At 74.3% G+C, this 57,603-nt stretch carries 46 protein-coding genes; 20 read left to right on the forward strand and 26 right to left on the reverse strand.

Going from position 1 to position 57,603, the window contains the following annotated elements; translation table 11 throughout:
• Positions 1 to 51: 51 nt before the first annotated feature.
• Entirely contained in the window at positions 52 to 477 is a 426-nt protein-coding gene (locus tag HLI28_RS11170; protein ID WP_171247642.1) for an Hsp20/alpha crystallin family protein, read from the reverse strand.
• A 154-nt stretch (positions 478 to 631) separates the two neighbouring features.
• The gene (locus HLI28_RS11175) at positions 632 to 2,521 is read right to left on the reverse strand and encodes a hypothetical protein (RefSeq protein WP_171247643.1); all 1,890 of its coding nucleotides are present in this window, start codon (positions 2,519 to 2,521) and stop codon (positions 632 to 634) included.
• Between the two features lie 159 nt (positions 2,522 to 2,680).
• On the opposite strand from HLI28_RS11175, the gene HLI28_RS11180 reads away from it, so the two are divergent.
• The 3 genes from HLI28_RS11180 (at position 2,681) to HLI28_RS11190 (ending at position 5,524) form a co-directional block, all read left to right on the forward strand.
• Positions 2,681 to 3,829, forward strand: coding sequence for a ferrochelatase (locus tag HLI28_RS11180; protein WP_171247644.1), 1,149 nt, complete (start codon positions 2,681 to 2,683; stop codon positions 3,827 to 3,829).
• A 28-nt stretch (positions 3,830 to 3,857) separates the two neighbouring features.
• On the forward strand, positions 3,858 to 4,628 hold the full coding sequence (hemQ, locus tag HLI28_RS11185) for a hydrogen peroxide-dependent heme synthase (RefSeq protein WP_171247645.1): 771 nt from the start codon (positions 3,858 to 3,860) through the stop codon (positions 4,626 to 4,628).
• 62 nt (positions 4,629 to 4,690) lie between these two features.
• Positions 4,691 to 5,524, forward strand: coding sequence for a tryptophan-rich sensory protein (locus tag HLI28_RS11190; protein WP_171247646.1), 834 nt, complete (start codon positions 4,691 to 4,693; stop codon positions 5,522 to 5,524).
• Here the strand turns inward: HLI28_RS11190 and HLI28_RS11195 are convergent.
• Together HLI28_RS11195 and HLI28_RS11200 are read right to left on the reverse strand one after the other, a co-directional pair.
• Positions 5,490 to 6,314 (reverse strand): putative protein N(5)-glutamine methyltransferase, encoded by an 825-nt coding sequence (locus HLI28_RS11195; protein WP_171247678.1) that lies wholly within the window; start codon positions 6,312 to 6,314, stop codon positions 5,490 to 5,492. The two genes, HLI28_RS11190 and HLI28_RS11195, sit on opposite strands and share 35 nt — an antisense overlap.
• Positions 6,311 to 7,588: a Glu/Leu/Phe/Val family dehydrogenase gene (locus HLI28_RS11200; protein WP_343035799.1), complete on the reverse strand. Its 1,278-nt coding sequence runs from the start codon at positions 7,586 to 7,588 to the stop codon at positions 6,311 to 6,313. Before HLI28_RS11200 ends, HLI28_RS11195 begins: the two co-directional genes overlap by 4 nt.
• Before the next feature lie 209 nt (positions 7,589 to 7,797).
• Between HLI28_RS11200 and HLI28_RS11205 the strand changes: the two genes are divergently transcribed.
• The 3 genes from HLI28_RS11205 to HLI28_RS11215 all read left to right on the forward strand — a co-directional run bounded on the left by HLI28_RS11205 (position 7,798) and on the right by HLI28_RS11215 (position 13,404).
• A complete protein-coding gene (locus HLI28_RS11205; protein ID WP_171247647.1) occupies positions 7,798 to 11,424 on the forward strand; it encodes a proline dehydrogenase family protein in 3,627 nt (1,208 codons plus the stop codon).
• 136 nt (positions 11,425 to 11,560) lie between these two features.
• The gene (locus HLI28_RS11210; protein WP_171247648.1) at positions 11,561 to 12,382 is read left to right on the forward strand and encodes a patatin-like phospholipase family protein; all 822 of its coding nucleotides are present in this window, start codon (positions 11,561 to 11,563) and stop codon (positions 12,380 to 12,382) included.
• A gap of 2 nt (positions 12,383 to 12,384) precedes the next feature.
• Positions 12,385 to 13,404 (forward strand): 1-acyl-sn-glycerol-3-phosphate acyltransferase, encoded by a 1,020-nt coding sequence (locus tag HLI28_RS11215; RefSeq protein ID WP_343035800.1) that lies wholly within the window; start codon positions 12,385 to 12,387, stop codon positions 13,402 to 13,404.
• Between the two features lie 26 nt (positions 13,405 to 13,430).
• Here the strand turns inward: HLI28_RS11215 and HLI28_RS11220 are convergent, their stop codons facing one another.
• The 6 genes from HLI28_RS11220 to HLI28_RS11245 all read right to left on the reverse strand — a co-directional run bounded on the left by HLI28_RS11220 (position 13,431) and on the right by HLI28_RS11245 (position 20,422).
• The gene (locus tag HLI28_RS11220) at positions 13,431 to 14,441 is read right to left on the reverse strand and encodes a substrate-binding domain-containing protein (protein ID WP_171247649.1); all 1,011 of its coding nucleotides are present in this window, start codon (positions 14,439 to 14,441) and stop codon (positions 13,431 to 13,433) included.
• Between the two features lie 20 nt (positions 14,442 to 14,461).
• A complete protein-coding gene (locus HLI28_RS11225; RefSeq protein WP_171247650.1) occupies positions 14,462 to 16,015 on the reverse strand; it encodes a glycoside hydrolase family 1 protein in 1,554 nt (517 codons plus the stop codon).
• Between the two features lie 85 nt (positions 16,016 to 16,100).
• A complete protein-coding gene (locus HLI28_RS11230; RefSeq protein ID WP_171247651.1) occupies positions 16,101 to 17,018 on the reverse strand; it encodes a carbohydrate ABC transporter permease in 918 nt (305 codons plus the stop codon).
• Positions 17,015 to 18,187, reverse strand: coding sequence for a carbohydrate ABC transporter permease (locus tag HLI28_RS11235; RefSeq protein WP_171247652.1), 1,173 nt, complete (start codon positions 18,185 to 18,187; stop codon positions 17,015 to 17,017). Before HLI28_RS11235 ends, HLI28_RS11230 begins: the two co-directional genes overlap by 4 nt.
• A 129-nt stretch (positions 18,188 to 18,316) precedes the next feature.
• On the reverse strand, positions 18,317 to 19,645 hold the full coding sequence (locus tag HLI28_RS11240; protein ID WP_171247653.1) for an extracellular solute-binding protein: 1,329 nt from the start codon (positions 19,643 to 19,645) through the stop codon (positions 18,317 to 18,319).
• A gap of 276 nt (positions 19,646 to 19,921) precedes the next feature.
• Positions 19,922 to 20,422: a DUF2505 family protein gene (locus HLI28_RS11245; protein ID WP_171247654.1), complete on the reverse strand. Its 501-nt coding sequence runs from the start codon at positions 20,420 to 20,422 to the stop codon at positions 19,922 to 19,924.
• A 63-nt stretch (positions 20,423 to 20,485) separates the two neighbouring features.
• On the opposite strand from HLI28_RS11245, the gene HLI28_RS11250 reads away from it, so the two are divergent.
• The gene (locus HLI28_RS11250) at positions 20,486 to 21,961 is read left to right on the forward strand and encodes a sensor histidine kinase (protein ID WP_171247681.1); all 1,476 of its coding nucleotides are present in this window, start codon (positions 20,486 to 20,488) and stop codon (positions 21,959 to 21,961) included.
• A gap of 100 nt (positions 21,962 to 22,061) precedes the next feature.
• Here HLI28_RS11250 and HLI28_RS11255 read toward each other — a convergent pair whose 3' ends face one another.
• From HLI28_RS11255 to HLI28_RS11290, 8 genes are all read right to left on the reverse strand, one after another.
• Positions 22,062 to 22,310 (reverse strand): WhiB family transcriptional regulator, encoded by a 249-nt coding sequence (locus HLI28_RS11255; protein WP_171247655.1) that lies wholly within the window; start codon positions 22,308 to 22,310, stop codon positions 22,062 to 22,064.
• Positions 22,311 to 22,490: 180 nt separating this feature from the next.
• Complete coding sequence (locus HLI28_RS11260) at positions 22,491 to 26,855, reverse strand: FtsK/SpoIIIE domain-containing protein (protein ID WP_171247656.1); 4,365 nt, start codon at positions 26,853 to 26,855, stop codon at positions 22,491 to 22,493.
• A 79-nt stretch (positions 26,856 to 26,934) separates the two neighbouring features.
• Positions 26,935 to 29,508, reverse strand: a complete 2,574-nt coding sequence (locus HLI28_RS11265) for an ABC transporter permease (protein ID WP_171247657.1) — start codon at positions 29,506 to 29,508, stop codon at positions 26,935 to 26,937.
• A complete protein-coding gene (locus HLI28_RS11270) occupies positions 29,508 to 30,338 on the reverse strand; it encodes an ABC transporter ATP-binding protein (RefSeq protein WP_171247658.1) in 831 nt (276 codons plus the stop codon). Before HLI28_RS11270 ends, HLI28_RS11265 begins: the two co-directional genes overlap by 1 nt.
• A gap of 203 nt (positions 30,339 to 30,541) precedes the next feature.
• Positions 30,542 to 30,940: a TIGR03618 family F420-dependent PPOX class oxidoreductase gene (locus HLI28_RS11275; protein ID WP_171247659.1), complete on the reverse strand. Its 399-nt coding sequence runs from the start codon at positions 30,938 to 30,940 to the stop codon at positions 30,542 to 30,544.
• A gap of 19 nt (positions 30,941 to 30,959) precedes the next feature.
• Positions 30,960 to 31,607 carry a hypothetical protein gene (locus HLI28_RS11280; protein ID WP_216077658.1) on the reverse strand — a complete coding sequence of 216 codons (648 nt, stop codon included), beginning with the start codon at positions 31,605 to 31,607 and terminating at the stop codon, positions 30,960 to 30,962.
• Positions 31,608 to 31,650: 43 nt separating this feature from the next.
• The gene (locus HLI28_RS11285; protein ID WP_171247660.1) at positions 31,651 to 32,322 is read right to left on the reverse strand and encodes a response regulator; all 672 of its coding nucleotides are present in this window, start codon (positions 32,320 to 32,322) and stop codon (positions 31,651 to 31,653) included.
• Positions 32,319 to 33,662 carry a sensor histidine kinase gene (locus tag HLI28_RS11290; RefSeq protein WP_171247661.1) on the reverse strand — a complete coding sequence of 448 codons (1,344 nt, stop codon included), beginning with the start codon at positions 33,660 to 33,662 and terminating at the stop codon, positions 32,319 to 32,321. Before HLI28_RS11290 ends, HLI28_RS11285 begins: the two co-directional genes overlap by 4 nt.
• Before the next feature lie 143 nt (positions 33,663 to 33,805).
• On the opposite strand from HLI28_RS11290, the gene HLI28_RS11295 reads away from it, so the two are divergent.
• Both HLI28_RS11295 and HLI28_RS11300 read left to right on the forward strand, forming a co-directional pair.
• Positions 33,806 to 34,492 (forward strand): response regulator transcription factor, encoded by a 687-nt coding sequence (locus HLI28_RS11295; RefSeq protein WP_171247662.1) that lies wholly within the window; start codon positions 33,806 to 33,808, stop codon positions 34,490 to 34,492.
• 6 nt (positions 34,493 to 34,498) lie between these two features.
• Complete coding sequence (locus tag HLI28_RS11300) at positions 34,499 to 35,845, forward strand: ATP-binding protein (RefSeq protein WP_171247663.1); 1,347 nt, start codon at positions 34,499 to 34,501, stop codon at positions 35,843 to 35,845.
• A 2-nt stretch (positions 35,846 to 35,847) separates the two neighbouring features.
• Here HLI28_RS11300 and HLI28_RS11305 read toward each other — a convergent pair whose 3' ends face one another.
• Positions 35,848 to 36,336 (reverse strand): GtrA family protein, encoded by a 489-nt coding sequence (locus HLI28_RS11305; RefSeq protein ID WP_246246680.1) that lies wholly within the window; start codon positions 36,334 to 36,336, stop codon positions 35,848 to 35,850.
• Between the two features lie 45 nt (positions 36,337 to 36,381).
• Between HLI28_RS11305 and HLI28_RS11310 the strand changes: the two genes are divergently transcribed.
• On the forward strand, positions 36,382 to 37,614 hold the full coding sequence (locus tag HLI28_RS11310; protein ID WP_171247664.1) for a 5-(carboxyamino)imidazole ribonucleotide synthase: 1,233 nt from the start codon (positions 36,382 to 36,384) through the stop codon (positions 37,612 to 37,614).
• On the forward strand, positions 37,614 to 38,126 hold the full coding sequence (gene purE, locus HLI28_RS11315) for a 5-(carboxyamino)imidazole ribonucleotide mutase (protein WP_171247665.1): 513 nt from the start codon (positions 37,614 to 37,616) through the stop codon (positions 38,124 to 38,126). The genes HLI28_RS11310 and purE overlap by 1 nt, the downstream gene beginning before the upstream one ends.
• On the opposite strand, the gene HLI28_RS11320 is transcribed toward purE, so the two are convergent.
• From HLI28_RS11320 to HLI28_RS11330, 3 genes are all read right to left on the reverse strand, one after another.
• Positions 38,123 to 39,475: an LCP family protein gene (locus HLI28_RS11320; protein ID WP_171247666.1), complete on the reverse strand. Its 1,353-nt coding sequence runs from the start codon at positions 39,473 to 39,475 to the stop codon at positions 38,123 to 38,125. The genes purE and HLI28_RS11320 overlap by 4 nt on opposite strands.
• Position 39,476: 1 nt before the next feature.
• Positions 39,477 to 40,853, reverse strand: a complete 1,377-nt coding sequence (locus tag HLI28_RS11325; RefSeq protein WP_343035801.1) for an LCP family protein — start codon at positions 40,851 to 40,853, stop codon at positions 39,477 to 39,479.
• 75 nt (positions 40,854 to 40,928) lie between these two features.
• Positions 40,929 to 43,016: an N-acetylmuramoyl-L-alanine amidase gene (locus HLI28_RS11330; RefSeq protein ID WP_171247667.1), complete on the reverse strand. Its 2,088-nt coding sequence runs from the start codon at positions 43,014 to 43,016 to the stop codon at positions 40,929 to 40,931.
• A gap of 162 nt (positions 43,017 to 43,178) precedes the next feature.
• On the opposite strand from HLI28_RS11330, the gene HLI28_RS11335 reads away from it, so the two are divergent.
• Positions 43,179 to 44,486 (forward strand): UDP-glucose dehydrogenase family protein, encoded by a 1,308-nt coding sequence (locus tag HLI28_RS11335; protein ID WP_171247668.1) that lies wholly within the window; start codon positions 43,179 to 43,181, stop codon positions 44,484 to 44,486.
• A 1-nt stretch (position 44,487) separates the two neighbouring features.
• On the opposite strand, the gene HLI28_RS11340 is transcribed toward HLI28_RS11335, so the two are convergent.
• Positions 44,488 to 45,210, reverse strand: coding sequence for a TIGR03089 family protein (locus tag HLI28_RS11340; protein ID WP_171247669.1), 723 nt, complete (start codon positions 45,208 to 45,210; stop codon positions 44,488 to 44,490).
• A gap of 175 nt (positions 45,211 to 45,385) precedes the next feature.
• Here HLI28_RS11340 and HLI28_RS15800 point away from each other — a divergent pair, with 175 nt between their 5' ends.
• The 3 genes from HLI28_RS15800 to HLI28_RS11355 are packed head-to-tail and all read left to right on the forward strand — an operon-like array spanning position 45,386 to position 50,634.
• Positions 45,386 to 45,724, forward strand: coding sequence for a WhiB family transcriptional regulator (locus HLI28_RS15800; RefSeq protein ID WP_171247685.1), 339 nt, complete (start codon positions 45,386 to 45,388; stop codon positions 45,722 to 45,724).
• Between the two features lie 48 nt (positions 45,725 to 45,772).
• Entirely contained in the window at positions 45,773 to 49,027 is a 3,255-nt protein-coding gene (locus HLI28_RS11350) for a glycosyltransferase (protein ID WP_171247670.1), read from the forward strand.
• Entirely contained in the window at positions 49,024 to 50,634 is a 1,611-nt protein-coding gene (locus tag HLI28_RS11355) for a DUF5719 family protein (protein ID WP_171247671.1), read from the forward strand. Before HLI28_RS11350 ends, HLI28_RS11355 begins: the two co-directional genes overlap by 4 nt.
• A 13-nt stretch (positions 50,635 to 50,647) precedes the next feature.
• On the opposite strand, the gene HLI28_RS11360 is transcribed toward HLI28_RS11355, so the two are convergent.
• Complete coding sequence (locus tag HLI28_RS11360; protein WP_343035802.1) at positions 50,648 to 51,079, reverse strand: metallopeptidase family protein; 432 nt, start codon at positions 51,077 to 51,079, stop codon at positions 50,648 to 50,650.
• Between the two features lie 67 nt (positions 51,080 to 51,146).
• Between HLI28_RS11360 and HLI28_RS11365 the strand changes: the two genes are divergently transcribed.
• Positions 51,147 to 51,539, forward strand: coding sequence for a DUF3499 domain-containing protein (locus tag HLI28_RS11365; RefSeq protein ID WP_171247672.1), 393 nt, complete (start codon positions 51,147 to 51,149; stop codon positions 51,537 to 51,539).
• A gap of 5 nt (positions 51,540 to 51,544) precedes the next feature.
• Here HLI28_RS11365 and manA read toward each other — a convergent pair whose 3' ends face one another.
• The gene (gene manA, locus HLI28_RS11370; RefSeq protein WP_171247673.1) at positions 51,545 to 52,753 is read right to left on the reverse strand and encodes a mannose-6-phosphate isomerase, class I; all 1,209 of its coding nucleotides are present in this window, start codon (positions 52,751 to 52,753) and stop codon (positions 51,545 to 51,547) included.
• Between the two features lie 64 nt (positions 52,754 to 52,817).
• On the opposite strand from manA, the gene HLI28_RS11375 reads away from it, so the two are divergent.
• Together HLI28_RS11375 and HLI28_RS11380 are read left to right on the forward strand one after the other, a co-directional pair.
• On the forward strand, positions 52,818 to 54,245 hold the full coding sequence (locus tag HLI28_RS11375) for a phosphomannomutase/phosphoglucomutase (protein ID WP_171247674.1): 1,428 nt from the start codon (positions 52,818 to 52,820) through the stop codon (positions 54,243 to 54,245).
• 17 nt (positions 54,246 to 54,262) lie between these two features.
• On the forward strand, positions 54,263 to 54,451 hold the full coding sequence (locus HLI28_RS11380; protein ID WP_171247687.1) for a Trm112 family protein: 189 nt from the start codon (positions 54,263 to 54,265) through the stop codon (positions 54,449 to 54,451).
• On the opposite strand, the gene HLI28_RS11385 is transcribed toward HLI28_RS11380, so the two are convergent.
• A complete protein-coding gene (locus HLI28_RS11385; RefSeq protein ID WP_171247675.1) occupies positions 54,445 to 55,782 on the reverse strand; it encodes a SpoIID/LytB domain-containing protein in 1,338 nt (445 codons plus the stop codon). The genes HLI28_RS11380 and HLI28_RS11385 overlap by 7 nt on opposite strands.
• A gap of 178 nt (positions 55,783 to 55,960) precedes the next feature.
• Here HLI28_RS11385 and HLI28_RS11390 point away from each other — a divergent pair, with 178 nt between their 5' ends.
• Together HLI28_RS11390 and HLI28_RS11395 are read left to right on the forward strand one after the other, a co-directional pair.
• On the forward strand, positions 55,961 to 56,749 hold the full coding sequence (locus HLI28_RS11390) for an NAD-dependent epimerase/dehydratase family protein (protein WP_171247676.1): 789 nt from the start codon (positions 55,961 to 55,963) through the stop codon (positions 56,747 to 56,749).
• A gap of 99 nt (positions 56,750 to 56,848) precedes the next feature.
• Positions 56,849 to 57,541, forward strand: a complete 693-nt coding sequence (locus HLI28_RS11395; RefSeq protein ID WP_171247677.1) for an IspD/TarI family cytidylyltransferase — start codon at positions 56,849 to 56,851, stop codon at positions 57,539 to 57,541.
• The last annotated feature ends 62 nt before the right edge of the window (positions 57,542 to 57,603 follow it).

Raw genomic sequence — 57,603 nt, forward strand, 5'->3', positions numbered from 1 at the left:
TCGCCGGGACGCCGCGTCCCGGCGACCGCCGCCCGCGGCCTGGCGCGACGATCAGCCGCCGGCCTCGATGGTGTGGGGTTCGGAGCGGTGTGACACCTCGATGCGCCGCGGCTTGGCCTCCTCGGCGACCGGGATGGTCAGCGTCAGCACGCCGTCGGCGTAGGAGGCCGAGATGTGGTCGAGCGCCAGCCCGCGCCCGAGCGTGATCTGACGTGCCACGGTGCCGGCCGGGCGCTCGCGGAGCAGCCACTGGCCCTCGCCGGAGCGTCCGGTCCGCTCGGCCCGGACGGTCAGCGTGCGGTCCTCGACCGAGACGTCGATGCTGCCGGGGTCGATCCCGGGCAGGTCGGCGGCCAGGACGAAGTGGTCGTCCTCGCGGAACAGGTCCATCGGCATGGCCGAGACGTTCCGCGCCGTGAGGGGGAAGGAGCCGAAGAGCCGGTCCATCTCCTGGAACGGGTCCCAGTACGTAGCCATCGCGCATCACCTCCTCGGCGAGGCCGCACCCGCGACCTCGATCCGCGACGGGTGCGCCGGTCCGTCCGGCGTCACCTGGCTACACCCTCAGAATTAGCACTCTCGACCCGAGAGTGCCAGCGTCGGATGTTCGCCGTGAGCGAACGATCCGGGATCAGGGTGCGACGTCGTCGTGCAGCACGACCCGGGACAGCTCGACCCCGCCGCCGGGCAGCTGCCAGTAGTGCAGCCGGCGTGCCTGGGGTGCGCTGACCTGCAACGACAGGCGCATCGCCTGGGCACCGTCCGCCTCGCGGACCCGGTACGGGTCGCTGCCGCCGTCCCCGCGTCGCAGGCGGTGCAGCTCGTAGCCCGCGACGTCGTGGGCCCGGCCGGTCAGCACCATGACGATCGCCCGGTGCACACGGTCCTCGAAGCCGCGCCCCGGTCCCGCGAGCGAGTCGCAGAACCGGGGACCGACGTCGTAGTCGGGCAACGGGTAGTCGACCTTCTCGTCGGGCCCGATCAGCTCGGCCCAGGCGCGGTAGACGTCGTGGCGGAGCTGGTCCTCCGGGTCCGTGAAGAGCCGGTCGGGTGCCGCCGCGGTGGCCGGTTCCCCGGCACGTTGCTTGCGCGCGGACCGGATCCGCGCCTTGTACCGCTCGGCGTCGCGGTGCATCCGGTCGAGGTGGTCCCGCTGCTCGCGCGCCAGGTCGCGCAGGCCCGCGACCTCGACCTCGAGCGTCCTGACCGCGGCGCGCAGCTCGACGTTCTCCCGCTCGGCGAGGTGCGCCCGGGCACGGTACTCGTGCACGGACCGCTCGAGCTGCCGGACCAGGGCCTTGCGCTCGCCGGGCGAGGAGGCGTCCACCTCGGTGGTGTCGTCCGGGCAGGACGTCGAGGCGGCGGGCACCGGCGCGGGGGAGCGCCCCGGTGGCGGCACGGCGCGGCGCGGGCCGGGGCCGGGCGTCGGGCGGGCAGCAGGGGGCGGCTCGGGGACCGTCGTCGGCTCCGGGCCGAGATCCTCGTCCGGGGGCACGGTCGGGGCCGGGAGCCAGGGCGGTCCGCCGTCGAGCAGGCTGATCGCGGGCAGCACGCCGGCGGCGTCGTCGACGTCGTCGAGACGCAGCGCCGGCTGCCGGTGGCCGCCGGCGGGACCGGGTACGGGGCGGGGTGGCTGCATGCGGGCCGCGACCACCTCGCCCACGGTGAAGAGGTCGCGCAGGTCGTCGTCGCCCCGGCTCGCGTGCTCGCGGTGCACGCGCACGGCCACCGCCGGTGCGAGGGCGAGGGTGACCTCGTCGGCCTCCACGCGGTGCACCTGCGCCGGCACGACGGCGCCGGCCGGGTAGGCGGCCAGCACGCGCGAGGTCTGGGCGACGGGGTCGGGCAGCATGCCGCGCACGTCCAGACGCCGCGTCCCGGCGTCCAGCACGCCGTGCACCGCCATGCCCGGCGCCAGGAGCCGGTCGATCGGCACGACGGGCAGCGTCAGCTCCTGGGCCACCTGCGCCGTCGCGCCGTCGGCGGTCTGCACCAGTGCGCGCGTGCCGACGAGACCGAGCACCGTGCCGCTGGTGGCGGCGGGAGCGGTCGACAGCAGGCTCACGGTGACGAGGCCGGCGCGCGTGGCCGCCGTCAGAGCGTCCTGCACGAGCCGGTCGTGCACCCGCGTGCCCTCGGCGGCGTCGTACGCGATCCACAGCGGCGAGCGGGTGACGTCGTGCACCCAGCCGACGCCCACCGGGTAGACCCGGGAGGCGCCGCCGTAGACCTGGGTGGCGTCCGGCATGCCGTGCGAGAAGGCCCACGACGGGTCGCCCGCGTGGATCACGACGACCTCGGCCAGGCCCTGGACGGCGTCGAGCACGCGGTCCGCGTCGACGAAGGGGCGGCCCCGGTCCTGCGGGGTGGAGACGACCACGACGGGCCAGGTGCGGTCGGGGTGCTGGAGGCGGGCGGCGAGCGCCTCCGCCTGCACGGTGGTGCGCACCTGGCCCACCGTGGCGGGCGGTCGCGCGGGTCCCGTCCGGCCCGGCGCGGAGGCGGTGCGGGTGCTCGTCACGGGGCCTCCTCGCTCACGGTCCGGACCGGGTCCGTCGAGAGTACCCGCGCACGTCCGGGTCGGCGCGGGGTCGAAGATGACGTCCTGTCCGTTCAATGTCACGGCGGGGCGGCGGCGAGGCGGTCCGGAGCACCCCTGGGCTCGGTGGATGATGGGACCATGTCGACGACCCCCCGGCCGACGGCCGATCCCACCCCGTACGACGCGCTGCTGCTGTTCTCCTTCGGCGGCCCGAACAAGCCGGAGGACGTCGTCCCGTTCCTCCGCAACGTCACCGCGGGCAAGGGGATCCCCGACTCCCGGCTGGAGGAGGTCGGCGAGCACTACTACGCGTTCGGCGGCAAGAGCCCGATCAACGACCAGAACCTCGCGCTCAAGGCCGCGATCGAGGCCGAGCTGGCCGCGCGCGGGATCGAGCTGCCGGTCGTCTGGGGCAACCGCAACTGGGAGCCGTACACCGACGACGCCGTCACCGAGCTCGAGGCGCTCGGTGCCGAGCGCGCGGTCGCGCTCGTCACCTCGGCCTACTCGAGCTACTCCGGCTGCCGGCAGTACCGCGAGGACCTGGCCGTGACGCTGCAGCAGCGCGGTCAGCTCGACGAGAACGGGTCGACGGGCGTCCAGTTCGACAAGATCCGGTCGTACTTCAACCACCCCGGCTTCGTGCAGGCCAACGTCGAGGCCGTCCTCGACGGCTACGCCGCGCTGGAGGAGAAGGGCGGCTCGCCCGCGGACGCGAAGCTCGTGTTCGTCACGCACTCCATCCCGGACACGATGGAGGCGGCGTCCCGCATCTCGCAGGCCACGTACTCCACCCAGCACCTGGACGTCGCCGCCGTCATCGCCGCCCGGGTCGCCGAGGCGCGCGGCCACGAGGTCTTGTGGGAGCTGGCCTACTGCTCGCGGTCCGGCCCGCCGACCCAGCCGTGGCTCGAGCCGGACGTCAACGACCTGCTGACCGAGCGTGCCGGCGAGGGCCTGCGCGACGTCGTCATGGCGCCGATCGGCTTCATCTCGGACCACATGGAGGTCGCCTACGACCTCGACACCGAGGCGATGGAGACCGCCACCGAGCTCGGGATGACGGCCGTGCGCGCCGGCACCGTGGGGACGCGGCCCGCCTTCGTGGCCGGGCTGGTGGACCTGCTGCTCGAGCGGGCGGCCAAGGCCCGCGGCGAGGACGTCGACGAGGCGACCGTCGGGACCCTGCCCCCGTTCCGGTCCGTCTGCGAGGTCGACTGCTGCCTGCGCCGCGACGGTGAGCCCAGCGGCGTCCCGGCGCTGTGCTCGCGCGACGTCAACCGCTGAGCGACCGAGCGATCCTGGAGGAGCATCCGTGAGCGACCAGCACATCCACGCCGACACGGGCGAGGCCGTCGACACCGCCGCGATCAACGAGTCCATCCGCTACGCGATGATCTCGGTGTTCTCGCTCGCGGGGCCGGTGCCGGCCGACGACGCCGAGCGTGCCGCGCTCGCTGCCGAGGCCGAGGACGCCCTGTGGGGCGGCGCTGCCGAGGCCGACCGTGACCCCTCCCGCGCCGACGGTGACGTCGTCGTGCGCGGTGTCTACGACGTCGCCGGGCTGCGTGCGGACGCGGACCTCATGGTCTGGGTGCACGGCCCCACGGTCGAGTCGGTCCAGGGCGCCTACCAGCGGCTGCGGGCCTCGCGCCTGGGTGCCGTGCTGACGCCGGTGTGGTCCGTGGTGGCCCTGCACCGGGCCGCGGAGTTCAACAAGGGCCACGTCCCGGCCTTCCTGGCCGGTGAGGCCCCGCGCGACTACCTGTGCGTGTACCCGTTCGTGCGGTCCTACGAGTGGTACCTGCTCCCGGAGGCCGAGCGCCGCACGATGCTGCGCGACCACGGCATCGCCGCCGCGGGGTACAAGGACGTGCGGGCCAACACGATGAGCACGTTCGCGCTGAGCGACTACGAGTGGCTGCTGCCGTTCGAGGCGGACGCCCTGGACCGCATCGTCGACCTCATGCGGGACCTGCGGGCCACCGAGGCGCGCCTCCACGTGCGCGAGGAGGTCCCGTTCTACACCGGGCCGCGGGTGCCGCTGGCCGCGTGGGTCGACCGGCAGCCCCGCACCCGGGCGTAGCGCCGGCAGGCCGGTCGCCCGACCGAGATGCTCAGCATGCTGAGGTTTGGCATGCTGAGGACATGACGACGCTTCAGGACACACCCCAGCGCCCCACCACCGCCCGGGACCGCGTCCGGCAGGTCGTGGTCGCCGTCGGCGCCCTCCTCGCCATCCTCGGTGCCGCCGTCGGCTCCGGCGCGTTCGGCGGCCAGCCGATCCAGGAGGCGGCGGACGGTGCGCTGTCCGCCGACGCGACGGTCCTGGCGCCCGACACCCCGGCGTTCTCGATCTGGTCGGTGATCTACACCGGTCTGGTGCTGTTCGCCGTCGTCCAGGCGCTGCCCGGTCGCGCGGCCGACCCCCGTCTGCGGTCCGTGGCGTGGTGGATCCTCGTCTCCATGCTGCTCAACGCCGCCTGGATCGGCGTCGTGCAGGCCGGCTGGCTGTGGGCCAGCGTCGCCGTCATCGCCGGTCTCGTCGCCGTGCTGTCCCTGGTGCTCGTGCGTCTCGTGCGGACCCCCGCCCCCCGCGTGCTCGACGCCGTCGTCACCGACGTCACCGTCGGCCTCTACCTCGGCTGGGTCTCCGTGGCGACGCTGGCCAACACCGCCGCGGCCCTGAAGGCGGCGGACGTCGGCGAGCTGGGCCTGGGCGCCACCGGGTGGGGCGTCGCGCTCGTGGCGGTGGGCGCTGTGCTGGCGCTCGCGGTCGCCCGGTACGGCGCCGTCCGCCCGGCGGTGGTGGTCCCCGTCGGCCTCGCGATCGGCTGGGGTCTCGCCTGGATCGCCGTCGGGCGGACGACGGGGCCGCTGACCGACCAGACGGTGGCGGTCGCGGCCGGCGTCGCCGCCGCCGTGGCCGTGGTCGGCCCGGTCGTGGTCACCCTGGTCCGCCGTCGCCGCGCTCGCGCCTAGCGACCACCACGGTAGCGTCCCGGTCCTCGTCCCGTACCCGCTCGGCCCTCAGCCCCGCGGCGGCCACACTCCGTCGCGCCGCCGGCCACTGCCGCGCCGCGATCTCGAACAGCAGCACGCCGCGCGGTGCGAGCCACCGCGGGGCCTGCCCCAGCACCCGCCGCAGCACGTCGAGACCGTCGGCACCGCCGTCGAGCGCCGTCGGTGGCTCGTGGTCCCGCGCCTCCGGCGGCATGGTGGCGAGGGCGGCGGTGGGCACGTACGGAGCGTGGCACAGGAGCAGGTCGACGCGGCCCCGCAGGCTGCGCGGGAGCGGGTCGAACAGGTCGCCGGTCGCGACGGCGGCGCCGAGCGGCTCGAGGTTGCGGCGGGCGTAACCGACCGCCACGGGGTCGACGTCGACGGCGTGCAGCGCGGGGCGCGCACCGGCCGCGGTCAACCCCTCGAGCACGGCGCCGCCGAGCGCGCCGCAGCCGCAGCACAGGTCGACGACCGTCGGGTCCACCGACCCGGGGCGGCGGTCCAGCGCTGCCTCGACCAGCGCCTCGCTGCGACGGCGGGGCACGAAGACGCCTGGTCCCACCGTCCACGTCCTGCCGGCGAGCTCCACCTCGCCGAGCACGTGCTCGAGGGGCTCACCGGCGGTGCGGCGCGCCACGAGCTGCTCCAGCCGCGCCGACCCGGCCGGGGCGGCGCGCAGCAGCACCGCGGCCTCGTCCTCGGCGAAGACGCACCCGGCGTCCCGCAGCCGGTCGGCGAGCGCCGCCGTCGGGTCCCCCGCGGGTCTCAGGGGTAGAGCCCCCGGATCTCGTGCGCCTCGGCGGTTCGCCGCACGCCGATCACCGTCGCCGCGTCCCGCAGGGAGATGCCGTCGCGCCGGGCCAGGGCCGAGACGTCGCCGTAGGCCGAGGCCATGCGCCGCGCCAGCTTCTCGGCGATCTCGTGCGCCGACCACCAGTACGTCTGGTTCGCCTGCACCCACTCGAAGTAGGAGACGACGACACCGCCGGCGTTGGCGAGCACGTCCGGGACGACGGTCACCCCGCGCTCGGCGAGCACGGCGTCACCGGCCGTCGTGGTCGGCCCGTTCGCGCCCTCGACCACCCAGCGGGCCCGCACCGTGCGCGCCGACTCGGCGGTCAGCACGCCCTCGACGGCGGCGGGCACGAGGACGTCCACGTCGAGGGCGATGAGCTCGGCGTTGGAGATCGCCTCGGCGTCGCCGAACCCGACGACGCTGCCGGTCTCGCTGACGTGCTCGGCCAGCCGGGCCACGTCCAGCCCGTCGTCGGTCCGCACCCCGCCGTAGCGGTCGCTGACGGCGACCACCCGTGCCCCGCGCTCGGCGAAGATCTGCGCGGCGTTCCCGCCCACCTTGCCGAAGCCCTGGATCGCGACGCGCACGTCGTCCATCCGGGCCTCGGCCTCCTTGAGCGCGGCCGCCGTGACGTGCACGATGCCGGCGCTGGTCGCCGTGCCGCGGCCCAGCGAACCGCCGATGGCCAGCGGCTTGCCGGTGACCACCGCCGGGATCGTGTACCCCCGGTTGACGGAGTAGGTGTCCATGACCCATGCCATGGTGCGTTCGTCGGTGCCCATGTCGGGGGCCATGATGTCCGTGTCGGGGCCGATCAGCGGCATGATCTCCGAGGTGTACCGGCGGGTGACGCGCTCCAGCTCGCCGGGGGTGAAGTCGGCGGGGTCCATGCCGACGCCACCCTTGGCACCTCCGAACGGCAGGTCGACGATGCCGCACTTCCACGTCATCCACATCGCCAGCGCGCGCACCTCGTCGATGTGCACGCTCGGGTGGAACCGCAGCCCGCCCTTGCCCGGCCCGCGCGAGACGTTGTGCTGGACCCGGTAGCCCTCCAGGAGAACCCGCGAGCCGTCGTCCCGGTGCAGCGGGACCGCGACCTGGATCTCGCGGCGCGGCGTGGCCAGCATCTGGTGCAGCCCGTCGTCGTAGCCCAGGTGCGCGACGGCGGTCGCGAGCTGGGACCGGGCCGTCGCCAGGGGCGATGCCTCGCCCACGGATTCCGGACGGGTCGACGTCGTGGTCACGCGGTTCCTCCTCGGAGGCGTCGGAGGGGCCTCCCGGCGGTGCCCCGGGATGGTCACCGGCCCGGGTCGTGGGCCGTCCCGGTACCGTACCCCGCAGGCCACGGGCGGTCCTGGTGACGGCCTGCCTGCTGTCGGGTTGTCGCAAAGTGCGCTCCGTGCGACCCGTTCTGTACAAGACGGGACGCTGTGATCGGGCGCACCCTGGTGCCATGAGCACCCATGCCACCGATCGCGGAACCGGCCACCCCGGCGCCCGCCCCGAGGCGACCGTGAGCCCGGCCGACCTGGTCGAGGATGCCGTCGCCCTCGCCCACACCTGGATCGACGCGGCCACGCGGACCGACGGTGTCGTCACCCGCGCGGACCGCCGCACGCGCGCGACCGCCGAGCGCCTCGGCGCCCTGGTCGCCGACCCCGCGGGCCTCGACCTCGCCGTCGGGTTCGTCGACGACGTCGCCCGGCCCCAGGACGTCCGGGTCGCCGCCAAGGCGCTTTCCCGCCTCGGTCGGGACGCCGGCGCCGCGTCGTTCCTGTCGCCCGTCGACCGCACCCTCTTCCGGGTCGGGGCCGCCGTCGCCCCCGTCCTGCCGTCCGTCGTCGTCCCGGCCGCCCGCGTGCGGCTGCGCCAGCTCGTCGGCCACCTCGTCGCCGACGCGGGCCGCGGGCTGGGCAAGCACCTCGCCCGGACCCGGTCCGAGGGCTACACCCTCAACGTCAACCTGCTCGGCGAGGCCGTGCTCGGCGACGAGGAGGCAGCGGCCCGGCTCGAGCGCACCGTCGCACTCGTGCAGCGCCCCGACGTCGACTACGTGTCGGTCAAGGTCTCCTCCGTGGCCGCCCAGCTCGTCACCTGGGACCTCGACGGCTCGCGCGAGCGCGTGGTCGAGCACCTGCTGCCGCTGTACCGCGCGGCCCGCGACCACGGGGTCTTCATCAACCTCGACATGGAGGAGTACAAGGACCTCGCCCTGACCACGGCCGTGTTCCGGGACGTCCTGGACCACCCCGAGCTGCGTGGCCTGTCGGCCGGCATCGTGCTGCAGGCGTACCTCCCCGACGCCCTCGGGGCGCTGGACGAGCTCACCGCGTGGGCCCAGCAGCGGGTCGACGCCGGCGGCGCCCCGGTCAAGGTGCGCCTGGTCAAGGGCGCGAACCTCGCGATGGAGCACGTCGAGGCCGAGCTGCACGACTGGGCGCCGGCGACGTACGACACCAAGGCCGAGGTCGACGCCAACTACGTGCGCATCCTGGACGCGCACCTGACCCCGGAGCGGACCGCCGCCGTCCGCCTCGGCGTCGCCTCCCACAACCTGTTCCACGTCGCCCTGGCCATCCTCCTCGGCCGTGCGCGCGACGTCAGCGCCGGGCTCGACATCGAGATGCTGCAGGGGATGGCCCCGATCGAGGCGCGTCTGGTGCGGGCCGAGGTCGCCCGGGACGGCGGCCAGGTCGTGCTGTACACCCCCGCGGTGCGCGACGAGGACTTCGACGTGGCCATCTCCTACCTCGTGCGCCGTCTCGAGGAGAACGCCGCCGAGCAGAACTTCGTGCACGCGGCCTTCGCCCCAGCGGCCGACGAGCCCGGGGTGCGCGGCACCCCGATGGAGCGGCAGGAGATCGCGTTCCGCGCGTCGGTGACCGACGGGTTGCGTCCGGACCCGGACGCCGTCGTCCCGCGTCGCACCTCCCGCTTCGACACGCCCGCCACCACGCCGCGCGGTCGTACCTCCGGTGCCGCGGACGGACCCGCCGGGTACGACGGCGCCGCGGACGGTACGACCGCGGGGTCGGACACCGGGTCGCGGACCCGGCCGGGGAACGGGTCGCCCGACCGACCGGGATCGCCGACCGGTTTCCACAACGCCGTCGACACCGACCCCGCCGTGGCGGCGCACCGCGAGTGGGCCGCCCGCCTGGTCGGCCCCGACAGCGGTTTCGTACCCGTGCGGACCCCCGAGACGACCGACACCGGCCGGATCGACGAGGCCGTCGCCCGCGCCGTCGAGGTCCGCGAGCAGTGGGCGGCCGTCCCGCCCGCCGGCCGCGCCCGCGTGCTGCGCGAGGCCGCCCGCCGGCTGGAGGCGCGGCGCGGAGACCTCGTGGCCGCCGCCGTGCACGAGGCCGGCAAGACCGTCGCCGAGACCGACCCCGAGGTCACCGAGGGCATCGACTTCGCCGCCTACTACGCGGCGGCCGCCGAGGCGCTCGACACCGTCGACGGCGCAGACTTCGCCCCGGACGGCGTCACGCTCGTCACGCCGCCGTGGAACTTCCCGGTGGCGATCCCCATCGGCGGCGTGCTGGCGGCGCTCGCGGCGGGGTCGACCGTGCTCGCCAAGCCGGCGCCCCCGACACCGCGCTGCTACGAGCTCGCGGTCGAGGCGGTCCAGGACGCCCTGGAGGCCGTCGCACCCGAGCTCGGGCTGCCGGCCGACGTGGCCCGCGACGCCGTGCAGTTCCTGCGGGTGCCCGACGGCGAGGCCGGCAAGCACCTGGTGACCCACCCCGACGTGTCGCGGGTGGTGCTGACGGGCGCGCTGGAGACGGCCCAGATGTTCGCCCGGTGGAACCCGGACCGTCCCGTGCTCGCGGAGACCTCGGGCAAGAACGCGCTGATCGTCACGCCGTCCGCCGACCTCGACCTCGCGGTCGCCGACGTCGTGCGCAGCGCGTTCGGCCACGCCGGCCAGAAGTGCTCGGCGTCGTCGCTGGTGATCCTCGTGGGGTCCGTCGGCGACGAGTCCACCGTGACGGGGGAGCGGTTCCGGCGACAGCTCGTCGACGCCGTGCGGTCGCTCGCCGTCGGACCTGCCACGTCGCTGTCGACGGTGATGGGCCCGTTGACCGAGCCGGCCGCCGGCAAGCTGCACCGGGCGCTGACGTCGCTGGAGCCCGGCGAGTCCTGGCTGGTCGAGCCCCGACGGCTCGACGACGTCGCCACGACGGCCGGGATCGAGCCGGACCGGCTGTGGTCGCCCGGGCTGCGCGACGGCGTGACCCCCGGGTCGTTCTTCCACCTCACCGAGGTCTTCGGTCCCGTGCTCGGCATCATGCGCGCGGAGACTCTGGAGGAGGCCGTCGAGATGCAGAACGCCGTGTCGTTCGGCCTGACCGGCGGGATCCACTCCCTGGACTCCGACGAGATCGCGACGTGGCTGGACCGCGTCGAGGTCGGCAACGCCTACGTCAACCGGCACATCACCGGCGCGATCGTGCAGCGGCAGTCGTTCGGCGGCTGGAAGGGCTCGGTCGTCGGCCCGGGCGCCAAGGCGGGCGGCCCGAACTACGTCGCCCAGCTCGGCCGCTGGAGCGACGGCGCCGACGTGCCGTCGCGCGCCGCGGACCCCGAGGCCTGGCTCGCCTGGGCCGAGGCCTCCGACGACGCCGCGTGGGACGCCGAGTTCGGGGTCGCGCACGACCCGACCGGTCTGTCGGTGGAGGAGAACAGCTTCCGCTACCGCCCGGTCCCCGAGGTCACGGTGCGCGTCGGTGACGGCGCCCTGCCGGTCGAGGTGCGTCGCGTGCTCGCCGGTGCCCGCCGGGCCGGGGTGCGGGCCGTCGTCGTGCCCGCGTCCGACGCGGGCTGGGGCGTGCCGCACGAGACCCCGGTCTCGCACGAGGACTTCGCCGCCGCCGTCGCCGAGGGCCGGGTCACCGGCCGGATCCGCGTCGTCGGCGAGGCGCCGGGGCTGCGCGCTGCCGCCGTCGAGCGCGTCGGCGAGGTCACCGTGCTCGACCAGCCGGTGCTCGCCGCCGGGCGGCGCGAGCTCCTGCCGTTCCTGCGCGAGCAGGCCGTCAGCCGGACGAAGCACCGGTACGGGCACCTGCGCGCCTGAGGTCCGCCCGGCCGGGGAGATCGATCCGGCCACGGTCCCGTCCCCGGGCGCTGCGCGCCCTCCACGTCGGGGACGGACGACCGTGACCGGACCGATCTCCCGGCCGGTCCTCGTCCGCCGTGGCAGCATGGCGGACATGGCGACTGCGTTCGTGATGGGTGGCGGGGGCGTCCGCGGTGCCGTGCAGGTCGGGATGCTGCAGGCGCTCTTCGAGGCGGACGTCCACCCGGACCTGATCGTGGGGACGTCCGTCGGCGCCATCAACGGCGCCGCGGTCGCGGCCGACCCGACCCTCGGCGTCGTCGACCGCCTTCTGCAGGCCTGGGCGTCGCCCACGGCGGCCGCCGTGTACGCCGAACCCTGGTACCGCCAGGTCCGGCACCTGGCCCGCTCGCGGGTGCACGTGTACGACCCCGCCAAGCTGCGGCGGCTCATCGAGGAGGCCGTGGGGGAGCGCCGGACGTTCGCCGACCTCGAGGTGCCCCTCGTCGTCGCCGCGTCGAGCATCGAACGGGCGTCGGAGCACTGGTTCGACACCGGGCCGCTGGTCGAGGCCGTGCTGGCCTCGGCCTCGGTGCCCGGGGCGATGCCGCCCACCGTCATCGACGGTGAGCACTTCGTCGACGGCGGCTTGGTCAACTCGATCCCTCTCGGCGAGGCCGTGCGCCGGGGGGCCACCACCGTGTACGTGCTCCAGGTCGGGCGCATCGAGGAGCCGTTGTCGGCCCCGCGCAGCCCGTCCGACGTGGCGAAGGTCGCCTTCGAGATCTCGCGCCGGCACCGGTTCCACCGCGAGCTCGCCGACGTCCCCGCGGACGTCACGGTGCACGTGCTGCCCTCCGGCGGCTCGCTGCCCGGTGACGAGAAGGTCCGGGCGTACAAGCGGCTCGACGCGACCCGGCACCGGATCGAGCGCTCCTACGACCGGACCCGGACCTACCTCGCGGCACAGGACTGAACGTGCTGCCGCCGCGGTGGGTCCGCCGGGTCGTCCTCGCGCCGCTGGTCGTGGCCCTCGCCGTCGTCATGGTCCCCACCACCCTGATGTTCGCCGTGCTGGTCGGCGGCGTGCTCACCTGGGTCGTGCCCGGCGGACTGCGGGTGCTGCGGCTGCTGTGGATGACCGCGTTCTACATCGTGTGGGACGCGACGGCCCTGCTGGCGATGTTCGGGCTGTGGCTCGCCGCGGCGTGCGGCCTGTTCGCCGACCGGCCGTGGTACCGGCGTGCGCACGTCCGGCTGGCCCGCGGGATGCTGGCCCTGTTCTTCTGGCAGGTGCGCTGGACCCTGCGTCTGCGCATCGAGCTGGACGTGCCGGACGCGCTGTCGTTGCCGGAGGCGCCTCTCGTGGTGCTGAGCAGGCACGCCGGCCCGGGGGACTCGTTCATCATCGTCGACCGGCTGCTCGGGCTGTCCGGACGCGCCCCCGCCATCGTGCTCAAGGACACGATGCAGTGGGACCCGGCGATCGACGTCCTCATGAACCGGCTGCCCGCCGCGTTCGTGACGCCCGCCTCGCGGCGTCCCGCGGGTCACCCCGGCGCCCGCGAGACCGTGCACCGCATCGCCGCCGGGCTGACGGCCGACGACGCCCTCGTGCTCTTCCCCGAGGGCGGGAACGTCACGCCGCGGCGCCGCGCGGCACGGATCGAGGCGCTGCGCCGGTCGGGGTACGACGACCTCGCCCGCCGGGCGGAGGCGATGCACGAGGTGATGGCGCCGCACGTCGGGGGGTTCGACGCGGCGCTGGAGGGCGCGCCCGAGGCTGCCGTGCTGGTGGTGGCGCACACCGGTCTGGACCGGCTGGTCGACGTGCGGGACGTGTGGCGCGAGCTGCCGATGGACAAGACGGTCACGATGCGGGCGTGGCTGCACCCGCCCGGTGCCGTGCCGCGGGACGTCGCCGCTCGCGAGGCCTGGCTGTTCGACCAGTGGCAGGTCCTGGACGACTGGATCGCGGCGCGCGCCCCGGCCGACTGAGCCGGGACGCGCACCGCGGCGGAGGGCTACGCGGACTCGCCCTCGATGAGCCGCGGGATGAAGATCCGCGGTTCGGGGTGGACGTCCTCCCCGCCCAGCATGTCGAGCAGCGACGACGTGGCCGCCGCGACCATCTCGACCACCGGCTGGAGCACCGTGGTCAGCCGCGGGGTCGTGCGCTCGGCCCCCAGCGCGTCGAAACCGACCACCGCCACGTCCTCGGGCACCCGCTTGCCGTGGGCGTGCAGCACGTGGAGCGCACCGGTGGCCATGAGGTCCGACGCCGCGAAGACGCCGTCGACGTCCGGGTGCTCGGCCAGGACCCGCTCCATCGCGGCGGTCCCGCCCTCGACCGTGAAGTCGCCCTCGGCGACGGCATCCGTGGGCAGCCCGGCGCGGGTCATCGTCTGCCGCCACCCGTCGAACCGGTCGAGCGTGGCGGTCATGTCCTGCGGACCCGTCAGGGTCGCGATCCGGCGGCAGCCGCGGTCGACGAGCCGCTGCGTCGCCACGCGGGCTCCCGCCCGGTTGTCGACGTCGACGTAGTGCAGGCCCGCGGAGTCGAAGGGGCGGCCGACGAAGACGGCCGGCAGCGCGCCGCCGCGCAGCTCCTGCTCGATCCGGTCGTCCTTGTGGTGCGAGGCGACGATGACGCCGTCCACGTGCCCGCTGGTCAGGTAGCGGGCGATGTGGCCGGGTCGTTCGCCCTGGCGGGCCAGGAGCAGCACGAGCTGCAGGTCCGTCCCGCCAAGTCCCTCGCTCACACCGCGGACGACGCCCGCGAGGAAGGGGTCGGTGAGGATCCGGGCGTCGGGCTCCGGGACCACCAGGGCGATCGAGTCGGTCCGCCGGGTCACGAGCGACCGGGCGGCGCGGTTGGGCGCGTAGCCGAGCCGGACGATCGCGGCGTCCACGGCCTGCTGCGCCTCCGGCGACACCCGGTCACCGCCGTTGATCGCCCGCGACGCGGTCGAGCGGGAGACCCCTGCGGTGCGCGCGACGTCGTCGAGCGTCGGTGCGATGTGCTTCGTGACCACGGTCGGAGATTACCTTCCGCTCAGTCCCGTGCCGGGACGGCGTTGTCGCGGGCGACCCCCGCGTACCAGTGACCCGAGGCCTTCACGGTACGCTCCTGCGTCGCGTAGTCCACCCGCGTGATGCCGAACCGCTTGGTGTACCCGAGCGCCCACTCGAAGTTGTCCATGAGCGACCAGGCGAAGTAGCCCCGGACGTCGGCGCCGGCGTCCATGGCGTCCCTGACGGCGCGCAGGTGCCGGTCGATGTAGTCCAGCCGGTCCTGGTCGTCGATGCTGCCGTCCGCCTCGACGACGTCGGGGAAGGCCGCGCCGTTCTCGGTGATGACCAGCGACGTGCCGCGCGGGCCCGTGTAGTCCTGCTGCAAGCGGGTGAGCAGGCGCGTGAGGCCCTCGGGCTGCACCTCCCAGCCCATGTCGGTCAGGGGCAGGCCGCGGCTGTGCGCGTGGACGCCCTCCGGGACCGGGTTCGGCGAGCGGAGATCGCGGGCCGGTGCCGACGGGTCGGCCGGGCGCTCTCCCTCGGGGCCGGCGGTCCCGTCGGGGCGCTCCCCGGACTGCGGCGTCGCGGCGATCGCACTGCCGTGGTAGTAGTTCACCCCGAGCGCGTCGATCGGTGTCGAGATCACCTCGAGGTCCCCGGGACGGACGTGGTCGGCGAAGTTCAGGTGCGCGACGTCGTCCAGGAGGTCCTGCGGGTAGGCGCCGCGGAAGATCGGGTCGAGGAAGACCCGGTTGAACATGGCGTCGTCACGCCGTGCCGCGTCGACGTCCGCCGGGTTCGTCGGGTCGACGGGGTCCGAGACCGTGCAGTTCAGCGTCAGTCCCAGCGTGGCCTCGGGGTCGCGCGCCCGGAGCGCGTCGACGGCCAGGCCGTGACCCAGCATGAGGTGGTGGGCCGCCGCGAGGCCGAGCTCCGGCGAGGTCCGGCCCGGGGCGTGCACACCGGCGGTGTAGCCGAGGAACGCCGAGCAGTACGGCTCGTTGAGGGTCGCCCACGTGGTCACGCGGTCGCCCAGGGCCTCGTGCATGGTGACGGCGTAGTCCGCGAACCGGTAGGCGGTGTCACGGGCGGGCCAGCCGCCGGCCTCCTCCAACGCCTGCGGCAGGTCCCAGTGGTACAGCGTCAGCCACGGCAGGATGTCGGCCTCGAGCAGCTCGTCGACGAGGCGGGAGTAGAAGTCAAGACCCTTCGGGTTGACCGTCCGGCCGTCGGGCATCACGCGGGCCCACGAGGTGGAGAACCGGTAGGCGCCGAGGTGGAGGCGGGACATCAGCGCGACGTCCTCGCGGTAGCGGTGGTAGTGGTCGCAGGCCACCAAGCCGTCGTCACCGTGGACCACGGCGCCCGGGATGCGGCAGAAGACGTCCCAGATGGACTCGCCGCGCCCGTCCTCGGCGCCGGCGCCCTCGATCTGGTAGGCGGCGGTGGCCGTGCCCCACAGGAAGCCCTCGGGGAACGTCACGCGTCCGCTGCTGTGGGGCGTCGTCCCGGTCAGCGGCGTCGACGGGACGAAGGGGACGGTCGTCCCGGGGGCGGCGAGCCGGGCGCCAGTGCCCGGTGCGGTGAGAGTCATGTCAGCAGTGCTTCCGTGTGGAGTGGTGAGGTGCCCGGACGGTGGTCCGTCCGGGCACCCCAGATGTGGAACGGCAGGTCCCGCGTCAGCCCTTCACGGCGCCGGCCATGATCCCGGCGACGAGCTGGCGTCCGACGAAGAAGAACATCACCAGCAGCGGCAGGGTCACGAGGAACACGCCACCCATCACCAGCGAGTAGTCGACGAAGTAGTTGTCCCGCAGCGACTGGACCACGAGCGGCAGCGTCGGGTTCTGCGACGTGAGGATGATCGACGGCCAGAAGTAGTTGGTCCACTGCTGGACGAACTGGAAGAGCCCGAGCATCGCCGCCGCGGGCAGGGCCGCCGGCATCGCCACCGACCAGAAGGTCCGGAACATCGACGCGCCGTCCACGCGGGCGGCCTCGATGAGCTCGTACGGCAGCGCCTCCGAGAGGTACTGGGTCATCCAGAAGACGCCGAACGCCGTGACCAGACCCGGGACGATGACCGCCTGCACCTTGCCGTACCAGCCGATCTCGCTCATGAGGATGTACAGCGGGATGATGCCGAGCTGGACCGGCACCGCCATGGTGGCGATGACGAAGACGAGCAGCGGACCGCGACCGCGGAAGTTGAGCTTCGCGAACGAGTAGCCGGCGAGGGTCGAGAAGAACACCACCGACAGCGACGAGAAGACGCCGATCAGCGTGGAGTTCCACAGCGCCTTCCAGAAGTTGATGCTGTCGGAGGCGATGACCGTCTGGAACTGCGCGAAGAGGCTGGAGTCCGGCAGCCACTGCGGGATCGGGTTCTGCGCGATCGAGACCGAGTCGGACGAGCCCAGCAGCAGGGTGTAGTAGAGCGGGAAGATCGAGATCAGCAGGACCGCGCCCAGCAGGAAGTAGGTCAGGCGACCTGCGCGCCGGGTGGACCCGCCGAGCGGCACCCGGCGGCGGCGCTTGGCGGCGGCGCGCGCGGCGCCCGGACCGGCGGTCTGTGCGGTGACGGCGACGGAGCTCATCGGAGGTCCTCCCCGGAGTTCGTGGTGGGCGAGCCGGTGGACGGTCGCGCGGGTGGGGTCGGCGGTGGCGAGGGGATACCGGACCCGGCCGGTGCCCCCGGCGGGGTGGGCGGCATCCGGACGCCGCCCGGTGCACCGGCGGCCCGTGCCTCGGCGAGCAGGCGCTTGGTGTGCTTGCGGCTCACCTTCGACTGCTTCGGCCCGGCGGTGGAGATCCGCTGCGTCACCAGGAAGTTGACCATGCCGATCATGACGATGAGGAGGAACAGCAGCCAGGCGACCGCGGCGGCGCGGCCGAAGTTCTTCTGGTTGCCCCACGCGACGTCGTAGAGGTACACGACCGTGGTCATCCAGTCACGGTTGGGGCCGCCGAGACCACCGGCGTCGTACATGCGGACCTCGTCGAAGATCTGCATGCCGCCGACGGTCGAGGTGATGACCACGAAGATGATGGTGGCGCGGATCTGCGGGACCGTGACCGAGAAGAACTGGCGGACGCGGCCGGCGCCGTCGATGACGGCCGCCTCGTACAGGTCGCGGGGCACGGCCTGCATCGCGGCCAGGAAGATGAGGGTGTTGTAGCCGGTCCAGCGGTAGTTGACCATCGTCGCGATCGCGACGTGGCTGGCCAGCCGGTCACCGTGCCAGGCGATCGGCTCGAGTCCGACGAGCCCGATCAGCTCGTTGATGAAGCCGTACTGGTCGGCGAAGAGGCGGCCGAAGATCATCGAGATCGCGACGGGGGCGACGATGAACGGCACGAGCACGCCCATGCGCCAGAAGGTCGCCGCGCGCAGGTTCTGGTCGAGCAGGGCGGCGATGGTGATCGCCATGATGACCTGCGGGACCGAGGAGAGCAGGAAGATCGAGAACGTGTTGCCGACGGACTTCCAGAAGGTCGGCTGCTGCAGCACGTCGACGTAGTTCTGCATGCCGACGAAGTCACCCTGACCGCCCAGGAGGTTCCACTCGTAGACCGACACCACGGCGGTGTAGCCCAGCGGGAACAGCCCGACGACGGCGAAGAGCAGGAAGAACGGCGAGATGTACAGGTAGGGGGAGACCTTGACGTCCAGTCGGCCGAGCCGCTGGGAGAACCCGATGCGCCGCGACGGGCGGTCGGGGTTGCCGCGCGAGTGCGCTGGCCGGGTGGGGGACATGAGGGCCATGAGGTGATTCCTGTACGTCTCTCCGGTGGGGGCGGACACGTGTCGGGCCGGTCGCCGGGGTCGGCGACCGGCCCGACAGGGTGGTGAGGGAGGGTGACGGACGGGCCCGTCACCCTCCGGCGGGTCGGATCAGAGACCCAGCTCGTTCACGGAGGCGACCGTGGTCTCCCACGACTTCTCCGGGTCCTCACCGTTCAGGTCGACACGGCTGAGACCGTTCTGGACCTCCTGGTGGATGGAGAAGTAGTTCGGCCCCTTGTACACGGCACCGTCGATGGCCTGCGCCCGCGAGGTGAAGATCTCGCCGGCCGGGGCCTCGCTCATGAAGTCGTTGACGAAGGTCTGGACCTCCTCGGACTCCTGCGCCTCGACCTGCGAGGGGAAGGTGCCGGCCTCGGTGAAGGCCTGCGTCTGGACCTCGGGCGAGGTCAGCCACGCGGCGAGCTCCTGAGCGGCCTCGACGTTCTCGCCGGAGGCGGGCACGGTCAGGAACGAGCCGCCCCAGTTGCCGCCGCCGCCCGGGAAGACGTCAGCGATGTCCCAGCCCTCGACGTTGCCGGCGTTCTGCTCGATCGGACCGGTCATCCAGGAGGGGCAGAGCATGGTGGCGAAGGCGTCGTTCTGGAAGCCGGCCGACCAGTCGTCGCCCCACTGCTCCAGACCGGCGGACAGCTTGTCGTCGACCGAGGCCGCGAGGACCTGGTCGTACAGGTCCTTCACCTCGGTGTTGGAGGCGATGTCCTTGGGCTCCCCGGTCTCCGGGTCCTCGTAGGCGGCCTCGACCTGGTTGATCATGCCCTGGTAGGTGGCGACGGCACCGTCGAACCAGGCGTTGCCCGTGGCCTCCTGGTACTCCTTGCCGGCGTCGAAGTAGCTCTCCCAGGTCGCGCCGTCGCCGCCGAGCCACTCGGCGAACTCCTCGCGGTCCGACGGGAGGCCGGCGGCCTCCATCAGGTCGGAGCGGTAGCAGATGGCCTCCGGGCCGATGTCGGTGCCGTAGCCGATGAGCTTGCCGTCGGGCGTGGTGGCCTGCTCGACCTTCCAGTCCACCCAGCGACCGTCGATGGCCGGCATCTCGGCGAAGAGGTCCGGGTACTGCATGAACTCCGAGAGCCAGTCGACCTCGACGGCCTCGATGTCGGCCAGACCCTCGCCACCGGCGGCGAGCTTGGTCGACAGGTTGGTGCGCGCGTCCGCGGCCTCCGCCGCCGTCGTGTGCTGGACGGTGACGTTCGGGTGCTCCTCCGTGTACTGCGCGAGCAGCTCGTCGGTGTACCCGAAGTTGTTGAAGGTGGCGACGGTGAGGGTGATCTCCTCGTCGGTCTCGCCGCTGCCCTCCTCGGAGGTGCTCTCCTCGGTGTCGCCCGAGCAGGCGCCGAGGAGGAGGCCGAGGGACGCGATGCCGGCGGTGGCCGCAGCGAGGCGGCGAGTCCGGCGGGGGCGGGTGCTGCTGAGCACGGTGACTCCCTTGTCTGGTTCGATCGGTGTCGGACGCTTTGGGAGCGCGACCACCTCGATGAGGATGGTAGCGCTTCCACGACCAGGAGTGATGCTTCCGTCACCAGCGCCTCCGCGTCAAGCCGCCGGGGCGGACGTTGTCGGACGGTGACGTGTCGTCCACGCGTCTCCGCAGGTCAGAGGCGGTATGGGAGCGCTCCCGTTATGAAAGTGTGACGCGTCATCCCATGCCGTGGGCCGTGCAGCGGTGGCGGTCGGGCGACCCCCCGGGGGCGGTCAGCCCCGGGCCAGCCAGTCCCGAGCGGCCTGGGCCTCGGCCTCCAGGGCCCGCCGCACGGCACTCGCGGCAGCCTCCTCGACGGCCGCGGCGAACAGCGGGACCGAGGCGTGCACCTCGCCCTCGACGACGTGCCGGGTCCCGCCGTCCTCGGTCGGGGCGAGCAGCAGCGTGCCGGTCAGCCGGACCGGTGCGCCCGTGATCTCGACCACCACCGTCCCGACGTACCGGCCGTCCACGGGGGCCTCCCACGCCTCGGCCTGCCGGATCTCCAGCTGGTCGCCGACGACGTGACGGAGCTGGGAGGGGATCACGTCGGTGGGCACCGTGCGACGCAGGGAGAGGGTGAACCCGGCATGGTGCGAACCGGACAGGTCGACCACCGTCGCGGCCGCGGCGCCACGGTCCTGGGACCGCCAGCGCAGGAACTCCGGGTCGCTCAGCGCGGCGGCCACGGCAGTCGTCTCCGCCGCGTAGGTCAGCTCCACCGTCAGGTGCACGTCCACACCCTACCGGCGCCGCCCGGGCCGGTGCGTGCCCGTAGGGTGGTGGGCGTGTCCGCCATGAGTGACCTGATCGCCGAGCACGCCGACCTCCACGAGGGTGACGGCGAGTGGCTCCACCTGCTCGTGGGGGACTGGCAGATCGTCTCCGACCTGGCGTTCGCGGACCTGGTCCTGTGGCTGCCCACGCGGGACGGACGGTTCGTCGCCGTGGCGCAGTGCCGCCCGAGCACGGGTGCCACCGTCCACTACGACGACGTCGTGGGCTCCTTCGCCCCGGACGGCCAGACGGCGCAGCTCGTCGCGGCGATGACGGAGGCCCGCGCGCAACGCTCGCGCGAGCCGCGCTGGTTCGGTGCCTACGCCGTGCGGGAGGAAGCCGTCCCCGTCGTCCACGACGGCCGGGCCGTCGCCGTCGTCGCCCGCCAGACCAACCTCGGCTCGGGGCGCACCCCGAGCCGGCTGGAGCTCAACTACGTCGAGTCGGCCGACGACCTGCTGGCGATGATCGGACGCGGCGAGTACCCCTCGCGCAACGCCGCCACGGGCCCGCGCCGTGGCGCACCGCGCGTCGGGGACGGGTTGATCCGGCTCAACTCCGAGGGCGAGGTGCTGTACGCCAGCCCCAACGCGCTCTCGTGCTTCCACCGCCTCGGCGTCATCGGGCCCCTCGTGGGCCAGTCGCTGATCGAGGTCACCGCCGGGATCGTGGAGCAGCAGAACACCGTCGACGAGTCGCTGCCCCTGGTGGTGATGGGGCGCGCCCCCTGGCGGACCGACATCGAGGCGGGTCGGGTCGCCCTGTCGCTGCGGGCGCTGCCCCTGACCGACCACGGCCAGCGCATCGGGGCGGTCCTGCTCTGCCGTGACGTCTCCGAGCTGCGGCGCCGTGAGCGCGAGCTCATGACCAAGGACGCCACGATCCGCGAGATCCACCACCGGGTGAAGAACAACCTCGCCACCGTGGCGGCGCTGCTGCGGCTCCAGGCGCGCCGGATGGACGTGCCCGAGGCGCGGGCGGCCCTGGAGGAGGCGATGCGGCGTGTGGCGACGATCTCCCTGGTGCACGAGTCGTTGTCGCAGAACCTCGACGAGCAGGTCGGTCTGGACGACATGCTCAAGCGCGCGCTGCGCATGGCGGCCGACGTCGCCTCGACCCACACCTCGGTGCACACCGCCCAGCAGGGGTCCTTCGGGATGATCCCGGCCCAGGACGCCACGCCGCTGGCGCTCGTGCTCACCGAGCTCGTGACGAACGCGGTCGAGCACGCCTTCCCCGACCGCGAGTCCGGCACCGTGTGGATCGACGTCCGCCGCGACGGGGCCACGCTGAGCGTGGTCGTCGCCGACGACGGTGTGGGGATGCAGGGTGGGATCGACCAGCTCGGCCGCTCCTCGCGCAGCGGGCTGGGTTCCCAGATCGTCAGGACCCTGGTCACCAACGAGCTGCGGGGCACGATCGACTGGCGGCCGCGGGACGGGGGCGGGACGGAGGTCGTGCTCGACGTGGAGCTGCGGGAGGAGTCCCACCGCTGACCCGCCGGGTCCGCCGTCGGCGGGGTGCCGCCGCGGTGGCGGACACGCACGAAGGCCCCCTCACCCGTGGTGAAGGGGCCTTCGTGGCGGTGCGACGTGCTCAGCCGGCGCGGCGGGCGCGCGCCGTGCGGCGCTTCAGGGCCCGGCGCTCGTCCTCGCTCATGCCGCCCCAGACACCGGCGTCCTGACCGGACTCCATGGCCCACTTCAGGCAGGTGTCCACGACGTCGCAACGACGGCAGACCGCCTTGGCCTCCTCGATCTGCATGAGCGCGGGGCCGGTGTTGCCGATCGGGAAGAAGAGTTCGGGGTCCTCGTCGAGGCAGGCCGCCTGGTGGCGCCAGTCCATGTCATCTCCTCAGTGCTCGTCCCCTGCCGCGGGCGCCCGTCCCGGCGCATGCCGACGGCTGCCCGTCCGGGTCCGGTGTCGTCCAGGGGGTTCGGAATCTGCCAACAAGACTCACACCTCGTGAACCGCCGCACAAGGGGTTACGCAAAGATTTCTCCGGCGTGAACCCTGAGGGTTTCATCACACTGCACAACGGGCCTGGTCAGCCTTATCATCGCCACGATGCCCGCCTCCGACGCCCCCTCCGACCCGGCTGACGCCGGTCCCTCGTCGCGTCCTCCGCGGGCCCTGGTCGCGGTCGTCGGCGTGGTCGGTCTCGAGGTCCTGGCGATGGTGGTCTTCGCCGGCGCGATGGTCGTCGACCTCGTGCGAGGTCGGTCCGTCAGCCTCGGGATCAGCCTCTTCGCGGTGGCGTTCTTCCTCGCGTTGGCGTGGTTCCTGGCCTGGGCCTCGCGTGCGCTGTGGCAGGGACGTCGAGGCGGCCGCTCGCCCGTCGCCGGCTGGCAGATCTTCCAGGGGCTGCTCGGCATCGCGCTGCTCACCAGCGGGTCCGTCGCCGCGACGCTCGGCGGGGTGCTGATGCTCCTGCTGGCTGCCGTCGTCCTGGTCTGCCTCATGACGCGGGGGGTCGTCGAGCACACGCTCGGCTGAGCCGTCGGGCTCCGCGTCGATCCGTACCACCTGGACGCAGACCGCGTGCCCGGCCTGCACCAGGGCACCCCGGCCGGGGCGCGGCGGACCGGGGTCGGCGACCTCCGACACCACGGTGCCCAGCACCTCGTCCGCACCGCGTTCGCCCGGTGCCAGGACCACCCCGGTCCGCCGGCCACGCAGCTCGGCCAGCACGCCGCGGTGGGCCATCACCGCGCCCTGTGTCGTCGCCGAGGCCACGACCGTCAGGCCGTCGTCGACGAGCGCGGCCAGGCGGTCGGCCTCCACCGGGCAGGACTGGGTCACGACGTCGAGGTCGTCGACGACGAGGGTTCCACCTGCCGCGGTGAGGGACCCCACCAGCTCTCGCACACCCACCGAGGTGCGGCCCGCCGTGGGCGCGTCGCCCGCCGCCGCGCGCACCGCCGGGTCCCGGGAGACGACGCCGGCGAGCCGCCCCGCGGCGGCGAGCGCGCGGGCGACCGTGCACAGCACCGTGCTGCGGCCGGCGCCGCGCGGTCCGACCACCAGCGCGCCCGCGCCCACGTCCAGGGCGACGGGTTCCGCGGCGTCGCCGCCCAGCCCGACCAGGACGGCCGTACCGGTCGCTCGGCGGTCCCGCCGTGCCAGGTCGAGCTCCGCCGCGGCGACCTCCGTGGGCAGCGGCAGCACCCGGGGCGTCCGCTCCCCTCCCGACGGTGCGGGGAGTGCCGCCGCCGGGGGGTGGCCCGGGAGCAGCACCTGGCACAGCTGTGGTTCGTGGTTCCCCAGCAGGACGGCGCGGCCGGGCGGCCCGCCGGCACCGGCGAACGGCTGCGGCACCCCGAGCATCACCGCCGTGTGCGGGTCGTTCCCCAGCATCACCACCCGCGGGCCGACACGCGCCGCGAGGCCGCCCACCGTCGCGGAGTCCGCCGTCACCGCGAAGGCCGCCCGTCCCGCGGCCAGCGCCGTCACCAGCGGGTCCCAGGGGTCGGAGGTCGCCAGCGCGGCGCGCAGCCCGGGGGCGTCGTCGACGAGGACCAGCGTGCGCGACCCGTCGGCACGGTCGGGAGCGGCCGCGAGGAGCCGCAGGAGCCGCCGCGTCCGGCGCGGGTCGTCGGCGCCGGCCAGGGTGCCGAAGCCCGGATGGTCGGCGAACGGTGTGAAGGCCCGGTGGGCCGCGTCCGGCGCGAGGACGTGCACGGACCACCCGCCTGCCAGTGCCGCGTGCGCCAGGGTGGCCAGGACGGTGGTCCGTCCCGAGCGTGCCGCACCCAGCACGGCGAGGTGGCCGTCGTGCGGCCGCCAGCACGCGAGCAGACGACGTTGCCCGTCCGGGTCGTCGGCGAGCGCCAGCGGCAGCCGGTCCGGGCCGGGCGGCGGGTCCTCGTCACCGGGCCGGACGTCGTCGGCACCCACCTGGTCCGGCAGCGGCGGCAGCCACGGGGCGGGGCCGGGCCGGTGCCCGAGCCCGTGGGCGGCGCGGCGCAGGTCCGCCACGAGGTCCGCCACGGGGTCACCGGCGTCGGCGGACCGGTCCGTCCGGACGGGCGGGCTGTCGTGCCTCCCCGCCGTCCACCCGGTCGGAACCCGTCGCACGGGCCCGGCGGTGCCGTCGCCCCGCGCCCCGGCGTGGGCGCACTGCACCGCGAGCGGCGGCGCGGAGCCGATGCGCAGGACGGCGCGGCCGGGGTCGCCGACCCGGATGGCCGCGGCCGCCGGGTGCTCGACGACGTCGCGGGAGTCCGCGACGTCCACGACGCGCAGGGCGATCCGGGTGGTGACGTTGGCCCGCAGGTCGGCGCTGACGGCACCGGCCGGGCGCTGGGTGGCCAGCACGAGGTGGACACCGAGCGAACGCCCCTGCGCGGCGATCCGCAGCAGCCCGGGCAGGAACTCCGGCAGGTCGTCGGCCAGGGCGCGGAACTCGTCGATGACGACGACCAGCCGGGGCAAGGTCCCGGCCGGCAGGTCGTCCGACGTCGCGACGCCGTGGTCGGCGAGCAGGCGTTCACGGCGACGCAGCTCGGCGCGCAGTCCCGTCAGGGCCCGACCGGCCAGCCCCGGTTCGAGGTCGGTCACCTGCCCGACCACGTGCGGCAGGTCGGCGCAGCGACCGAAGGAGGCGCCGCCCTTGAAGTCGACGAGCGCGAGGGACAGGTCGGCGGGGGAGCGGGTCGCGGCCAGGGCGAGCACCAGCGACTGCAGCAGCTCCGACTTGCCGGCGCCGGTGGTGCCGGCCACGAGCAGGTGCGGACCGTCCGCCACGAGGTCCAGGACGACCGGGGTCCCGTCGGCGCCGCGTCCGAGCGGGATCGTCCACCCTCGCGCTCGGGCCCAGCGGGCGGCGGGTTCGGATCCGTCCAGCAGGTCGCGCAGCGCGACGGTCGCCGGGATGCGTGGGTCGGTGGGATCGGAGCGGTCGTCGCTCCGGTCGGGGGTGGTCTCCTCACCGAGCCGTGCCGGGTCGCGGCCCAGCGCACGCAGCCCGGCCAGGCGGCGGGCCGTCCGCTCGGCCCACGCGACGGTGACTCCCGTGGCGGCCACGAGGGTGTCCGTACCGTCCGGAGCGGTGCGCAGCACGCGGCCGTCGGGGGTGACGTCCCATCTGGTGCGGCACCAGGCGGGTTCCCGCGGTGCCGGATCCCTCCCGTCGTCGGGCAGGCAGAGGACGACGACGTCACCGCGGCGCGCCGCGCGGTCCGCCGCGGCGAGGTCCTCCGGCCGGGGGGAGTCGACGACCAGGACACGGGACGGCCCGCTCGAGTCCGTTCCGTCGTCGCCGGGCGAGATCCACCGGCACCAGCGCCAGGCGTCCCGTCCGTCCCCGAGGACCTCCACGGCGGCCCCGGCGGCGGCCAGATCGACCACGACCGCTCGGCCGACGCTGCGCACGGGCGCTGCCGGACCGCGCACGCTGAGGGCGCCGTCGGGCAGCAGCGTCTGCAGGGTCGGCGCGGACGGGGCCGTGCCGGCGGCCGACCGGGCTGCGGCGTGCGCACGCCGGACGCGCAGCCATGCGCCGTCGGACGCCTGGTGGGCCGCGGCCGTCCGTGCGCCGGTCCGGCCCGGGTCCGCGCCCACCGGGGGCGGCGCGAGCGGGACCGGGTCCGCAGCGCCCCACCGCCGTCGGCGCACGGCCGCGACCTGGGGTACCAGGGCGATCACCGCCACCAGGGAGAACAGGGCGTACAGCGGCTGGCGCAGGGTGACGGCGAGAACCACGGAGCCCAGCACGGGCACCAGCCCGGTGATCAGCATCGCCGGCCCGGCACCGGCCGGACGGTCCGGCGCGGCCGCGGGGGGACCCAGCCAGACGTCGACGTCACCCGAGGCGTGCAGCGCGAATCGCGAGCCGTCCAGGTCGAGCTCCGTGCCCGGTCGCCAGCGGCGCGGCCAGGGCCCGAGCCGCCGGGTGCGCCCGGCGGGCGGGGCCAGGGCGACGGGCCGCCGCCACCGGGGCCCCCGGGTCACCGGGCGGGGGACACGGTGCGGGGCGGCCCGTCGCGGCAGCCGGCGCACCCGCACCCGGTCCCGGGTGTCCACGGTCACCCGGACCCGCGCATCGCGCTGACCGAGCGTCAGCGGTGCCCCGACGGCGAGCACCCGCGGCTCCCCGGCGCGCAGACCCGACGCCGCGGTCAGGAACCACCGGCTGCGCAGCGCGGCGACGTCGGCCGCCGGCAGCCTCCCGCCGCCCGGGCCGGCCACGGAGAGCACCGCCCCCGGCAGCAGCGGACGGCGGCCCACGCGGGCGTCGTCACCGACGGGCCGGTCGTCGGCGATCAGCTCGGCGCGCAGCAGCTCGGGTCGCCGGACGAGGTCGGCGAGCGGGGCGCGCAGGTCACCGAGCCGCGCGCCCTCGGGCAGCTCGACGTCCTCGTCGGGGTGCAGCGTGAGGCGGACGGGCATGTGCACGACGGTGTCATCCCCGCCACCACCCACGCCGCGGTCGTCCACACCCTGTGGACGACCGCGGCTCCGACGGGCGTCACTCCGTGGCGAGCGCCTCCACCGGTGAGGCCTTCAGCGCCGTGCGGGCGGGCGCCACCGAGGCGACCAGGCCGGCCACGAGCGCGACGACCAGCACCAGGGTGATCTCGAGCCACGGGACGCTCAGGGACACGTCCCCCATGATCCCGAGCGCGGCCCCGGCACCCGCCCAGCCGTACACCAGGCCCAGCACGACGCCGAGCACCGCGCCGACACCCGCGATGAGCAGGCCCTCGATCGCGAGCATGCCGCGCAGCTGGGCCTTCGACAGCCCGATCGCCCGCAGCGTCGCCGACTCGCGGCGCCGTTCGATGACCGACAGCGACAGCGTGTTCGCCACCCCGATCAGGGCGATGACCACGGCCACCGCGAGCAGTCCGACGACGATGCCCAGCATCGTGTCGATCACCTGGTCGAACAGGGCGCGCTGGGACGCGACGCCGGTGACCTGGGCCGACTCGCCCGAGTCCGCCACGACGTCCTGGATCGCGCCGACGGCGGACGCGGCGTCCACCCCGTCGTCCAGCGCCAGGTACATCCCCGTCACGGACGCGTCCGAGGACAGCGCCGCCAGGTCGTCGGTCGTCAGGTAGCTCGTGTCGCCGGACGCACCGACCGCCACGGTGACGGTCACCGCGCCGTCGGTGTCCGTCAGCTCGACGGAGTCCCCGGTGCCCAGCGCCAGGTCCTGCGCCTGGACCTCACCGAGGAGCACCGTGCCCGGCTCGAGGTCCGCCAGGACGTCCGGGGCGTTCAACACCTCCGCGCCGCCTGCCGGGTCGATGGCGGTGAGTGGCAGCCAGGTCGCCGCCGACCCGGCGCCGGACGTCGCCCGTACGAGGATCTCCGAGACGTCGGTGGTCGCACGCACGCCGTCCACGGCGGCCACGTCGGCCCGCAGCTCGCCCGACAGGGCTTCCTGCTCGCCGTCGGCGTCGGAGGCGGTCGAGGTCACCATCACGTCCACCGGGAACTGCTCGTCCAGCGCCGCCGTCAGCGACGTCCGGGCGCTCGCGGCCCCGGTGGTCATCATCGCCACCAGGGTGACGCCGATGAGCAGCGCGGTGCTGGTGGTCGCCGTGCGTCGCGGGTTGCGCAGCGTGTTCGCGGCCGCGAGCCGCGCCGTCGGGCCCGAGGCGGCGACGAGCCGTCCCGCCGCCGCGGCGACCCTCGGCAGCCAGAAGACGGCCCCGACGGCCACCCCGACGAACGACAGCGCACCGCCGGCGATCCCGGCCAGCAGGCCGAGCGTCGGCTCCTGCCAGACCGTGCCCAGCGCGGCGCCCGCCGCGAGCAGCCCGAAGCCGACCGCCGCGGTCAGCAGCGACAGCACCAGGCGGACCTTCCCGGCGCGACGCGAGGTCGAGGGGGAGTCGGCAGGACGCAGCGCGGCCAGCGGTGCCACCCGGGTCGCCACCCGGGCGGGGACCAGAGCGGCGCCGACCGTGACGACGGTGCCGACCAGTACCGGGACCACGACGACCTGCCAGGTGAGCGCGACGGCGCCCGGCAGCGGCACGGGGACGTCCAGGGCGTGGGCGACCCACAGGGCCGTCTGCCCGAGCGCCGTGCCGAGCAGCACGCCGGCCACCGAGGCGACCAGGCCGAGGATCGCCGCCTCGGTGAGCACGCTGCGACCGACCTGGGCCTTGTCCGCCCCGACGCAGCGCAGCAGCGCCAGCGTGCGGGCCCGCTGGGCCACGAGCACCTGGAAGGTGTTGGTGATGACCAGCCCGGCCACCACCAGCGCGACCGCGGCGAAGGTGAGCACGAACACGAGGAACATCAGGTCCTGACCGCCGGTGAGCTCGGCGGCGGACTCGGCCGCGCGCTCGTCGGTGGTGACCACCCACGGTGCGCTGTCCGTGCTCGTGGCTCCACCGACCGTCCCGGCGAGCGCGGACTGCGCCGCGGTGACGTCCGTGCCGTCCGCCACGACGACGGCGGCCTCGGTGACGGCGACCGGCTCGCCCCGGGCCTCCGTCTGCCACGTCGTGTAGGTCGCGGCGTCGACGACGGCGGCACCACCGGTCCGCGCGTACGCCCCGAACGGGTCGTCCAGCAACCCGACGACGGCCGGCGTCTCGGTGACCTGCCGCCACGAGCCGTCGTCGCCGACGACGTCGCGCCCGACGTCGACGGTGTCCCCGAGGGTGACGCCGAGCCGGTCGGCGACGTCGGCCGGCAGCGCGATCTCGCCGGCGGCGGACGGCATCGCGCCCGCGGTCACCTCGAGGGGCATGAGCCGGTCGTCGGCCGTGGGGACGACGCTCTGGTAGACCGAGCGGGCCCCGTCGGTCAGCTCGGCGTAGATGGCCGTCACCGGAGCGACGGCCGCGACGCCGTCGGTCGCGGCCAGCGCGTCGACGTCGAGCGGGGCGTCCTGCGTGGCGCCGACCACGAGGTCGGCGTCGCCGTACTGCGCCGCGACGGAGTCGTACGTCATGCGGGTGATGACGCCGGAGGCCAGCAGCGTGGCCGCGACGAAGGCCGTCCCGATGACGATCGCGACGCCCGCGGCGGCGAGCCGGCCGGCGCTGCGGCGCATCTGGGCCAGGGTGATCCGCAGCATCAGGCACCTGCCGGCGTGACGTCGTCGGACACGGGGGTCTCGAGGGAGCGCAACGCGTCCAGCCCGGCCAGCACGGCCTCCGGCGTGGGGTCGGAGATCTCCCCGGCGATCCGGCCGTCGGCGATGAGGACCACCCTGTCCGCGTACGCCGCGGCCGTCGGGTCGTGGGTGACCATGATGATCGTGCGGCCCAGCTCGCGGACGCTGCGGCGCAGGAAGCTCAGGACCTCCACGCCGCTGCGGGAGTCCAGGTTGCCGGTGGGCTCGTCGGCGAACACGACCTCCGGCTGGGCGATGAGCGCCCGGGCGATGGCGACGCGCTGCTGCTGGCCGCCGGAGAGCTCGCTCGGGCGGTGCGTGAGCCGCTCGGACAGCCCGAGCGTGGTCACCAGCGTGTCGAACCAGGCGCGGTCGACGGTGCCGCCGGCGAGCTCGACCGGGAGGGTGATGTTCTGCTCGGCGGTGAACATCGGCAGCAGGTTGAACTGCTGGAAGACGAACCCGACGCGGTCGCGCCGCAGCCTCGTCAGGGCCTTGTCGCCCAGGGCGGTCACGTCCGTCGTCCCGAGGAACGCCTGGCCGCTCGTGGCGCTGTCGAGGCCGGCCAGCAGGTGCATGAGCGTGGACTTGCCCGAGCCCGACGGCCCCATGATCGCGGTGAACCGGCCGGCCGCGAAGTCCACGTCGACACCGTCCAGGGCGCGGACCTGCGCCTGGCCGGTGCCGTAGGTCTTGGTCAGGGCCCGGGCCCGCACGGCCGGGACGTGGTCGGTGGGGGCCACGGCGTCACGGGCGCCGTCGTCGATCGGGACGTACACGGTGGTGTCCACGGGATGCTCTCCGCATGTCTGGTGCTGGCGGCTCCCGTCGGGGAGCGCGATGACGGCACCGACGCTACGGAGCGCCGGATGCGCCGTCGTCGGTCTGCAGGCTGGTCCCGACGGGCGTCCAGGTCATCCTCAGGGAGGACGTCCACCCGGGTGGCCTCCGGGTTCCCCCGGACGCCGGGGAGGGGGAACCGGAGAGCGTCGGCTCAGCGCGGCGGCCAGACGTGGGACGAGGTCACGGTCATCCAGGCGCTCACCCGGGGGTGGTCGCGGACCACGTACGGCTCGTCGGTGTAGTGGCGGGCGAGGCGGTCGATGTCGGCCAGGTCCGGGTCGTCGACGAGCTCGACCTCGCCGCGCAGGCTCACGTGGTGGTACCAGTTCGTGTCCAGCACGGTGAGCGAGACGCGCGGGTCGTGCTCGAGGTGCCGCAGGCGGGCGCGGCCGGCGTCGAGGTTGAGCAGGACGCGCTGGGAGTCGTCGTCCCAGAGGTACCAGGTGGCCACCGACACGGGAGCACCGGAGGGCGTCACCGTGGCCATCACGGCCGGGTTCGGACGGCGGAGCAGCTCGAGCGTGGCGGACGTCAGAGGAGTGGTCGTCATCCGTCCATTCTGGTGGGCGTCACCCGTCGTCGCGGAGGCGGGCCCGCACGAGGACGAAGATCGCCGCCGACAGCAGCAGACCGGCGGTGAGGACGATCCAGACGTAGACCGGCCCGCCGACGAGGCTCTCCAGCAGGACGCGGCTCTGCGAGGTGGGGTCGGCGAGCACCACGGCCACGAAGGCCGCCACGACGACCACGATCACCCCGGTCAGGGCCCGCTCCCACCTCTTGTCCATCCGGGAGTGGTCCATCACGCGCCTGCCGGCCCGCACGATGTGCCGGGCCCGCAGCAGACGCAGCGCCCCGACGGCCCGGACCAGCCGCAGGAGCTGGGCCGGTCCGATCGCCAACGCGGCGGAGACGACGACGGCCAGCGTGACCCCGACCAGCCAGCGGTGCTGCCGCACCCACTGCCGCTTGTCGCCGGAGACCGCGAACAGCACGACGGTCTCCGACAGCAGCACGGCGCCGGTGAGCAGGCTGCCCACGGTGCCGATCGTCGAGTAGGGCTCGGAGAGCAGCGTCAGCCAGACGGCCGGGACGGAGGCCAGTGCCGCGACGATCACCGGCCAGGCGAACCGCCGCTCCCAGCGGTCCTCGGTCGGCTCGGGCGCCGGGTCCTCCACGGTGGAGGACCTGGGCTCGAGGGAGGACTCGCGGGACACGACACCCAGGGTAGGGGCAGCCGCCGGGGGCCCGGCGGCCGGTTCAGGCCCCGGGCCGGACGAGCCCGGTCTCGTAGGCGGTGACCACGGCCTGGACCCGGTCGCGGGCTCCCAGCTTGGCGAGCACGCGGCCGACGTGCGTCTTCACGGTCGTCTCGGCGACGAACAGGTCGGCCGCGATCTCGGTGTTGGACCGCCCGCGCGCCATGAGGACCAGCACCTCGCGCTCCCGGTCGGTCAGTGCGGCCAGCGCCGCGTGCTGGGCGGGGGCGGACGACGCCGGCAGCGCCGTGACGAGATGCTCCAGCAGGCGGCGGGTGGAGGACGGCGCGATGACCGCGTCGCCGTGGTGCACCGTCCGGACCGCGGCGAGCAGCTCCTCCGGCGGGGTGTCCTTGAGCAGGAAGCCGGACGCCCCGGCGCGGATCGCCTCGAGGACGTACTCGTCGAGGTCGAAGGTCGTCAGCACGACGACCGTCGGCGCGTCGGGGGAGGCCGTGAGCCGGGCCGTGGCCGTCAGCCCGTCCATCGTCGGCATGCGCACGTCCATGAGCACCACGTCGACCCGGTGGTCGGCCAGCAGCCGCAGCGCCTGCGCGCCGTCGGAGGCCTCGACGACCACGGTCAGATCCTCCTGGGAGTCGATGACCATCCGCAGCCCGGCGCGCACGAGCTGCTGGTCGTCGACGAGCGCGACGCGGATCGGCGCGGTCATACGGGCTCCTCGATGTCCTCGGACCGTCCCGGGGTGGCGGGTGCCGAGGCGGGGACCGGCAGGACGAACCGTACCCGCCAGCCTCCGCCGGGACGGGGGCCGGCGGTGACGTTCCCGCCGAACACGGCTGCTCGCTCCCGCATGCCCAGCAGCCCGAAGCCGGGGCGGCCGTCCGACACCGCGGCGGCACCTCGCCCGTCGTCGGTCACGTCGACGGTCACCGCGTCGGCGGTCCACCGGAGCACCACGGTCACCTGCGGTCGCGGACCGGCGTGCTTGCGCACGTTGCTCAAGGCCTCCTGGGTCACGCGGTGCAGGGTGAGCCCGGCCCCCGGGGGGAGCCGGCGTGCGGTCCCGACCCGGACGAGCGAGACCCGCATCCCGGCACCGCGTGACTGCTGCACGAGCCCGTCGAGCTCGGCGTCGTCCGGTTGCGGGCGCAGGGGCGCGGGGGCCGGCGGTGAACCCTCGGCCGGCCCGGTCGGACCGTCGGGGCCGACCGGCAGGGTCTCGTCGGCCGCCCGCCCGGCGCCGGCCGGGACCGGTGCGCGCGACGTCGCCGCGTCGTCGTCGCGCAGGACGCCGAGCAGGCGGCGCATGTCGGCCAGTGCCGCGCGCCCCGTCTCGGACACGACGCCGAGGGCACGGACGGCCGCCTGCGGGTCGGCCGAGGCCGCGTAGCGGCCGCCGTCGGCCTGGGCGACCACGATGGACAGCGAGTGGGCGACGATGTCGTGCATCTCGCGGGCGATGCGCGCACGCTCCGCGGCGGTGGCGATCCGGGCCTGCTGGTCGCGCTCGACCTCGAGCCGCTCGGCGCGGTCCCGCAGCGCCTCGACGGTGACGCGCCGGTAGCGGCGCACCAGGGCCAGCGCCCACACGGCCAGCGCGACGGTCGAGCAGAACAGGCTGATCCCGAGCGTGTCCGCGAGCCCTCCGAACCAGGCCTCCTGCAGAACCAGCACCGGACCGAGGAGGAAGCATCCCGCGACGGCGGAGACGATCGCCGTGACGTGGGCCCAGCGTGGTCCGTAGACGGTGACGGCCCACAGGGCGGCGAGCACCGCGACGTCCCCGGGCAGCAGCAGGGGCAGGCCGGAGAGCAGGTGGGCGAGGCCCACGGCGTACACGGCGACGACGGAGGCGACCGGGTGGGTACGTCGCCAGGCGAGGGGGACGACGAGGGCGAGCGACCAGGCCAGCACCGCGGGGCCCCGGCCGGCGCCGGACAGATCGGTGGCGCTGACCAGCACCGCCAGGGCGAGCGTCCCGGCACCGACGGCGTCGACCCCGAACCGGTGCCCCTCGAACCACCGGTTCACCCGTCCTGACCAGCCCATGGCCGCTAGCCTAGGCAGACGGAAGGCCGGGGACGTCCCCCCGGGGTCTGATCCGCGACGGTTCGTGACATGCCCCACGTCGGGCGATCTCACCGTCGTGTCCGACGTGCCGTGCCCAGGGGTAATGCCGCTAGCATGAGGGAATGACCCACGTACTGCTGGCCGAGGACGACCCGGCGATTGCCGAGCCTTTGGCGCGGGCCCTTTCTCGTGAGGGTTACGACGTCGTCGTGCAAGGAACAGGTCAAGGAGCGATCGACCACGCCGGAGACGCGGACATCGTCGTCCTCGACCTCGGCCTGCCGGACGTCGACGGGCTCGACGTCGCCCGCGAGATCCGGGGTCGGGGCCTGTCGACGCCGATCCTCGTGCTCACCGCACGCGCCGACGAGGTCGACCTCGTGGTCGGGCTCGACGCCGGCGCCGACGACTACGTGACCAAGCCGTTCCGGCTGGCCGAGCTGCTCGCGCGGGTGCGGGCGCTGCTGCGGCGGACCCACGGCGAGGCCGCCGAGGACGAGGAGATGCGTGCGCAGGACGTGCGCGTCGACGTGTCCGCGCACCGCGCGTTCCAGGGCGACCGGGAGCTGCACCTGACCACCAAGGAGTTCGACCTGCTCAAGGTCCTGGTGGCCAACGCCGGCTCCGTGGTCGTGCGGGACACGCTCATGCGGGACGTGTGGGGGTCCGACCCCGTCGGATCGACCAAGACCCTCGACATGCACGTGTCCTGGCTGCGGCGCAAGCTCGGCGACGACGCGAACGCGCCGCGGTACATCTCGACCGTCCGGGGGCTGGGGTTCCGGTTCGAGCTCGGTCAGCAGGTCTGAGGCGCCGTGCGTCGTCGCGTCCTCCAGGCGACGATCTCGGCGCTCGCCGTCGCCGTCCTCCTGCTGGGTGTCCCGCTGGGCATCTTCGGGGCGCGGTACGTCGTCGCCGGTGCCGAGCAGCGGATCTCCGACCGCGTCGACGCGTTCACGCTGACCGTCTCGCGCGCCGTCGAACGGGACGAGCGGCCCACGGACGACCAGCTGCAGCGTGCTGCCGAGGGGCGTGAGGGTGACCTGCCCGCCCGGGTGACCGTCAGCCTGCCCGGGGGCGAACAGCTCACCTACGGCGACGAGGCCTCCGACCCGGTGATCGTCAAGGCTCGCCAGACCGAGAGCGGACGCGCCTGGGTCTCGTTCGAGGTGTCCGCCAGCGGGGCCTACATCCAGGCCGCCCAGATGGTCGCGCTCGTGGTCGTCGCCGGAGTGGTGGCGATCGCGGCCGGGGTGGCGATGGCCGTCTGGCAGGCCAACCGGTTGTCGGCCCCGCTGGTCTACCTGGCGGCCTCGGCCGAGCAGCTCGGGTCCGGCCAGGTCCGGCCGAGCCTGGAACCGTCCGGGGTCGAGGAGATCGACCTCGTCGCGGCCGAGCTGGCCCGGTCCGGGGACCGGCTGGCCGGGCGCCTGGCGGCCGAGCGGCAGTTCACGCAGGACGCCTCCCACCAGCTGCGCACCCCGCTGACCGCGCTGTCGATGCGGCTGGAGGAGATCATGCTGACCTCTCGCGACGAGGAGGTCGTCGACGAGGCCCGGGTCTCGCTCGAACAGGTCGAACGGCTCGTCACGGTCGTCGACGACCTGCTCGCCACGTCACGCCGCTCCCAGGGCGGGACCACGGAGGCCGTCGTGCTCCTCGACGTCGTGCGCCAGCAGCACGAGGAGTGGGCGGACACGTTCGCCGGGGCGGGCCGTGAGCTGGTGATCGACGTCGCCGAGGACCACCGCGTGCTCGCCACGCCCGGGGCTCTCGCCCAGGTGATCGCCACCCTGCTGGAGAACTCCCTGAAGTACGGCGACGGCACCACGACGATCCGTTCCAAACCCTCCGGACCGAAGAACGCCGTGGCCCTCGAGGTCTCGGACCAGGGGCCCGGGGTCGACGACGAGATCGCCCCGCGGATCTTCGAGCGCGGGGCCTCCACCGGGGGCAGCACCGGTCTCGGCCTCGCGCTGGCGCGCGACCTCGTGGCCGCCGACGGCGGGCGCCTGGAGCTCGCGCAGCGCCGCCCGCCCGTCTTCCGGATCTTCCTCGCGGGCGTCCCGCGCACCCTCGACCCGCGGGTCGTCCTGCCACCGGGCACGACGATCTCGTCGCGCGGGCGCCGGCGCGGGTGGCTGCACCACGAGGAGGGCTGACGTCAGCCCTCGCCGCGGAACACCACCGTGCGGTACATGACGTAGCGGAAGATCATGCTGAGCACGAGCCCGACGCCGTTGGCGGCGACGTTGTCCGCCAGCGCCGAGTCCAGCCCCAGCACGTAGCGGGAGAAGGCCAGGCACCCGGCCGAGATGGCGACCCCGCCGACGTTGACCGCGGCGTACTCGACCAGCTCGCGGACCCGGCGCCGGGTGCGTCGGGCGGCGAACGTCCAGTACCGGTTGCCGATCCACGACACCAGGGTCGCGACCGCCGCGGCGATGACGCGGACCGTGACGGGCTTGTCGGCCAGGACGTCGACCGGACCGTGCAGCATGAGGTTGAACAGCGCGAGGTCGACCACGAACGCCAGGCCGCCCACGGTCCCGAAGCGCAGCAGCTCCACGCGACGCCGCCACATCAGCGTCACGAACCGGACCGGCCAGATCGACGGCCCGGGGGGCGCGGGTGCAGGGGCCGACGGGGACATGGCCGCCAGCCTATCGCCCGGGCGGGGACGGTATTCTCGTCGTCCGTGACTGCCGCCACCCCGCATCCCGCATCCCCGGTCGTCGCCGTCGTCGGCGGTGGCCAGCTGGCCCGCATGATGGCGCCCGCCGCCGCCGAGCTCGGCGTGCGGCTGCGCGTGCTCGTCGAGGACCCCTCGACCTCCGCCGCCCAGGTGGTCGTCGACGCCCCGGTGGGCGCGGCGTCCGACGACGCGGCGATCCGGGACCTGATCGCACCGGCCGACGGGCGCCCCGCCGCGGACGTGCTGACCTTCGAGCACGAGCACGTCCCGAACGCGCTCCTCGCCGACCTCATCGACCACGGGACCCCGGTGCGGCCGGGTCCGGAAGCCCTCGTGCACGCGCAGGACAAGATCGTGATGCGCCGTCGGCTCACCGCGCTCGGCGTGCCCTGCCCGCGGTGGACGGCTCTGCCGAGCGACCCCGCCGCGGCGCGCGAGGCGCTGGCGGGCTTCCTCGCCGGGACGGCCGACGGCGAGGCCGTGGTCAAGACCGCCCGGGGCGGCTACGACGGGAAGGGCGTGCGCGTGGTCCGCGGCGCCGAGGAGGCCGACGACTGGATCGCGGCGCACCTGGACGGCGGCCCCGAGCTGCTCGTCGAGGACAAGGTCCCCTTCACCCGCGAGCTCGCCGTGCTCGTCGCCCGGCGCCCCTCGGGCGAGATCCGGACCTGGCCCGTCGTGGAGTCGATCCAGCGCGACGGCGTCTGCGCCGAGGTGATCGCCCCGGCACCCGACCTGTCGGCCGGGGAGGCCGAGGAGGCCCGCGAGGTCGCGGTGCGGATCGCCGAGGGCCTGGACGTCACCGGCGTCTTCGCGGTGGAGATGTTCGAGACGACCGGGCCGGACGGTGCCCGGCACGTCCTGGTCAACGAGCTGGCGATGCGGCCCCACAACTCCGGGCACTGGACCATCGACGGATCCGTCACCAGCCAGTTCGCCCAGCACCTGCGCGCCGTCCTGGACCTGCCCCTGGGGTCGACCGCACCGGTCGCGCGCTGGACCGTCATGGCGAACGTGCTGGGATCCTCGCTCGAGCGGCTCACCGACGCCCTGCCCGCCGTGGGCGAGCGGGTCCCCGACGCCCACGTCAACCTGTACGGCAAGGGCGTCCGCCCGGGCCGCAAGCTGGGCCACGTCAACGTCTGCGGCGAGGACCTCGCCGAGGTCCGCCGTCGTGCCACCACCGCCGCCGCCCTGCTGCGCGGCGAGTCACCCGAGACCTCGCAGGAGGACTGATGAGCACCGCTCCCGCCGTCGGCATCGTCATGGGGTCGGACTCCGACTGGCCCGTCATGGAGGCAGCCGCCGACGCCCTGGCCGAGCTCGGCGTGGACTGCGAGGTCGACGTCGTCTCCGCCCACCGCATGCCGACCGAGATGATCGACTACGGCCGCACGGCCGCGGACCGGGGTCTGCGCGTGATCGTCGCCGGGGCCGGCGGTGCGGCCCACCTGCCGGGCATGCTCGCCGCGGTGACGCCGCTGCCGGTCATCGGCGTGCCGGTACCGCTCAAGCACCTCGACGGCATGGACTCGCTGCTGTCCATCGTGCAGATGCCCGCGGGCGTGCCGGTGGCCACGGTCTCGATCGGCGGCGCCCGCAACGCGGGTCTGCTCGCCGCGCAGATCCTCGGGGCCGGGACCGACGCGGAGTCGTTGGCCCTGCGGCAGCGGATGGTGGCCTTCCAGGACGAGCTGCGCGAGGTGGCGCGGGCCAAGGGCGACCGGCTGCGGGCCGCCCGCGGCTAGAGCCCGCCGACCGTGCTGCCGGGTTCGAGGTCGCCGTCGCGGACGTCGAGCCAGAACTGGTCGGCGTCGTCGGACAGCAGCACGGTGGAGCCGACGCCTCCGGGCTGGTAGTTCGGGCTCTCGATCGGCGGGGTGCCGGTGACGCCCTCCGGTCCCGTCGCCGCCCGGAAGGCCAGGGCGAGCCGCCCGAGGTCCACGATCCCCGTGTCCTCGTCGACGACCAGCGCGCCGGTGCCCGCGTCGACGAGCTGGACCTGGTCGAGCGGGTTGAGCAGCACGCCGGGCTGGACGGCGGTGTCGGCGACCGCACCGATGACCTGGCGCTGCCGTTCGGCCCGGCCGATGTCGCCCTTCGGGTCCGAGTAGCGCATCCGGGAGAACGCCAGCGCGGTGGCGCCGTCGGCCACGTGGCAGCCGGCCTCCCAGTCGAGCTCGCTGCGCTTGTCCTGGACGGATTCGTCGTAGCACAGCTCGACGCCGCCGACGGCGTCGACGATCTCCTCGAGGCTGCCGAACCCGACCTCGGCGTAGTGGTCGACGGTGAGGCCGGTCAGGCCCTCGACCGTCTCCACCAGCAGCGGCGGGCCGCCCCACGCGTAGGCGGCGTTGATCTTGTTGGCGCCCTCGCCCGGGATCTCCGCGTAGGTGTCCCGGGGGATCGAGATGAGGGAGGCGGGCCCGCTGCGGGGGGAGTGCAGCACCATGATCGTGTCGGTGCGGGCACCGGACGTCCCGTCGTCGACGCCCCCGGTCCCGCGGGCGTCGGACCCGGCGAGCAGATACGTGGTCCCCGGGGTCCCGGACGCGTCGGAGAGCGCCTCGGTGTGCTGGATCTTGCCGTTGGCCCAGACGAGCAGGCCGACCGGCCAGGCCAGGAGCAGCACGAGCACCGCGGCCAGGACGAGCATCGCGACGCGCCCCTTGCGCACGCGGAAGCCGTCGTCGCCGGAACCCGTGCGCGGCCCGGCGGGCGGGCCGGCGGGCGGCGGCGTGCGGCGCTGCGGGGCGGCGCCCGCGCGTACCGCGGAGGGCTGGCTCGAGCGCGCGGCCGGCGCGTGGGACGCCGGTCGCGCCGTGCGGCCGCCGCCCGGAGGGTAGGAGCGCGGTGCGCGGTCCGGCGTGGCGGAGCGTCGGTCGGGCGCCACGGGGATCTCGCGCGACGACTGGCGGCGGACGCGGGGTTCCCGGGGCTCCATCGGGACGGCGTCGTCGCGCCGACCGACCCGCCCGGTGGGGCGGGACGGTCGCTCGGAACCGCCGACCGAGATCGCGTCGTTGGTCGACGCCGGTCGCGAGCTGCGTCCCCCGGCGGGGGTGAAGCTCGGCGGGATACGTCGTTCGTCGGTCATGTCATCCCTCGCAGACCGCGGTCACGTCGGCCCCGGTGAAGGCTTCCTCGCGGGGGTCGCGGGTCTGGCCGGGGGATGGTTCGTCGCTCGGCGTCGCCGTCGATCCGTCGGACCCGTCGGCGCCGGAGTCCGTGGCCGACGTCGTCGTGACGTCGGACTCGGCGGCCGCGTCGCCCTCGGGCGTCCCGTCGGCCCCGCCGTCCGACGACCCGCCGTCCGACGACCCGCCGTCGCCGTCCCCCGCGGTGGAGCCCGACCCGTCGGCACCGGCGACGACCTCGCTCAGCGGACGGTCGTGCCGCAGGTCGTCCCACACGGAGGCAGCCTCCGCGTCGAGCACCACGTTGGCCGGGTTGTCCGGGTCGTAGTGCCACGGGACGGTCATGAAGGCGATGTTCCCAGGCCGCACCCCCCGCGCGCTGTACGCCAGCCCGGCGAGTCCTTGGACCGAGGCGAAGTTGCTGCTCATCGTCAGGGAACCCGTGGTCGCGCCGAGGAACTGCAGGAGTCGCGCCGAGTCGGTCAGCATGTTCTGCTCCAGCACCGTGCGCGCCAGCGCGGCCATCATCTCCTGCTGGCGGGCGATGCGTCCGATGTCGGAGCCGTCGCCCAGGCCCTGGCCCGTGCGTGCCCGGGCGTACTGCAGCGCCGTCTTGCCGTCCAGGTTCTGCACGCCCGCCGACAGGACCAGGTTGTCCGCCTTGGGTGCGTCGATGTCGTTCGGGATGCACATCTCGACACCGCCCAGCGCGTCGATCATGTTCCGGAAGCCGGAGAAGTCGACCACCACGAATCCGTCCATGCGGACGTCGGAGATCGTCTCGACGGTCTTCATCGTGCACAGCGCGCCGGACTCGACGTCATGGCCGTAGTCGTACCCCTGGGAGAACGCCGCGTTGAACTTCACCCCGTACAGCGGGGGTGTCTCGCCACCCGACGACGTCGGGCAGGAGGGGATGTCGGTCGTGGTGTCCCGCGGGATCGACATCAGCTCCACCCGGGACCGGTCCGCCGCCAGGTGCATGATCATCGTCGTGTCGGCCCGAGCACCCTCGGTGCCGTCGTCGTTCCCGTTGTTCCCCTCGCGCGAGTCGGAGCCGAGCAGGAGGATGTTGAGCGGCGCGCCGGCGTTGGGGTCGTCGGGGACGACCTTCTCCGGACGGTCCTCGCCCAGCGCGGCGTCGGCGTCGATGGCGGCGATGTTCCCGCTGAGCGTGACGGCGGCCGTCGCGGCGCCGACACCCACGAAGGCGAGCACGGCCGTCATGACCAGCGCGCCGAGGCGCAGGATGGACGTGCCCTGCTGCGTGCGGGCGTGCGCCGGCCCGGTCGCGGAGCCGTCTCGCGGTGCGATGTGGCGGGCAGGCGGGTAGGTCACGAAAGGCGAGCATAGATGCCACGGGCCACATCTCTGCGTCAGCGGACCGCCGTTCCCGTAGAAATCCTGTGAGGGTTAGAGCGGTGGACCCTCCGGCAGCTGCCGTTTCGTGACCTTGAGGATCACGTGGACCGGTGGCTTGACGCCGTCGTTGAGGTCCTCGGCGCGGGCCCGGGAGACGGGACGCAGCACGCCGTCCCGGAGGACGTAGAGCTGGCTCTGCTTCCGGACCCGCACCACGACGAGCTCGGGCCAGCCGGGGAGCCGGGGGACGGAGAGCATCAGTGCCTTGCTCCAGTGCTGGGTCACGGCCGAGGCGCGGACGTTGCCGGTGCCGTCGATGCGCACGAGGCCTTGTCGTGACACGAGGAACTCGCGTCCGTTCCTGCGGACCACCACTCCGGTGGTGGGCGGGACCCGGGGCATCAACGACACGCTCGGCCCGTCGAGCCGTGCGGTGTCGAGCTCGCCCAGCGGGGTTCGCCGGTACAGCGGGTTGTTGAGGTAGCCGTGCTTGCGGCCACCCACCACGAGGCGTTTCCGCCCGGTGTCCCGGTTCACGACCACCACGGCCGACCGCACCACGGGCGACCCGTAGGACAGCCGGTCGATCGCGCTGAACGCCATCCGCACGACCGGTGTCTCCTTGTTGATGCGACGCAGGGACTCCATGTCGAAGGCCTCACGCTTCGTGCCGTCCACGATGCGGTAGAGCCGACCGTCCGTGGTGCGGACCGTCTGCTGCAGCCGGCCACCCGGCTCGAGGGCGTTCGACTGAGCCCAGGTGACGGGTATCGCCTTCCTGCAGGAGGCTCCGTACTCACGCACGATCGAGCAGCCGCCGACGTGCTTCCGGCCTTGCTCGACCAGGGCGAAGGTCCCGTTCGGACGCTCGACGAAGGTTCCGTCGGGCACGTCGAGGGCTGCGGCCGCTTCCTGGATGGCGGCCGCACGGCGCCGGATCTCGCCCAGCTTCTCGTACAGGGTCCTGCCCGGACAGGCCGTGTAGCCGACGTCCCGATGGCCGAAGACGTGGGCGAGGGGTGTGCCGTCGACCGTGGTCGAACCGTCGGCAGGCACGCCGTGCAGCGCGAGCTTCCAGGCCAGGAGGTCCACGACGGCGCCGACGGCGGCGTTCGACACGGTCGCCGACTCGTAGTTGCCGAGGACGCTGACACCGGTGGAGACGCTGTTGTACCCCTGGGCGTGGGCGCCGATCGTCTGCGCGGTGATCCCGCCGGCCCGTCCTTCCCACAGCCGGCCGAACTTGTCGACGACGAAGTTGTAGCCGATGTCTCCCCAGCCACGCGTCTGGGCGTGGTAGGCGTAGATCCCGCGGATGATCCCGGGGACCTGACCCTCGGAGTACGAGTTCGTGCCGGCGGTGTGGTGGACGGCGGCCGCGCGGACGTCGCCCTGCCGCGGTGTCCAGCTCATGATCGACTCGTCGGCCCCCCAGGCGGCGCGTGACGCGATCGTGGGGCGATCCGGGACCGGTACCGCGGCGACGGCGGCACCGTGCGGCGAGGTCGCCGACGGCGGTACGGGCACGTCGTCGTCGGCCGGCGACGTCCCCGGATCGACGACGGAGAGCTCCAGGTCGCGCACGGACCCGGCCGCCGGGCCGGTCACGCGGGCCTGCACCTGCGCGACGTCACCGACGACGACCGGTTCCGTCCCGTCCAGCGTGCCCTGCGGCGACGGCTCGACGGCGACGTGCTCCCAGGGTCCCCAGCCGGTGTCGCCGTCGGAGGTGGCACCGGCCGTCCGGGAGGTGCGGACCTCGACGTCGAGGGCCCGGGCGGCGACACCGCCGGTCCAGGTCACGCCCACGACCCCGAACCCGGTGACGTCCGCGGTGGCCAGGAGCGCGTCGCCGGCGGCTCCGGTGTCTCCCGAGGTGTCGTGCGCCCCGCCGCCCCGGCGCTCTGCGCCGCGGGGATCCGGCACGAACGCCGTCCGTTCGGTCGTCGCCCGGACCGGTTCCGGTCGGCTGTCGGGTGCCGCCCCGAGAGGTCCTGCCGCCCCGGACGCCGTCGGCGTCCCGCTGTCGGGGGCGGAGGGCACCGCCTGAGCGCCGGGGACGGCGACCAGTGAGAACGTCAGCAGGCCGACGAGGGCGGTCGTCAACGACCTCCACCCGGCGCGTGCGGCGTGGGTCACCCGAGGAACGCTACGAGCGCCCCTGGGCACCCGCACGCCCGACGCGGCCGTCCGGCGCCTCGACCAGCAAGTTTCACCCGCACCCGCCGGCCGCCGAGTGTTCACGCAGCGGCCATCCCTGACGCCTGGGGGTGCGCGGGTCCGCGACCTAGACTCGCAGGCATGCGGGTCTCCGTGGTGGGTCTGGGGTATCTGGGTGCCGTGCACGCGGCGTCCATGGCGTCGTTGGGCCACGAGGTCGTGGGGGTCGACGTGGACGTCGCGCGGGTGGAGTCGTTGGCGCTGGGCAAGTCGCCGTTCTTCGAGCCGGGGTTCGACGAGCTGCTGGCGCGGGCGGTGGGTGCCGGGCGGCTGTCGGTGACGTCGGACGTGGCGGCGGTGGCTGGTGCGCGGGTGCACTTCGTGTGCGTGGGCACGCCGCAGGCGGCGGGCTCGGGGGCGGCGGACCTGTCGTTCGTGGAGGCGGCGGTGTCCTCGTTGGTGCCGCACCTGGGCCCGGGTGAGGTGGTGGTGGGCAAGTCGACGGTGCCGGTCGGGACGGCGGCGCGGCTGGCCGCCCGGGTCGAGGCGGTGGGGGCCACGCTGGTGTGGAACCCGGAGTTCCTGCGCGAGGGGTTCGCGGTGGCGGACACGTTGCACCCGGACCGGATCGTGTACGGGGTGCCCGACGGTGAGGCCGGCCGGCGGGCGGCCGGGCTGCTGGACGAGGTGTACGCGGCGCCGTTGGCCGAGGGGACCCCGCAGGTGGTGACGGACTACGCGACCGCCGAGCTGGTCAAGGTCGCGGCGAACTCGTTCCTGGCCACGAAGATCTCGTTCATCAACGCGATGGCCGAGCTGTGCGAGGTCGCCGGGGGCGACGTGACGCGGCTGGCGGACGCGATCGGGCACGACCAGCGCATCGGGCGCAAGTTCCTCAACGCCGGGCTCGGTTTCGGCGGGGGGTGCCTGCCCAAGGACATCCGGGCGTTCATGGCCCGCGCGGACGAGCTCGGCGCGGGCGAGGCGGTGGCATTCCTGGGCGAGGTCGACGCGATCAACACCCGGCGGCGGGCACGCATGGTCGAGCTGGCCGTCGAGGTCCTCGGCGGGGACGTGGCCGGGGCGCGGGTGGCGGTGCTGGGGGCGGCGTTCAAGCCCGACAGCGACGACGTGCGCGACTCGCCGGCCCTGGACGTGGCCGCACGGCTGGACGGGCTCGGCGGTCACGTGGTGGTCCACGACCCGCAGGCGATCGACAACGCCCGCCGCAAGGAACCCTCCCTGGCCTACGAGCGCGACCTCGAGGCGGCGCTGACCGGCGCGGACGTGGTGCTGGTGCTGACCGAGTGGCGCCACTACCGCGACCTGGACCCCGCCCGCGCCGCCGCCCTGGTGGCCCGTCCCCAGGTCCTGGACGGCCGCGGCGCCCTGGACCGCGAGGCCTGGCAGGCCGCCGGCTGGACCTACCGCGCCCTCGGCCGTCCCTGAGTCAGGCCCGCGTGATCTGCTCGGTGGCCACGAGCCGCTCGAGCCGTTCGGGGTCGCCGTCCAGGGCCTGCGCCGTCGCGGCCGAGGTCAGGACGACCGAACCCCCTGCCGCCCACACGGCGAGGACCTGGGCGAGGACCTCGGCGACCGCCCCGGTCCCGCGGACCAGGACGCGCCCGGCATCGGCGTCGGTGGTCGGTACGGGCTCGCCGCCGGCCAGCGCGGTCAGCGGGGTGCCCGCACCGGCCGCCGGGTCGACGACGATGGCGTCGCCGTAGGTCATGACCGCCCCCGCGGCGTCGACGGCGCCGGGCGGGAGCTCACCCTCGAAGCGACGGGCGAGGGCCGGCAGCGCGACGGCGACGAGCTGGTCGGTCCCGGTCCACGCGTCGGGGCGGGAGCTGACGACCACGTCCGCGTCCGCGTGGTCCGGAGAGTCCGCGGCCGGGTCGAGCAGCGCCACGTCCGCCCCGCACCGGGCGGCGGCCAGGGCCCAGACGACCTGCCGCCAGCCGACGGGCAGGTCGACGACGACGTCGCTGCCCGGCTCGGTGTCGAACTCCTCGACGAGCAGGTTGACGGTCTTGGCGACCCAGTTGTCCACCACGGCGCCGGACAGCTCGATCCGTTCGCCGTCGTCGCCGTACCAGGTCAGGGCGGGCCGTCCGCCGAGGGCGGTGAGTCGGGCGAGGAGGCCGGTCGCGGTGGTGTCTGGGGTGGTCACCGGACCACCCTACGAGGTGTCCAGGAACCTCAGAGGTACCTCAACGGGACCTCAGTGCCGTGTGAACACGTCATGGAATTGCGCCACCTAGCACATTTCGGCTTGACGACCCGAGATGACACGCGTGTAATTCCAGGTATGCAGTTTCTTCGAGGACGGCATGGAGGGGCACGCCATGTGGAATTTGCTCGACGGGGACCAGGGGGCCTTCCCGTCTGACATCGGTCAGGAGACGGATCGGGTCGCCCCGGTCCTCCCGCTCTTCGGCGGCGACGACGTCGTCGAGGAGGAAACCCTGCTCGGGTGGCAGGAACGAGCCCTGTGCGCCCAGACGGACCCGGAAGCCTTCTTCCCGGAGAAGGGCGGGTCCACCCGCGAGGCGAAGAAGGTCTGCGCCTCGTGCGAGGTCCGGTCGGAATGCCTGGACTACGCGCTCGAGAACGACGAGCGCTTCGGCATCTGGGGCGGGCTCTCGGAGCGCGAACGGCGAAAGCTCAAGCGGCGCGCCGTCTGACCGATATCCCACACGCCGGGGTCGGGGCGCCGCATCATGGCGCTCAGGATGACTGCACCGCACCTGACCCGGACACCTGACGGGGCCGCGCGCGACGACGTGGCCCCCGGGTCGGTGACGGGCGTGCCGGCCCGGCAGTCCGTGACCGTGGCGGCCGTCGTCGTCACCCGCGGACGCACCCCCTTCCTCCCGGCCACCCTCGACGCGGTGGCCGCGCAGGTCCGGGAGCCCCAGGACGTCGTCGTCGTCGACGTCGACGCCGCCCCCTCCACCGGACAGCATCCCGACCTGCGCCTCGGGGACCGGCAGTACGTCGGGGCGTCCGGCTCGCGCACCCTCGGCGAGGCCGTCGACCGGGCCCTGACCGCGCTGGGTCTGGAGAGCACGACCTGGTTGTGGATCCTCCACGACGACTCGGCGCCCGCCCCCGACGCCCTGGCGGCCCTGCTGCGCGCCGTCGAGCACTCGTCGGCGGTCGCGGTCGCGGGCTGCAAGCAACGGCGGTGGCCCCTGGACGACGACGGCCACCCGCTGCCCCCGGACCCCGACCGGCCCGGTGTCCTGGTCGAGGTCGGCTACACCGTCTCGCCGCTCGGCCGTCGGATGACCGGGATCGACGACTCGGAGATCGACCAGGGCCAGCACGACGCCCGCGAGGACGTCCTCGCCGTCGGCCTGGCCGGGGCGCTCGTGCGGCGGACGGTGTGGACCGACCTCGGCGGCACCGACCCGGAGCTCGGCCGGTTCGGCGACAGCCTCGATCTGTGCCGCCGCGCGCGACTCGCCGGGCACCGTGTCGTCGTGGTCCCGGACGCCGTCGTCCATCACGCACAGGCGTCGCTGCGCGGCCTGCGGGGGTCCCGCGGTCACCGGCACCGCGGGCGCCGGTCCGCCTCCGCCTACGCGCGGCGGCGCAGCCAGCTGTACACCCGGCTCGTCGGTGTCCCCCTGCCGGTGCTCCCGCTGGCCATGGTCGCCATGATCGTGTGGGCGCCCGTCGCCGCGGCCTACCGGCTGGCCCTCACCCGTCCGGGGCAGGCGCGCGACGAGCTCCTCGCCCCGGTGGCGACGGTGCTGCGGCTGGTCCCGCTGACCAGGGGCAGACGGCGTGCCGCCCGCACGCGTCGGATGCCGCGGCGGGTCCTGCGCCCGCTGCAGGCGGGCTGGCGCGACGTCGTCGCCCGCCGTCGGGACGCCCGTCTCACCCGGGCCGAGGCGCACCGGACCCGGCGGGCGGTCACCGACCTCGAACGTGCCGAGCTGACGGCCCTGGCCCGACGCCGCCGGACGGGCCTGTCGGTCGTGCTGGTGAGCACGGCACTGCTGGCCCTGGCCGCGTTCGGGTCCTGGCAGGGCGTGCTCGCCGACGGCGGGCGCGTCGTCGGGGGTGCGCTGCTCCCCGCCCCCGCCGCCCTGGGCGAGGTGGCCGACGCGGCGACCTCCGGATGGGTGCAGGACGGTCTCGGCACCGGGGCGCCGGCGGACCCGTGGCTGGGGGTGCTGGTGATCCTCACCGCCCTGGTCGGCGGTGCCGCACAGACGGCGGTCAACGCGCTCGTCCTGGCGGCGCTGCCGTTGGCCGCGCTCGGCGCCTGGTGCGGGTCCGGAGCGGTCAGCCGGTCCGTGTGGGCGCGGGTCGCGGCGGCGCTCGTGTGGACGGCATGGCCCGGTTTCCTCGAGTCCCTCACCACGGGTCGTCTCGGCGCGGTGCTCGCCCACCTGGCCCTGCCGTGGCTGCTCCTGGCGGTGCTGCGTGCGCTCGGCCGCCAGGCCCGCGACGACGTCGGCCCCCCGGCGGCGCCCCGGGGGTCGCTCGGTGCGGCCGCGGCGGCCGGCCTGCTGCTGGGCGTCGTCGTCGCCGGTGCCCCGGCGCTCGCTGCGGTCGCCCTGCTCACCGGCGTGGTGGGACTGGTCGTCGCCCGGACGCACTGGCGTCGCGTCCTGGTCGTGCTGCTCCCCGCGGTCGTCCTCGCGCTGCCCTTCTGGTGGCACGCCGTCGCCACCTGGACCACCGGCGGATGGCGTCCGCTGCTGGCCTCCGTCGGGACGCCGACGCCTGCCGGGGCCGTCGACGGTCTCACCCTGCTGCTGGGCCACCCGACCCCGCCGCAGCCGTGGGCGGCCGGGCTCGACCTGCCGTGGCAGCCCTTCCAGGAGGCCGGGCCGTGGGTGCTCGGGACCGGGCTCCTGGCGCTCGCGGCCGCCGGACTCCTCCTGGGTCGCCACCGCCGCGCGGCGGTGCTCGCCGTCGGTGTCGCCGTCCTCGGACTCCTGCTGGCCCTCGTCGCGAGCGGGACGGTCGTGGCCGCCGACGACGCGGGCGGCGCGGTGCACGGCTGGGCGGCGCCCGGACTCTCCGTGGTGCTGCTCGGGCTCGGGGTCGCCGCGCTGACCGCCGTCCCGGAGCCCGGGACCCGTCGTCCGGTGCGCCTGCTCACGGGCACGCTGGCGGTCGTCGCCCTGCTCGTCCCGGTCCTCGGGCTCGGCGCCTGGTGGTACGACGACGCCCGGGGCGCCGCCGTCGGCGAGCTGCGGGCCGCCGCGGCCGGGGTGGTCCCGGCGGTCGGGCAGGAGCTCCAGGCCGCCCCCCGGTCGGCACGCGTCCTGCAGGTCGACCGGGTCGACGGGGTGGTGGAGTACACGCTGCTCCGTCGCGACGGCTCGAGCATGCTCGACTCCTCGGTCGTCGTGCGGGCCCGTGAGGCCGGTCTCGTGCCGGGTCGGGAGCGGCCGGACGTCGCCGCGCTCGACACGCTCACCGCCCAGGTGGCCGCGGGCCGGAGCCCCGAGCTGGCGGACCGGTTGTCCGCTCTCGGTGTGGGCGCCGTCCAGGTGCCTCCCGACGGCGACCCCGAGCTCGTCACGACCCTCGACCTCGTGCCGGGTCTGAGCCGCGTGACGGAGAGCTCCGTGCTCCTGTGGCGCGTCGACCCCGCGGGGCCGCGCCCCGCCTGGGCCACCGTGCTGCGCACGGCCCCGGAGGACGGACGGGCCTCCGCCCCCGTGCGCACCCTCGACAGCGACGGCCGCACCGTGGACGACGTCGTGGGGACCGGCGACCCGGACCGCGTCCTGGTCCTCGCGGAGTCCGCCGGTGCCGGATGGCGCGCGGACGTCGACGGGCGGCGGCTGCCGGCGACCGAGGTCGACGGTCGGCAGGCCTTCGTGCTCGGGGCGGACGCCGGTGAGGTCCACGTCGGGTACGCCGCGCCGTCACGGCCGCCCTGGTTCGCGCTGTGCGGCCTGGTGCTGGTGGTCTACGTGCTGCTGGCCCTGCCGCTGTCCCGGCGGAGGAACCGATGAGGGCCGCCCCGACCCTGCGCCGCGTGGGCCTGGTCGTCTCCGGCACGCTCGTCGCCGCAGCGCTCGTCGCGACCGCGGCGGTCGGCGAGCAGTGGACGCAGCGGTGGACGGCCGCGGACGAGGTGGCGGTCGCCGCGGCCACGCGCCAGGTCGAGGTGCGGCCGCCGACGTCCGTGGCCGTGTGTCCGCGCCCGGTGCGCCTGCCCGCCGGCTCCGACGTGGGGGACGACCAGTTCGGGGCCGCCCCGGTCGAGAGCCGCTCGGCCGTGGCGGCCGCCGTCGAGGGTGCGGCCGGGACGCCGCTCCTCGCGCGTCTCGACGGCACGCGGGCACGGGGGATCACGGCGGGTCCGGCGGTGGACGTGCTGTCCGAGCAGGTCCGGGGCGTCCGGGTGCTCCGGGCCGAGCCGCGGGCCGGTGCACCGCTGCGCGTCGCGGCGGCCCTCGCGGGGAGCACCGCCGCGGGCGACCTGCGGGGGCTGGCGGCCGCGTCGTGCCGTGCTCCGGCGACGGACCACTGGCTGGTGGGCGGCGGCAGCGAGGTCGGCCGGACCGCACTGCTCACGGTGCAGAACCCGAGCGTGGAGCCGGCCGCCGTGAGCCTGGAGGTGTACGGGCCGAACGGCCCGGTGTCGATCGGCGGTCAGGGTGCGTTCACGGTGGCGCCGGGGGAGCAGGAGGTGCTCCGGCTCGACTCGCTCGCACCCGAGCAGCGCCGCCTCGCCGTCCACGTCCGTGCCGCCGGCGCCCGGGTGACGGCCTCGTGGCAGACCCAGGGCATCGACGGGCTCGTACCGACCGGTGTCGACCTGCTGGAGCCGGGCGACTCGCCGGCCCGGGTGATGGTGGCCAGCGGGGTGGTCGGCCGGGGCGAGGCTCCTGACGCGCCGCAGGCGGCCGCCCTGTGGCTCCTGGCCCCCGACGGCCGGCCCGGTGTCGCCCGGGTCAGCGTGTACGGGCCGGAGGGCCGGGTGACGCTGCGCGGCGCCGAGGTCGTCGACCTGGCCGTGGGCGCGGTGACGTCGGTGCCGTTGGGAGGCCTCGAGCCCGGGACGTACACGGTCGTCGTCGACGCCGACGTCCCGGTGGTCGGGGCGGCCCGCTTCGCGCTGCCCGGGGAGCAGCCGGAGGACTCGGTCGTGGACGGCACCCCCTACGACGTGGCGTGGAACGCGGGGCGGTCGTTGCCGGCGGGACCCGTCGACGCGGGGCAGGTCGGCCTCCCGGCCGTGGCCCAGGGGGCGACCGTGGTGCTGTCGGCCGTCCCGGCGGACCGTTCCCCGGACGTGGATCCCTCGGGAGTCGTGCCCGTGCGCCTGCGGGGTGTGGCGGCCGACGGGAGCCTGACCGGCGAGGAACAGGTCGAGGTCCCGGTCGGGGGGACCGTCGAGGTCCCCGCGGACGACGTGGCGGCCGAGGTCGCGGTCGTCGTCGACCCCGCGTCGTCCGACGACGGCGCGGCCCCCGCCGCGCGGGTGGTCTGGTCCGTGCGCCTCACGGCGTCCGACGGGACCGGCACGGACGGCTCGCTGGTGGCCACCCTCGACCCGACGGCGTCCGCCGAGACGGACGGCCTGGAGGAGGTCCGCCGCGTCGACGTGCCGTGACGACCGGTGCGGGTCAGCGCTCGCCGAACCGCGGGTCGATCTCCTCCGGCGTCCGCGCCAGCAGGTGCGCCACCTGCTCCACGACGACGTCGTGCACCAGCTCGGCGAGGTCCTCCGGGTCCGTCGAGCGGGTCTCCACCGGCCGGCGGTAGATCACGATCCGTGCCGGCCGGCCCGACGCCGCGGGGAAGACCCGCCCGAGCGGCACGCCGGACGACTCCCAGGGAGCGGGGTCGGAGGGCGGCACGTCCTCGACGCCGAGCTCCGCACCGGCCACGGCCGGCCACCGGCGCTCGATGGACTCGAGCGACGCGAGGACGGCGTCGTCGAACCGCTCGGCGCGGGAGCGGTGGGCGGGCAGGTCGGCGGGTATCAGAGGACCCCGAGGTCCCCGCCCGCGCCGGTCCCGGCGACGCGGTCCTGACCCCGGTGCGGTGAGGTTCACGCTCCGAGACTATCGACCGACGGCGCGCCTGGAGCGCAGGTCCGTGCGCGGCACGTATTCTCCGTGGGTGAGATCGGTGAGGCAGTGCTCGCGGACAGCATGCACGCAGGCGGCGGTGGCGACCCTCACCTACGTGTACGCGGACTCGACCGCGGTGCTGGGGCCGCTCGCGCAGCGTGCCGAACCGCACAGTTACGACCTGTGCGCCCAGCACGCGGAGCGCCTCACCGCGCCGCGCGGCTGGGAGGTCGTGCGGCTGCAGCCCGAGTTCCACACGCCGGCCCCCTCCAAGGACGACCTCTCGGCGCTGGCCGAGGCCGTGCGGGAGGCCGGACGGGGCGGCCGGGCCACCCGGACGCCGGTGTCCGCGGAGCCGGCGACCGTGACCGAGACGGCGCGCCGTGGCCACCTCCGGGTGCTCCGGGCGGAGTCCGACGGCGGGCCGGCCGCGGGCGTCTGAACCGGTCAGGGCACCCAGGCGCAGACGACGTGCCCCGCCCCGGTCACCGAGAGGGTCCCGGCGTCGTGGGGGACGAAGACCGACGCCCCGTGGGACAGCCGGAGCGGCTCCGCTCCGGAACCCCCGGCGGTGAGCTCCACCGAACCGTCCAGGCAGAGCACGATCCGTGGGCCCGAGGTCGGGAGGTCGACCGCCTCGGAGGGGTCGACGTCCGCCGTCGTCAGGGCGAACTCCGGCACCGGTGCGCGGTAGGTCACCACCTGTCCCCGGCTGCCCGACGTGGTGATCTCCGGGGTCGCGGGGCGGCGCGGCGCGAACGACGCGCACTCCAGCAACGCCTCGACGTCCACGTGCTTGCTGGTCAGCCCGGCGCGGAGCACGTTGTCGCTGGACGCCATCACCTCCACGGCCACGCCGGACAGGTAGGCGTGCACCTCGCCCGGAGGCAGGTAGAGCGCCTCACCGGGGTCGAGCGTCACCCGGTTGAGCAGCAGGGAGGCGATCACCCCGGGATCGCCCGGGTGCTCCGCGGAGAGCGCCACCACGGTCGCGTCGGCACGCTCCGACGGTGACCCGGCCTCCAGGCGGGCGCGGACGGCCGCGACGGTCTCGTCCACGGCCTGACGGCAGGACGCCGCGCCGCGGCTCGAGAGCAGGGCCGAGAAGGCCGCCCGCACACCGGTCGCCGACCGGTCGGCACGGAGCGCCGACCGGACCTCCTCCACGAGCGGGCCCGGGAGCCCCTCCAGGAGCGCCAGGGTGCTGCGTGGGGTGCGGAACCCTGCGAGGCCGTCGAACTCCGTGAGCGCCACGACCATCTCCGGCTTGTGCTGGTCGTCGTGGAAGGAGCGTTCGGGGGCGTCGACCGGGATCCCGAGACGGTTCTCCCGGTGGAACCCGGCCCGGGCCAGGTGCGGCCGCGGGTGGACCTGCAGGGAGAGCGACCTGTCGGCGGCGAGCACCTTGAGCAGGTAGGGCAGGCGCGGGCCGAAGCGGTCGGCGACCCGGTCGCCCAGGACGGCCGACGGGTCGGCGCGCACGATCTCGTGCAGCGGGACCCCTGCCGACGTGCTGGGTGCGCTGCGGTGGGCGCCCAGCCAGAGCTCGGCGACGGGGAGGCCGTCGACCGGGAGGTCGAGCAACGTGGGGATGCGCGTCGGGGATCCCCAGTCGTAGCGCTGCACGGGGTTCGCGAGCGGGTGCAGCACGGTCACGGACCCACCCAACCACACTCGTCGTCGTGCCGGACGCCCGTCCTCCGCGCCGTAGGCTGGGCGGGTGACGACGGACCTGACGAAGATCGTGAAGGCCTACGACGTGCGGGGGCTGGTGCCCGCGGAGCTGTCGCCGCGGGTGGCGTGGGCCCTGGGGCTGGCCTTCGCCGAGGTCGTGGCGGTGCCCGACGGGGCGGCGCGGGTGGTGGTCGGCCGGGACATGCGTGACACCGGCCCCGCGCTGGCCCGGGAGTTCGCCGCGGGCGTGACGTCTCGCGGCGTGGACGTGGTCGACGTGGGTCTGTGCTCGACCGACGGGCTGTACTTCGCCTCGGGCAGCCTGCAGGCGCCGGGGGTGATGTTCACCGCCTCGCACAACCCCGCCGAGTACAACGGGATCAAGATGTGCCGGGCCGGGGCGCGGCCCGTGGGGCAGGACACCGGCCTCGCGCAGATCCGCGACCGGGCCCAGCAGATCCTCGACGGCGCCGAGCCGGAGGTCGCCGGCACGCCGGGCGAGGTCGTCGAGCAGGACGTCCTGGGCGACTACGCCGCCTTCCTGCGCTCGCTGGTGGACCTGTCGGACCTGCGGCCGCTGAAGGTCGTGGTCGACGCCGGCAACGGCATGGCCGGGCTGACGGTGCCCGCCGTCCTGGGTGACGCCGCCGGGCTCCCCGGCCTGCCGCTGGAGGTGGTGCCGCTGTACTTCGAGCTGGACGGCACGTTCCCGCACCACGAGGCCAACCCGCTGGAGCCGGCGAACCTGGCCGACCTGCAGCGCGCCGTGGTGTCCCACGGCGCCGACCTGGGCCTGGCCTTCGACGGGGACGCCGACCGCTGCTTCGTCGTCGACGAGACCGGCGCGGCCGTCTCCCCGAGCGCGATCACCGCCCTGGTCGGGATGCGCGAGATCGCCCGCGAGCAGGCCGCCGGACGGCCCGCGACGGTCATCGCCAACCTCATCACCTCCCGGGCGGTGACCGACCTGCTCGGCGAGAGCGCCACCGTGGTGCGCACCCGGGTGGGCCACTCGTTCATCAAGCAGACGATGGCCGAGCACTCGGCGATCTTCGGAGGCGAGCACTCCGCCCACTACTACTTCCGCGACTTCTGGTTCGCCGACACCGGCATGCTGGCCGCGCTGCACGTGCTGGCAGCCCTCGGCTCGCAGCCCCACCCCGCCGGCGCGCTGGCCGACATGTACACCCCGTACAGCGCGTCGGGGGAGATCAACTCGCGGGTCACCGATCCGGGTGCGACCACCGAGCGGGTGCGCGACGCCTACGAGCGCGCCTACCCCGAGGCCGTCGTGGACACCCTCGACGGCCTGACCGTCACCCACTGGGACGACCAGCACCCCAAGTGGTGGTTCAACCTGCGCGCGTCCAACACCGAACCCCTGCTGCGCCTCAACGTCGAGGCCGCCGACCACGACATCATGACCAAGCTCCGGGACGACGTCCTGTCCCTCGTGCACGAGGAGGCCCTGTGAACGACCAGACCCCGTGGATGGACCCGTGGGTGCGCAGCGTGCTGCGCTGTCCCGTGACCGGGGCCGAGCTCGTCGACGCCGTCGGACCGGACGGCGCCCCGGAGCTGCGCTCGACCGACCCGGACCGCCCGCTGGCCTACCCCGTCCGCGACGGCATCCCGGTCCTGCTGGAGAGCGAGGCGCGCGAGGTCCGTCCCGGTCAGTAGCCGCGGATCCCGGTGATCCACGCGGCGGGCAGGTTGCCGGCCGTGGTCGCCCGGCCGATCCACCGGCGCATCTGATCGGCCTTTCCCGAGATCGTCGACGTCGTGCCGTGGAGGTTCGTCGCGGTGATCGAGCGCATCTGACCGCTGCTCCAACGTGCCGTGACGTCCACCGAGACCACCGTGGGCAGGCCGAAGAGCTTGCTGGCGGAGGCCTGGGTGAGGGTACGGGTCCACGACGAGTACGAGTTCCCCGGGGCTCGCAGGCTGTAGGGATCGGATACCGACCTCTCGTACGGGACCACCGACGACCAGACGTCCTCGGAGTTCGCGGTCCGGCCACCGCTGGAGGAGAAGTAGTGGGCCGCCACGGGCTTGCCGTCGTGCTCCAGCACGCGCCCCTCCATCGTCGACGAGCTCGTCCGGTCGACCGCGGTCTTCCAGATCGTCCCGTAGTAGCCGTTCGTGCCCTCGTTCTCCTTCTTCCAGCCGGTGAAGTTCTGGTCCCGGACGTCGTCGACGACGTGGCACCGGCACAGGTTCTTGTTCGTCCGCTGGGAGAGCGCATAGGACCGCGCCGTGATCGCCTGCGCCCGCAGGGCGCGCTCGCCGCCGGAGGCACCCCACGAGGACGGCATCTCGGCGATGCCGTACAGGTACTCGGTGTTGAGCCGGACGTCGTTGGTGAGGTTGGGGATCCCTTCCCTGACGGTCGTGGTCAGCCGTCCGTGCCGGTAGGCGCCGTGCGCACCCACGACGGTCGCCACGGCCGGCGTGCCCGCCGGCCGGTAGTAGCGGGTGCCCGACCAGTAGATGCGGACGACCTTGGCCCAGTAGGCGGCGCCACGGGTCCACACCTTGACCTTCCCGGTACTGGTGGCCTTGATCGCCAGGGTCGTCGCTCCGCTGCCTGCCACCAGGGTGTCGCCGCGGCCGTCCCGTACCCGCCACGAACCGGAGTCGATGGACACCCACGTCTTGACGCCGGTGTCGCCGTAGCCCTGGTACCCGTAGGGGTCAGGCCCGTAGACCTGGACGCGGATCGCGCCGGGCACGTCGCGGTACGGGGTCCCGACACCCGTGTAGTAGTGCTTGAGGATGCCGGTCGCCGTGCGGCCCTCACGAGCCATCTGGTACGCACCGAACTGGGGCATCCCGACGCCGTGCCCGTACCCGCTGCCCTCGAGCCGGAACGCGTCGGGTGCCGCCGACACGGCCTCGGACTGTTCCGTGACGGGTTCGGCCGCGACCGTCGGACCCGCGACCGACGCCGCGACCAGGGCAGCGGTCGTGACCGCCACCAGAGCCTGGTGGAACCGAGTCCTGCGGTGCATCGTCCTGACCCTCCGCGCGATGTTCTCATTCTACTGTGGCGCAGGTCACTCGACGAGGCATCCCGGACCGGTCCGTCCGCGCCGGCGTCGTCCCGGGTCACCGCGCGGGCGGCCGCCGGGCCGTCGTCTACGATGGTCCGGACCTCGCGGCCCGCGAGCGACGTACGGAGGGAGTGGCGTGAGGACTGCGCTGATCGGCTACACCGGATTCATCGGGTCGAACCTCGCGGCAGAGTTCGCGTTCGACGATCTGTACAACACCTCGAACATCGATGACATCCGTGGTCAGGAGTACGACCTCGTCGTCACCGCGGCCGCCCGTGCGGACTCGCACCGCATCAACCAGGACGGTGCGGCCGACCGCGCCGAGATCGATGCGTACGTCGACCTGCTCTCGACGGTCAGGGCGGACAAGCTGGTGCTCGCCTCGACCGTGTGCGTCTATCCCGGCGGGACGTCCCCCGACGAGTCGACCCCGCTCACCGAGGCAGGGCTGACCCCGTACGGGGCGAACAGGCTGCACATGGAACGACGACTCGGGGACGCCTTCGACCTGCTTCCCGTCCGGCTGCCGCAGCTCTACGGTCGTTCGATCAAGAAGGGCATCGTCTACGACCTGCTGAACGACTACCGCGTCGAGCACATCCGTCCCGATGGCCGCTTCCAGTACTACGACCTGCGCCGGCTCTGGGCGGACGTCCGGGTCGCGCTCGACCACGGGCTCGAGTCGCTGAACGTGGCGACGCCGGCGATCGACAGCGCGACGGTCGCCCAGGAGGTCTTCGGCCGGGACATCACCGGTCAGCTCGCCGACGTGCCCGAACCGCCGCTCACGTACACCCGCGACATGCGTACCCGCCACGCCGCGCTCTTCGACGGGCCCGAGGGCTACCTCATGGACGTCGAGGACGAGCTCGACGCCATCCGTCGGTTCGTGGCCGATGCCCGCGAGGGGCTGCTCGCCTGAGCCGGTGCGGCAGCCCTCATCACCGGCCACGTCGACGACGCCCGTGATGCCGGTCCGACCCCGCCCGAGGCGGATTCCCCCGAGGAGAGAACAGCACTGATGTACAAGTCCCACAAGGTTTCGGCCATCGTCACCTGCGCCGGCCGTGGCGTCCGCTTCGGCGGGAACAAGCTGCTGGTCAAGATCAACGGTGTCACGATCCTCGAGAAGACGGTGCGTGAGTTCGTGCACCCGCTCGTCGACGAGATCATCGTGACGATCAGCCCCGAGAACCGCGAGGTCTACCACCAGATCCTCATCGAGGACGCCGGGCTCCCGGTGACGCTCGTCGACGGCGGAGCGGAGCGGTTCATCTCGGCGCAGCTCGGGCTCCAGGCCACGTCCGGGACGATCGTGATGGTCCACGACGGGGTGCGCCCGTTCGTCAACGGTGAGCTGATCGAGCGCGTGCTGGACGCCGGGGTGGAGAACGGGGCGGCGATGCTGGGCATGCCGACCGTGGTGCAGCTCAAGACCGTCGACGACGAGGAGTTCATCACCGGGTCGCTGGACCGTTCGCACAGCTGGCTCGGCCAGACTCCCCAGGTGTTCCAGCGGGAGCTTCTCGAGAAGGCGTACGAGGAGGCCATCGCCTCGGACTACCACCGGATCTCCGACGACGCCGACCTGGTGGCGGAGTTCACCGGCCACCGTGTCAAGATCGTCAAGGGCGAGGACTACAACATCAAGATCACCACCCGGACCGATCTCGTCATCGCCGACCAGATCATGGCGCAGGCCGACTGGGAGTGACTGAGCGGGCCACGTCGGGCGGGACGGACCGTCCCGCCCGACGTGGCCCTAGACAGGAAGGG

It is taken from the genome of Isoptericola sediminis (genome assembly GCF_013085345.1).
Lineage (GTDB): Bacteria > Actinomycetota > Actinomycetes > Actinomycetales > Cellulomonadaceae > Isoptericola > Isoptericola sediminis.

Excerpts from the sequence above, each read along its gene's own strand:
- HLI28_RS11205 (WP_171247647.1), top strand. The coding sequence starts at position 7,798 with ATGAGCACCCATGCCACCGATCGCGGAACCGGCCACCCCGGCGCCCGC.
- HLI28_RS11290 (WP_171247661.1), bottom strand. The coding sequence starts at position 33,662 with ATGGGCTGGTCAGGACGGGTGAACCGGTGGTTCGAGGGGCACCGGTTC.
- HLI28_RS11210 (WP_171247648.1), top strand. The coding sequence starts at position 11,561 with ATGGCGACTGCGTTCGTGATGGGTGGCGGGGGCGTCCGCGGTGCCGTG.
- HLI28_RS11170 (WP_171247642.1), bottom strand. The coding sequence starts at position 477 with ATGGCTACGTACTGGGACCCGTTCCAGGAGATGGACCGGCTCTTCGGC.
- HLI28_RS15800 (WP_171247685.1), top strand. The coding sequence starts at position 45,386 with ATGTGGAATTTGCTCGACGGGGACCAGGGGGCCTTCCCGTCTGACATC.
- HLI28_RS11380 (WP_171247687.1), top strand. The coding sequence starts at position 54,263 with ATGGACCCGTGGGTGCGCAGCGTGCTGCGCTGTCCCGTGACCGGGGCC.
- HLI28_RS11265 (WP_171247657.1), bottom strand. The coding sequence starts at position 29,508 with ATGCTGCGGATCACCCTGGCCCAGATGCGCCGCAGCGCCGGCCGGCTC.
- HLI28_RS11350 (WP_171247670.1), top strand. The coding sequence starts at position 45,773 with ATGACTGCACCGCACCTGACCCGGACACCTGACGGGGCCGCGCGCGAC.
- HLI28_RS11320 (WP_171247666.1), bottom strand. The coding sequence starts at position 39,475 with ATGACCGACGAACGACGTATCCCGCCGAGCTTCACCCCCGCCGGGGGA.
- HLI28_RS11255 (WP_171247655.1), bottom strand. The coding sequence starts at position 22,310 with ATGGACTGGCGCCACCAGGCGGCCTGCCTCGACGAGGACCCCGAACTC.
- HLI28_RS11225 (WP_171247650.1), bottom strand. The coding sequence starts at position 16,015 with ATGACTCTCACCGCACCGGGCACTGGCGCCCGGCTCGCCGCCCCCGGG.
- HLI28_RS11190 (WP_171247646.1), top strand. The coding sequence starts at position 4,691 with ATGACGACGCTTCAGGACACACCCCAGCGCCCCACCACCGCCCGGGAC.
- HLI28_RS11260 (WP_171247656.1), bottom strand. The coding sequence starts at position 26,855 with ATGCCCGTCCGCCTCACGCTGCACCCCGACGAGGACGTCGAGCTGCCC.
- HLI28_RS11385 (WP_171247675.1), bottom strand. The coding sequence starts at position 55,782 with ATGCACCGCAGGACTCGGTTCCACCAGGCTCTGGTGGCGGTCACGACC.
- HLI28_RS11355 (WP_171247671.1), top strand. The coding sequence starts at position 49,024 with ATGAGGGCCGCCCCGACCCTGCGCCGCGTGGGCCTGGTCGTCTCCGGC.
- HLI28_RS11305 (WP_246246680.1), bottom strand. The coding sequence starts at position 36,336 with ATGTCCCCGTCGGCCCCTGCACCCGCGCCCCCCGGGCCGTCGATCTGG.
- HLI28_RS11235 (WP_171247652.1), bottom strand. The coding sequence starts at position 18,187 with ATGGCCCTCATGTCCCCCACCCGGCCAGCGCACTCGCGCGGCAACCCC.
- HLI28_RS11395 (WP_171247677.1), top strand. The coding sequence starts at position 56,849 with ATGTACAAGTCCCACAAGGTTTCGGCCATCGTCACCTGCGCCGGCCGT.
- HLI28_RS11180 (WP_171247644.1), top strand. The coding sequence starts at position 2,681 with ATGTCGACGACCCCCCGGCCGACGGCCGATCCCACCCCGTACGACGCG.
- HLI28_RS11295 (WP_171247662.1), top strand. The coding sequence starts at position 33,806 with ATGACCCACGTACTGCTGGCCGAGGACGACCCGGCGATTGCCGAGCCT.
- purE (WP_171247665.1), top strand. The coding sequence starts at position 37,614 with ATGAGCACCGCTCCCGCCGTCGGCATCGTCATGGGGTCGGACTCCGAC.
- HLI28_RS11335 (WP_171247668.1), top strand. The coding sequence starts at position 43,179 with ATGCGGGTCTCCGTGGTGGGTCTGGGGTATCTGGGTGCCGTGCACGCG.
- HLI28_RS11230 (WP_171247651.1), bottom strand. The coding sequence starts at position 17,018 with ATGAGCTCCGTCGCCGTCACCGCACAGACCGCCGGTCCGGGCGCCGCG.
- HLI28_RS11275 (WP_171247659.1), bottom strand. The coding sequence starts at position 30,940 with ATGACGACCACTCCTCTGACGTCCGCCACGCTCGAGCTGCTCCGCCGT.
- HLI28_RS11250 (WP_171247681.1), top strand. The coding sequence starts at position 20,486 with ATGAGTGACCTGATCGCCGAGCACGCCGACCTCCACGAGGGTGACGGC.
- HLI28_RS11285 (WP_171247660.1), bottom strand. The coding sequence starts at position 32,322 with ATGACCGCGCCGATCCGCGTCGCGCTCGTCGACGACCAGCAGCTCGTG.